This window comes from Micromonospora sp. ANENR4 (assembly GCF_015354395.1).
Taxonomy (GTDB): domain Bacteria; phylum Actinomycetota; class Actinomycetes; order Mycobacteriales; family Micromonosporaceae; genus Micromonospora; species Micromonospora aurantiaca.
Genome location: NZ_JADKYQ010000003.1, coordinates 111,430 through 169,100 on the forward strand (window position 1 = coordinate 111,430; position 57,671 = coordinate 169,100).

Genomic DNA, 57,671 nt, shown 5'->3' on the forward strand with positions numbered 1-57,671 from the left:
ACCACCGGGTTGTCCACCACCGACAGCAGTTCCCGTCCCGCGACCACCTCGACGAAGTCGAGCGTGTCCCGGGCCGCGCCGGCGACCTGCGGGGCGCAGCGCATCGAGTACGCGTCCTGCACCGCGTGCGCCAGGTCGTCGCGGTGCGAGTCCATCACCGCCGAGCCCTGCAACAGCCGGTGGATGTTCGCCGCCGAGGCGGCCTGCCCGGGGTGCGGGCGGATCGCGTGCAGCTCGGGCAGGAACGGCCGCTCCGAGCCGAGCATCGCCTCGATGGCGAGCGCCGCCGTCACGTCCGCCATGGCGAACAGGTGCCGCGCGTCGGAGACGGCGAGCAGCAGCATGCCGAGCATGCCGTCGGTGCCGTTGATGAGCGCCAGCCCTTCCTTGGCCGCGAGCGACACCGGCTTGAGCCCGACCCGGCGCAGCGCGTCGGCGGCCGGGATGCGGTCACCGGCCGGGCCGAGCACCCAGCCCTCGCCGAGCAGCACCAGCGCGCAGTGCGCCAGCGGCGCCAGGTCGCCTGATGCGCCGAGCGAGCCGTGCTCCGGCACCCACGGGGTGACCTCGTGGTTGAGCAGGTCCACGAGCGCCTCGGCGACCAGCGGGCGGACACCGGAACGGCCGAGCGCCAGCGAGCGGACCCGCAGCAGCATCATGGCGCGTACCACCTCGCGCGGCATCGGCGCGCCCACCCCGGCGGCGTGCGAGCGGATCAGCGCGTGCTGAAGCTCGGCCCGCCGCTCCGGGGCGACGAACGTGTTGGCGAGGGCGCCGAAGCCGGTGGAGACGCCGTACACCGGCCGGCCGGCCGCCTCGATCCGGTCCACGATGGACCGCGAGGTCGCCATCGCCTCGGTGGCGGCCGGGTCGAGCACGACCTTTGCGGTGCCGCGGGCCACCGCGAGCACGTCGGCGGGGGTGACCCCGGTGGACAGGATGGTCACGGTGGTCATCGCGGCACTCCGTTGTGCAGAACCTGGCGGATCAGTGGCACCCCCGGCCGGTAGGCCAGGTGCAGGTGGGACGGGGCGTCGAGGACGATCAGGTCGGCCCGCGCCCCGGGGGTCAGCCGCCCCACGTCGGTGCGGCGCAGCGCCGCCGCCCCGCCGGCGGTCGCGGCCCACACCGCCTCCGCCGGGGTCATCCGCATCTCGCGTACGGCGAGCGCGACGCAGAACGGCATCGACGACGTGTACGACGAGCCGGGGTTGCAGTCGGTGGCGAGCGCGACAGTCACGCCCGCGTCGAGCAGCCGCCGGGCGTCCGGATAGGGCGACCGGGTGGAGAACTCGGCGCCCGGCAGCAGCGTGGCGACCGTCGCCGAGCCGGCCAGCGCGTCGATGTCGGCGTCGGTCAGGTGGGTGCAGTGGTCGACGCTGGCCGCGCCCATCTCCACGCCGAGCCGTACGCCCGGCCCGGGGCCGAGCTGGTTCGCGTGCAGCCGTACGCCCAGACCGGCGGCCTGCCCGCAGGCGAGGATCGCCCGCGCGTGGTCGGCGTCGAACGCGCCCCGCTCGCAGAACACGTCGATCCAGCGGGCGTACGGCGCGGCGGCGGCGAGCATCGGCCCGCAGACCAGGCCCACGTAGTCGTCCGGCCGGTCGGCGTACTCGGCGGGGACGACGTGCGCGCCGAGGAACGTGGTGTCGCCTGTGAACTCGGCGGCGATCCGCAGCGAGCGGGCCTCGTCGGCGACGTTCAGGCCGTACCCGCTCTTGATCTCGACGGTGGTGGTGCCCTGCCGCAGCATCTCGGCGCGCAGCCGGCCCACAGTGGCGCGCAGGTCGTCGTCGGAGGCCGCGCGGGTGGCGCCCACAGTGGTCCTGATGCCGCCGCCGGTGTAGGGCTCGCCGGCCATCCGGGCGGCGAACTCGCCGGCCCGGTCCCCGGCGAAGACCAGGTGGGCGTGACTGTCCACGAAGCCGGGCAGCACCGCCGCGCCACCGGCGTCGATCCGCCGGTCGGCGGCGGGCGCGTGCCGGGCCGGACCGGTCCAGGCCACCTCGCCGTCCTCGATCAACAGTGCGGCGTCGCGCCGGATGCCCAGCGGGTCGCCGTCGCGGCCGTCGTTCGTGACCAGCTCGCCGATGTGGTCCACGAGCAGGCTGCCGCGCGTCACGAGTCGTCCTTCGCGGTCACCGCCGCGATCGCGTCCCGCAGCTCGGTGGGCACGTCCACGGTGAGGTGCCGGCCGCCGTCCACCACGGGGCGGCCGTCGACCACGACGCTCGTCACGTCGGCGGCGGTGGCGGCGAAGAACGCGCCGACCGGCGGCACCCCGGCGGTGCGGGCGCTGTCCAGCCGTACCGTGACCAGGTCCGCCCGCTGCCCGACGGCGAGCCGGCCGGCGTCGCCCCAGCCCAGCGCGGCGTGCCCGCCGACGGTGGCGGCGCCGACCAGCTCGGCCGGCGTGAAGTGCCCCCGCCGCCGGGTACGCAGCCGCTCGTCCATCTCCAGCGCGCGGGCCTCCTCGAACAGGTCCACCACGGCTTGGCTGTCGCTGCCCAGGCTCAGCGGGCTGCCCGCGTCGGCCATCCGGCGTACCGGGCCGACCCCGTCGGCCAGGTCGCGTTCGGTGGTGGGGCAGACGCAGACCCGGGTACGGCTGTCGCCGAGCAGCGTCACGTCGGCGGCGGTCGGGTGGGTGGCGTGCACGGCTGTGGTGTGCGGGCCGAGCACGCCGTGGTCGGCCAGCAGCCGCGTCGGGGTGCACCCGTGCACCGCCCGGCAGGCGTCGTTCTCGGCCGGCTGCTCGGACAGGTGCACGTGCAGCGGCAGCCCGTTGCGGTCGGCCCAGCCGGCCACCGTGGCGAGCTGATCGGCCGGGACCGCGCGCACCGAGTGGATGGCCGCGCCGAGCCGGACGTGGTCGTCGGCCGGGCGGAACGCGTCCACCCGCGCCGCCCAGCGCAGCGCGTCACCGTCGCCGAACCGGCGTTGCGGCCCGGCCAGCGGCGCGCCGTCCACGCCCCCGGCCAGGTACGCGGTGTCCAGCAGCGTGAGCCGGATCCCGGCGTGCGCGGCGGCCTCCACGAGCGCGGCGGACATGGCGTTCGGGTCGTCGTACGGGGTGCCGCCGGGACCGTGGTGCAGGTAGTGGAACTCGCCCACGCAGGTGATTCCGGACAGCGCCATCTCGGCGTACACGGCGCGGGCCAGCGCCAGGTAGGTGTCCGGGTCGAGCCGGATCGCGACGGCGTACATCAGGCTGCGCCAGGACCAGAAGTCGCCGCGCCCGTCGTGGGTGCGCCCGCGCAGCGCCCGGTGGAACGCGTGCGAGTGCGCGTTCGCCAGGCCGGGCAGCGTCAGCCCGGGCAACCGGACCGCGTCGGCGAGCACCTCCACCCCGGCGGTCGGCGGACCGTCCACGGTCAGCGGGGTGACAGCGGTGAGCCGCCCGTCGGTCGCCTCGATCAGCACGTCCCGGGTGGGCTCGGCGCGGTCGGGCAGCCAGGCGTACTCGGCCAGCCAGCGGGTCAGCGGCATGCCAGCTCCTCCAGCACCCGGGCCAGGGCGGCCACCCCGGCGGCGCAGTCGGCGTCGGTGGCCGCCTCGGCGGGGGAGTGCGACACCCCGGTCGGGTTGCGCACGAACAGCATCGCGGTGGGCAGGTGCGCCGCCAGCACGCCCGCGTCGTGCCCGGCGCCGGTGGGCAGCACCGGCGCGCCGAGCAGCGCGGCCAGCCGGTCGGCCAGCCCCCTGTCGAACGCGACGAGCGGGGTCGCCGACTCCTGCGTGCAGGTCAGCGTGGTGCCGTCGCGGCCGGCCCGGTCGGCGGCCTTGGTGCGTACCGCCTCGACCAGACCGTACAGCGTCTCCGCCTCGGCCGCCCGCGCGTCGAGCCAGCCGGTGACCCGGGACGGGATCGCGTTCGTGGCGTTCGGCTCGACCGACACCCGGCCCACTGTGGCATGCGCGTCGCGCAGCCGGGCCTCCTTGTTCGCCGCGAGCACGGTGAACGCGTAGGTGAGCATCGGGTCGCGGCGGTCGGCCATCCGGGTCGTACCCGCGTGGTTGCCCTCGCCGGTGAAGTCGAACCTCCACCGGCCGTGCGGCCAGATCGCGGACGCCACCGCGACCGGCGCGTCCAGGTCGACCAGCGCGCGGCCCTGCTCGACGTGCAGCTCCACGAAGGCCGCGAAGCGGCCGAGCAGCGCCGGGTCGGCGCCCGCCGGCCGCTCGCCCAGCGCCTGCGCGAAGGTCGTCCCGGCCTGGTCGCGCAGCCCGGCCGCGCGGTCGACGTCGATCTCGCCGGTGAGCAGGCGCGATCCCAGGCAGGGTACGCCGAACCGCGCGCCCTCCTCCTCCACGAACGCGGCCACCACCACCGGCCGGTCCGGGGTGACGCCCGCGGCCCGCAGCTCGTCCACGGCGAGGAACGCGCTCACGATGCCGAGCGGCCCGTCGTACGCGCCGCCGTGCGGCACCGAGTCGAAGTGGCTGCCGGTGAGCACCGCGTCCCCGGCCACCGGGTCGCCCCACCAGGCGAACAGGTTGCCGTTGCCGTCCTGCGACACCGGCATGCCCCGCCGGTCGGCCTGCTCCCGGAACCAGGCGCGCAGCCGCAGCTCCGGCTCGGTCAGCGCGTACCGCAGGTAGCCGCCGCTGCCGGCGTCCCGCCCGACCGGCGCGATCTCGTCCCACAGCTGGCGGAACCGGGCCGCCAGGTCGGTCACAGGTCTCCCTCGGTCATGGGGACGCGCACGCCGGTGCGCTCGGCGACCTCGCGCGCGTCGTCGTAGCCGGCGTCGACGTGCCTGATGACGCCCATCGCCGGGTCGTTTGTGAGCACCCGCTCGATCTTCTGCCCGGCCAGCGCGGTGCCGTCGGCCACGCAGACCTGGCCGGCGTGGATGGACCGGCCGATGCCGACGCCGCCGCCGTGGTGGATGGACACCCAGGACGCACCGCTCGCGGTGTTGACGAGCGCGTTCAGCAGCGGCCAGTCGGCGATCGCGTCGGAGCCGTCGGCCATCGCCTCGGTCTCCCGGTAGGGGCTGGCGACGCTGCCGCAGTCCAGGTGGTCCCGGCCGATCACCACCGGGGCGCTCAGCTCGCCGGAGGCGACCATCTCGTTGAACCGCACCCCGGCGCGTTCGCGCTCGCCGTAGCCGAGCCAGCAGATCCGCGCCGGCAGGCCCTGGAACGCGACCCGCTCGCCGGCCATCCGGATCCACCGGGCGAGGGACTCGTTCTCCGGGAACAGGTCGAGGATGGCCCGGTCGGTGGCGGCGATGTCCTTCGGGTCGCCGGAGAGCGCGGCCCAGCGGAACGGGCCCTTGCCCTCGCAGAACAACGGCCTGATGTACGCGGGCACGAACCCGGGGAAGTCGAACGCCCGCTCGTATCCGCCGAGCTTGGCCTCGCCCCGGATCGAGTTGCCGTAGTCGAAGACCTCGGCGCCCACGTCCAGGAAGCCGACCATCGCCTCCACGTGCTTCGCCATCGACGCCCGGGCCCGGTCGGTGAACTCGGCCGGCTTGGCCGCCGCGTAGTCCCGCGCGTCGCCGAGGTCCACGCCTTCCGGCACGTACGACAGCGGGTCGTGCGCGCTCGTCTGGTCGGTCACGATGTCGATCGCTACCCCGCGCGCCAGCAGCTCGGGGAAGACGGTGGCGGCGTTGCCGACCACCCCGACGCTCAGGGCCCGCCGGTCCCGCTTCGCGGCGAGCGCCCGCTCGACCGCGTCGTCGAGCGAGTCGGCGATCTCGTCGAGGTAGCGGTCGTGCGCCCGCCGCTCCAGCCGGGTCCGGTCCACGTCCACGATCAGGCAGACGCCGCCGTTCATGGTGACCGCCAGCGGCTGCGCACCGCCCATGCCGCCGCAGCCGGCGGTGAGCGTCAGCGTGCCGGCGAGCGTGCCGCCGAAGCGCTTGGCGGCGACAGCGGCGAACGTCTCGTACGTGCCCTGGAGGATGCCCTGGGTGCCGATGTAGATCCAGGAACCGGCGGTCATCTGCCCGTACATGGTCAGGCCCAGCGACTCCAGGCGGCGGAACTCCGGCCAGGTGGCCCAGTCGCCGACCAGGTTGGAGTTGGCCAGCAGTACGCGCGGCGCCCACTCGTGGGTGCGCATCACCCCGACCGGGCGGCCCGACTGCACGAGCATCGTCTCGTCGTCGCGCAGCTCGGTCAGCGTGCGCACGAGCGCGTGGTACGACGGCCAGTCCCGGGCCGCCTTGCCGGTGCCGCCGTAGACCACCAGGTCCTCGGGGCGCTCGGCGACCTCCGGGTCGAGATTGTTCATCAGCATCCGCAGGGCGGCCTCCTGTGGCCACCCCTTCGCGGTGCGTGCGGTGCCGCGGGCGGCGCGGACGGGCTGGTGCATCTCGTACTCCTCTCAGCCGAGGAACAACTGGCGGCGGGCGGCGGACGACTCGAACGCCTCGAGCCGGTTCTGGGTCTCGGCCGGCGCGGCGTCGCAGATTGCCTGGAGCACCACCATGGCCAGCGTCATCGGGGCGGTGTGCAGGTCGAAGACCAGGTCGGCGCCGACGGCGGCGGGCAGGACCACCTCGGCGTGCTCGGTGGCCGGGCTCACCGGTGAGTCGGTGATCGCCACGACGGTCAGCCCGGCGTCCCGGGCCTCGCGCAGCGCGTCCAGGGTCTCCCGGGGGTAGCGGGGCAGCACGAACGCGAGCATCGCCGTCGCGCCGGCCGCGACCGCCTGGTCCAGCCGGTCGACGAGCATGCTGCCGCCGTCGTCGAGCACCCGCACGTCCGGGTGCACCTTGGCGGCGAAGTACGCGAAGTACGCGGCGAGCGGCGCGGCGGCGCGCAGCCCGAGCACGGGCAGCGGACGGCTGGCCGCGAGCAGCTTCCCCACCTCGGCGACCCGCTCGGCGTCGGCGAGCTGCGCGGCGAGCCGGTCGAGATTGTCCCGCTCGGCGTGCACCGCCCGTTGCAGGGCGTTGCCGGCGGCCGGTTCGGCCGACCCGGTGACAGTCAGTTCCCGCAGGCGGCGGCGCAGCGCGGGGTAGCCGTCGTGCCCGAGCGCCATGGCGAACCGGGTCACCGACGGCTGGCTGACACCCGCCAGCTCGGCTACCTCGGCGGCGGACAGGTACGCCGCCGCGCCCGCGTGCCGCACCAGACAGTGGGCGATGCGGCGCTGGGTCGGGGTGAGCCGTACGCCGTGGAAGAGGTCGAGCAGGCGGTCGGGGGCGGCCGCACTGCCTTCATTCACGCCGCGACTCTATGCATGAAAACTTTCAGAGCGCAAGAGTGGCCCGACCGCAGGGAGATCCGGTGAGCGTGCTCTCTGTACTATCCGCACGGCGGGTGAGCAGAGGAGTGGGGCATGCAGCCGGAAGGTCCGTACAGGTTCACCGAGGTGCTGGGCGAGTGCCAGGTCGGCAGGGCCTGGGCCGCGCTCGACGGGCAGGACCGCGCGCTCACCGTGGCGGTCCTGGACGGCGCCGCCGCCGGTGACCAGCGCTGGCGTGAGGCGTTCACGAACGCGGCGAACGTGCTGGCCCAGACGCCCGGCGGCCACCGGTACGTGAACTCCGACTTCGCCGCCGGTCAGCCCTGGGTGGCGTATCCGTCCGACGAGGACGGCGCTGCCGAGCGGCTGTTCCGCAGCCTGGGCATGGACTACCAGCGCACCGCCACCGGCGAGATGCTCCCGCCGCCCCCGCCGGTGTCCGCGCCACCGCAGCAGGTCTCGTCGCCGCCGCAGCTGCCGTGGAGTCCGCAGCCGTGGGCGATGACGCCGCAGCAGCCGGTCTCCGGCGCGCCCGTCTCGTCCGGCGCGCCCGTGTCACCCGGTGTGCCGGTGTCGCCGGGCATGCCGGTGCCGGCGATCCCGGCCCAGGCCACCGCCCCGGATCCGCTCGTGCCGACCGGCGGTCCCCGGATCGCACCGGTCGCCCGCCCGCCGAAGAGCCGTACCGGACTGTGGATCGGGGGTCTGGTCATGGCGGCCGTGCTGGCCGGCGGCGCCGGTCTGCTGGCCGGGCGGTCGCTCGCCGACGGCGGCGAACCGTCCACTCCGACTGCCAGCGCATCCCCGGCGCTCTACGAGGCCACCCAGCAGTCGCTGAACAAGGCGAAGTTCGACGCCACGCTCATGCCGATCGCCGAGCCGTGGCTCGACGGCGTGGGCGGCTGCGCGATCAACACCGAGAAGAGCGGCCCCGGGCTCGCCGACGGCGAGAAGCAGCACGTCTTCTGCCGCTACCTGGGCGTGTCGCTGCACTTCGCCGAGTACGAGTCGGCCGAGAAGAAGGAGGCGGCGCGCGCCTTCCGCCAGCAGATGGGCATCATCGGCCGGGCGCTCGCGCCGGGCATGCGGGAGGCCGGTCCGGCCACCGGCGGCGTCAGCGGGGCGCAGGGCAGCTACGTCGAGTACGCCGGCAACGGCCAGGACGGCCGCCCGGTCTGCGGCATCTGGTGGGGCCGCGACGACAACACCAGCGCCATCTACATGGAGACGCCGTGCGGTGCCGGGCTGGGCGGCAACTGGGACGCGCTGCGCGACCTCTGGCAGCGGCACAGTTAACGGACAGCCGCGCCGTTCGGCGGCGGCACCAGGCAGACGTCGCTGCCCTTGGTGACGCCCGCGGCCAGGTCGAAGCGGACCACGCGTGCCCCGCCGAACTGCCGCTCGGTCACCGCCACGCCGCTGCCGCCGAGCCGGACGATGACGTCCCGGTTGGCCCCGTCGGCCCAGTCGGTGGCCTGGAACAGCCAGACCCGGGCCCGTCCGGGCAACAGCGTGGACACGGTGCGCCCGGGGCAGCCGCCGGGGCCGGCCGCTACCACGTAGGCGTCCGCCGCCGGGCCGTACCAGGCCTGCGCGTTCCACGACACGGTGGTGGCCAGCACCAGGTCACCCGGGCGGCGTTTGTCGTCCAGGTAGCCCAGCGCGCCCCGGTAGTCGACAGCGTTGGCGCCGCCGCCCTGGGCGAAGGCCCGCGCCGGATGGACAGTCGCCACCACGGCGGTCGCCAGTTGCGGAACGGCGAGCGCGAGCACCAGCACCACGCCGACCACCCACCGGATCCGGGCGGGCAGGCCGGCCCGCATCGGCGGCGGCGCGACGGCGAGCGCGGCGAGCAGCAGGCAGGCGGGCACCGCGTAGAGCGCCAGCCGGCCGTTGAACGGGTAGACCGACACGGCCGCGCCGGCCAGCCCGGCCGCCAGCGGCGTGAGCAGCACCAGCACCGCCACCGTGGACAGCCGGCGCAGCCCGGCGGCCGTGCCCAGCACCAGCAGCGGTACGACGACCCACGCCGACCAGGCCACGAACGGCACCGTGGCGAGACTCCGGTACGTGGCCGCGAGCCATTCCACGGTGGCGGCCAGGTCGGTGAGCGGGTGCGCCGGGTAGATCGACTTCGCCCGCCAGTACGCGGCGAGTTGCGGATCGGCGAGCCCCGGCGCCAGGAACAGCACGTACACCACGAGTGCGACCACGCCCCAGGCCGGCGCCGGGGCGAGGAACCGGCCGACCTCCCGCCACCTGCTCGCCCACTGCCGATCGGTGCGGGACAGCGCGTACCCGCCGAGCAGCACGCCGAGCGCGGCGGTGACCGGAATGGACAACGTGCTGACGAACGCCGTGACCGCCGCCGCCGACCAGAACACCGCCGACCCGGCCCAGGTGACGCCGTCCCGGACGAGCAGCAGCGCCAGCCCGACCACGAGCGTGACGCCGAACGCCTCGGCGCTGTACTGCTTGAGCTCGTTGGAGTAGCCGATCAGGAACGGCGCGACGGCGATCAGCAGCAGCGCCGCCAGCGCGGCGAGCGGCGGCAGGAGCCGCCGGCCGAGCCAGGCCACGAGCGGCAGCAGCGCCAGCCCGAACAGCAGTGGCACCAGCCGCAGCGCCCGCTCACCGTCGCCGAACTGCTCGTACGCGAACCGTTCCAGCCACAGCCAGCCGGGCGGCGCGGACTGGCTGAACGCCAGCGGCCGCAACAGGTCCAGGTAGCCGCGTTCCCGGATGTTGTGCGCCACGTACAGCTCGTCGCTCCAGAAGCTGCGCGCGTACGCCCACTGCCGGATCCGCAGCACGGCGCCCAGCGCGACCAGCAGGCCCGCGACGGACCAGTACGGGGAGCGGCTCAGCCGGTCCCACGCGACGGCGGCGTACGCCACCGGCGTGCCCGGCCGCGACGGCGCCGGTGTCGCGGGCGCCATCGAGGGGGAGAAGGCCGGGCGTGTCACGGACACGGCGAGACGGTATCAAAACGTCATTCACGTCAGCGGCCCCGCGACCGGCTCCGATCACTCCCCGACGCGGTCCGGCGCGGACATCGGGTCCGGAGTGGACGTCACGTCCCGAGTGGATGCGACCGACGGTACCGGCGTGCCGACCAGCCCGGCGGCCCGGCGGTGCCGGCGTGTGGGGCGCGGCAGGCCGACCAGGAACTCCGGGTACAGCCCGAAGAACGTCCGGGCGCTGCGCAGTTCCAGCGTGTGCGCGTGGGACCAGCGCACCGAGTTGGTTGCGCGGGCCCAGTGGTGGGTCCACCGCACGTCACCGAGCACCGCCACCGGCATCCCGTGCCGCCAGGCGCGCAGCCCCAGCTCGTGGTCCTCGTAGTAGAGGAAGAACCGCTCGTTCCACCCGCCCAGCTCGGTGACGTCGGCGGTTCGCCCGGCCACCGCCGCGCCCATCACCCAGGCCACGTGGCGCGTCTCGCCGGGCGCGGCCACCAGCCGATACGAGGCGTGCAGCCGGGACAGCGGCCACACCTTCCGGTTGCCGAGTTTCGCCGTCGCGTACGGGAAACCACGCCCGTTCGCCTGCGGCGTGCCGTCGGTGCCGAGCAGTTGCGGCGCGACCAGTCCGCCGTGCGTGTCCAGGTGCCGGGCCAGCGCGTCCAGTCCGTCCGGGCGTACCTCCAGGTCGGGGTTGGCGAACAGCACGTACCGGCCGGTCGCCTGGCGCAGCGCGACGTTGTTGGCCCGGGAGAAGCCGACGTTCTCCGGCAGCCGGATCACCCGCGCGCCCAGCTCCTCGGCGACCGCCGCGGAGTCGTCGGCGGAGGCGTTGTCGACGACCAGCCACTCGTACGGCTTCGGCCCGCGCCAGCAGCGGCGCAGCGTGTCCGCCGAGTGGTAGGTGACTGTCACCACGGTCCACGGCTGTGCCGTCATCACGCCCTCCGAGCGGTCAGGTAGCCGAGCAGCGACGCGAACCCGAACCGCCGCCCGGTCCAGCGGCGGCGAGCCGCCGGCCCCTCGGCCAGCCCGCGTCCGACGCCGCGCAGGAACGGGCGTAGCAGGCCCTGCCGGACCCGCCGGGCGGCCAGCGCGAGGTGCGCGAGCGCCAGCACCGGCACCGCCACGAGCAGCAGCGGCCAGGTGAACGTGCGGGACGCGACCAGCAGCCGGTTGCGGGCCAGCAGAAACGCCCGGAATCCCTGCAACCGGTCGTCGCCGTCCACGCTGTGCCCACCGGCGTGCGGCAGCACCACGTCCAGCGCGCGCGTGCGCAGGCCGGAGGCGTAGAGCCGGAACGCCAGGTCGGCGTCCTCGCCCCAAGCGAACAGGTGCTCGTCGAAGCCGCCGAACCGCCGGTACAGCGCGGCCGGGAAGACCGCCGCGCCGCCGGACGGGCCGAGCGGGGCACGGCCGGCGGTGGACCGCCTGTCGATGAACAGCGACACCGGGTTCAGGTCGATGCCCACGTACTCGCTGCCGTGCATGGCCAGGCCGACAGCGATCGGGGCGTCCGGGCCGGCGGCGACGGCGGCGCAGATCCGGGCCAGCGCGTCGTCCGGCAGCCACACGTCCGGGTTCAGCAGCAGCAGGTGGCTCGTGGTGACAGTCGCCGCCGCCCGGTTGCAGCCGGCCGCGAAACCCGGGTTGGTGGAGTCGGGCAGGTACGCGTACCGGTCGGCGGCCAGGTTCCCGGCGATCACCTCGGCGCACCCGTCGGCGGGCCAGTTGTCCGCGAAGACGAATCGGACCGGCAGGTCACCGGCGCTGCGGATCCAGGTCGGCAACGTCTCGGCGAGCATGCCGGCGGACCGGTAGAGGACGGTGACCACGGTGAGCCCGTCGAACGTCATGCCGTGCTCCTGCCCAGCCGGTGCAGCACCCAGAGGCCGGGCACGAGGCTCAGCCAGGTCGGATAGATCAGCGGATACAGCTCGTAGACGCCGAACAGCGCGAAGTAGACGACGAACGCCCGCGCCAGCTGTCCGGCCGGCGCGCGGGAGAACTCGAACCACCGCTCGGTAGCGCCCACCGCCAGCCCCAGCGCGGCCAGGAAGAACACCGCGCCCAGCGGGCCGTAGTCGAGCAGTGGGATGGCCACGAACGTCGCGGTGTTCATCAGGTACGGCTGGCTGAGCTGGGACGTCAGCCCGTACAGGTCCGCCTTGCCGACGATCGGCTCGACCCGGGAGCCGAGGAACGTCAGCGAGTACGTGCCGTACCGGGGTTCCAGGTGCTCCCGCTGCGACCACACCCGCCCGAACGTCTCGGTGGACGAACTCAGCGACAGGTCCAGCGACCCGGCGCTGCTGGTGAGCGCGTTGCTGCCGTAGCGGGCCCGGAACTCGGTCTCGAACGCGCCGGTGCCGGCCATGGTGCGCTGCCCGCCGAGGAACACCGCCGCGCCGAGCGCCAGCGCGCCGATCAGCAGCACCACAGGTGTCCGCGCGGCCAGGAACGACGCGGCCCGCCCCCGGGTACGCCGGACCGACAGCGCCGCGATCAGCGCGGGCGCGATACCCACCAGAACCGAGTTCTTGCTCGCGCCGAGCGCCGCGCCGACGGTGAAGACAGCGGTGAGCGCGTAGTAGACGGGCAGCGCCCGGCCGCGCGCGGACAACGCGCGCAGCAGCGAGACGGCCATGCCGAGCGTCCACGCCTCGGACAGCAGCCCGATGACCAGGTTGGACTGCTCGCGCAGCACCTGCCGGGCGGCGTCCGGGTTGTCGGCGAGCAGCGGCGGCACCGTTCCCCGGAACCGGATCGCCGCGGTCACCACAGCGATGCCGAGCAGCACGAACAGGTACGTCAGCAGGCGCCGCTCGGACGGCCAGGACAGCGCCGGACGGGACCGGTCGCCGTCCTCGTCCCGCCTGTCGATCAGCCGCCGGCCGGCCGCCCAGGCCAGCAGGAAGACGGTCACGTACCCGGCGAGCACCGGCAGCACGCCGCGACCGGCCCAGGAGTCGTACGGGCCGGGCAGCACCCGCACGGCGAGCAGCGCGGCGGTCCAGACGGCGGCGCAGGCGGCGAGCGCCCACATCCGCTGGCGCGCGGCGAACAGCGTGCCCACCGCCAGCGCGAGCGCGACGGCGATCCCGGTGTCGAGTATGGCCAGCAGCAGGGCCGCGCCCAGCGCGAACGAGATCCCGACCGACCAGAGGCGTCGCTCAGCGGCTGTCACGGGCGACCGTCCGGTACAGGTCGTGCCAGCTGTCCAGGCATCCGTCGAACGAGTGCCGGGCCGCGTACTGCCGGGCCAGCTCGCGCCGCCGCTCGTCCCACGCGGCCGGGTCGGTGGCCGTCCGCACGGCGGCGGCGAGCGCCTGCGGCGTCAGGTCCGCCCGGTACGCGAGCACGCCGTCACCGGCGGCCGTCACCTCGGTCAGGCCGCCCGCGCCCGAGTGCACCACCGGCACACCCAGCGACATCGCCTCCAGCGCGCTGCGCCCGAACGCCTCCACCCGGGACGGCACCAGCAGGCAGTGCAGTCGTTGCAGGAACGGCGCGGCGTCGACCCGGCCGACCAGGTGCAGGTTCGGCCGCTCCCCGACGGCGACGGTGCCCGCGCCGGCGACCAGGAACTCCACGTCCGGCAGCGCGGCGGCGACGTCCCCGAGCAGGTCGGCGCCCTTCTCCCGTTCCAGCCGGCCGAGGAAGCCGACCCGGACCGGGCCGTCGGGTGCGGGGCCGCCGGTGTCACCGACCTGCGGCCAGATGGCGGGCAGCGGGTTCGGGATCACCCGCACGTCACGGATCCGCCCGCGTACCCGCAGCTCGTGGGCCTCGAAGCCGGAAACCGCGACCGTCGCGTGCGGCCGCAGCCGCCGGAACATCAGGTCGGTGCTGATGTTGGCCTGCACGGCGGCCTTGGCGCGCATCGTCTCCGCCGCGTCGCGGTACTGCCAGAGGCTGTTGTGCAGCGTCACCACGAGCGGCGTGCGGCGGCCCCGCACGCCCAGGCCGGCGCGGGCGTGCATCGCGGCGGAGAGCAGGTGTGCGCTCACCACGTCCGGCCGCAGCTCCTCGACCAGCGCGCGGATGCCGCGCGCGTACCCCAGGTCCACCCGCTTGGCCGCGCCGAGCGGACGCCACGGCACGCCCGCGTCCCGCAACGCCGCCGCGACCTCGTCGTCCGGGGTGGCGGCGAGCACGTCGACGCCGCGGGCCGCGAGCGCCGGAAGCATCTCGATCAGGAAGCGCTCGGCGCCGCCGAGCTGCCGCCGCCCCGACCCGCCGGTGGTGCAGACGAACAGCACCCTCATCGGACGCCCATGCCTTCCAGGGCGCCGCGGGCGATCGCCCGCCGCGCCGCCCCGCCGCCCACCGCCGCCCGGGCCAGCACCCCCAGCGTGTACGCGGAGCAGGCCACTGTGCCCCGCCATCCGGCCAGCTCACGGCTGGCCCGGATGAACTCGCGGGTCTGCCGGCGGGAGATCTCCTCCGCCGCCCACCGGCGCTTCGCGCTCGCGTCGTCCTCGTGCGTGACCACGGCGTCCGGCAGGTACGCCAGGCGCAGCCCGAGCCGCCGCACCGCCCAGCACAGCCGCAGGTCCTCCGAGTAGAAGAACGACGACTCGTCCACCCCGCCGATCCGGTCCAGCGTCTCCCGCCGGATCGCCACGAACGGCCCGGAGAGCCAGTCGCCACGCTCCGGCGGCGCCACGATCCGCAGCCTCGGGAACACCAGGCTGAGCCCGGTGGCGTGCGCGACGCCGGTGCCCACTGTGAGGAACCGGCCGGCTGCGGTCTGGTCATGGCCGGTCGCGTCGAGCACCTTCGGGAACGCCGCGCCCACAGCCGGGTCGTCCAGTTCGGCCGCCAGCCGCTCGATCGCACCCGGACGCACCAGGATGTCGTTGTTGGACAGCACCACCCGGGAGCGGGTGCTGTGCCGGACACCGAGGTTCATGCCCTTGGCGTAGCCGAGGTTCGTCTCCGAACGCACGTACCGGGCGCCGGTCTCGGCACACATCGCCCGCAGCCTGTCGCTGATCTCGGCGGCGCTGCCGTTGTCCACCACGACGGCTTCCACACCCTCGGGCAGCGAGCGGACGCAGCCGTCGGTGCGCTCGAAGTCTTCCCAGGTCAACACGACGATTGAGACGTCCACCGCTAGGCCATCCGATTGACGAGGAGGTGCGTGGACCGCTGGAGTCGCTGCCGGGTGCGCAACGCGTAGACGCCGTAGGCGACAGACGACGCGACCGCGGCGCCGAGCGCGCCGGCCCACGGGATGAGCAGAACGTACAGCACCACCGACACCGACATGGTGACCAGGGCCACGGCGGTGGTGGCCCGCTCGCCCGCGCGCTTGAGCAGCGCCGCGCTCCACGTCTTGCCGGCCGACAACGCCAGCGTGCCGGGCAGCAGGAGCAGTCCGAAGATCCAGGCGTCGTGGTAGTCGGGCGCCAGCACGCCGAGCACCGCCAGACCGATCACGGCGAGCGCGGCGATCGGCAGCGCCGACCTGACCACGTCGCGGCCGTGGTCGCCGATCGCGTCCGGGTCGCGTTCGGCCAGGATCCGCTGCGCCCGTACCACCGCGCCGGACTGCGCGAACTCCAGCGCGGCGACCGCCAGCGCGAACACGCCGAGCGCGCCCGCGCCGGCGAACCGGGCCACCAGGACCTGGCTCAGCCGGTACGTCAGCATCTGCGCGCACACCCCGACGTGCAGCCGGCCCACCGCGAGCAGGTCGGCGCGGTACTCCGTACGCCCGGCCGTCGCCGCCGGCACCGGACCGAACCGCCGCGCCCAGCCCAGCACCGCCACCCCGAGCACCGTCGCGGTGACGACCTGCACGCCCAGCCAGAGGACGCTCCACAGGCCACCGTCGAGCCGGTGGCCCAGCCACAGCAGCCCGTACCCGGCCACCAGCACCGCACCGCCGAGCGCCCGCATGGTGTAGACGAACCAGAACCGCTTCAGGCGCAGGCCGAGCGAGGCAGCAGTGTTGAACACGGTGAGCGCGCAACCCGCCCCGATGCCGACCGGGTGGCTGCCCAGCCCGGCCAGCGTGGTCAGCAGCGCCGCGGCCAGCGCGGTGAGGCCGAGTGACACGGTCAGGATGCCGGCGATCCACAGGCGACCGCGCGACATGATCCAGCCGGCCGGGCGGGACAGCAGGAACGTGTCGACGGACAGGCCGCCGAGTGCCGCGCCCACTGTGGCGCTGACCATGTTCGCCGCGAGTTCGCCGCGTTCCGCCGCCGGCAGCGTCACCGACACCAGCGCGGCGAGGCCGGTCAGGCCCAGGGCGACCAGATAGAGACGCTCGGGGGAGACGATCCGCCGGAGTCGGCCTAACACCCGGCGCCCAGGCGCCGGCGCCGGCCACGAGCCGGCCACGCGGAATCCACTCGATCTTCCCCCGAGATGCGCGGATGTGTGCGGGCCTGTTCTACCCGACATGAGCGCCGCCGCGCAATGGACCCGGCGGGCGGGTACGCCCAGGGCTCCACCCCGCCGGTAGGGTGACGCGTCGTGGACCTCGCCCACTTCCGCGACACGATCGGCAGGCGGTGGCCGATCGTGCTGGCGCTGACGCTGCTGTGCGGCGCGTGCACCGGGGTCCTCGCCGAACGCCGGCCGCCGGTCTACCGGGCCGAGACCCAGATGCTCGTCACGTTCGCCGCCGAGAAGTCGGCCGAGCCCCAGCCCCGCCCGCCTGCGGACGAGGCGGGCCGGCTGATGCAGCGGCGGGTGAAGACGTACGCCACCATGATGAACACGCCCCGGCTGACCCGCCCGGTGATCGACTCGCTCGGACTGCCGTACACCACCGACGACCTGGCCGGCCGCGTCGTCGCATCGTCCACTGTCAACTCGCTGGCGATCGACGTGGCGGTCACCGACCGCTCCGCCGGCACGGCCGCGGCGATCGCCGCCGCGCTCGCCGCCGAACTGCAACGGATCGCCGAACGTGACTTGCCGCCCGCCGGACTCGGGCTCAAGGCCCACGTCGCGGTGGTCCGGGCCGCCGCGCCGCCACCGCGTCCCGAGCCGGTGCGGTGGCAGTGGTACGCCCTCGGCGGCGCGCTCGGCGGCCTGGCCGTCGGGGTCGGCATCGCGCTGGTGCTCGGCTACCGCCGGGCCGGCACTCCGGTGAGCGCGGACGTGCGGGCGCTCTGGGCGACGGTGGCGCGCCGCCGTCCGGCCGACGCCGTCGCGGAGCCGGCGGGTGTGCCGGGTCAGAGCGACGGCCGGATGTCCAACGCTTCGGTGAAGGAGCGGCAGGCGTCGTAGCCGGGCAACAGGCCCGCCGCCCGCGCCTCGGCCAGGCGCGGTGCCGACGCGTCCCGCTCGGACAGCAGCGGCGTCGCCGCCGGCCAGTCGATCCCGAGGTCCGGATCGAGCGGGTGCACCGTGTGCTCGGCCGCCGGGTTGTACGTGGCGGAGCAGAGGTAGCTGAGCGTCGCGTCGTCGGTGAGCGCGCAGAACCCGTGCCCCAGCCCCTCGGCCAGGTAGACGGCCCGCCGGTCGGTGTCGTCGAGGCGTACCGCCTCCCACCGGCCGTACGTCGGCGAGCCGACCCGCACGTCCACCACCACGTCCAGCACCGCCCCGCGTACGCAGGTGACGTACTTGGCCTGCCCGGGCGGTACGTCCGCGAAGTGGATGCCGCGCACCACGTCCCGCGCCGACACGGACAGGTTGCCCTGCGCCAGCCGCAGCGGATGCCCGACCGCCTCGGCGAGCCGATCGAAGCGGTACCACTCCAGGAACTGGCCGCGCGGGTCGCCGTGCAGGCGCGGGGTCACCTCCCAGGCGCCCTCGATGCCCAGCGGACGGATCTTCACGATGCGCCCCCCGTCCCGGACCGGTCGGCGAGCAGGCCCAGCAGGTACTCGCCGTAGCCGCTGCGGGTCAGCGGATGGGCCAGCATCCGCAGCCGCTCGTCGTCGATCAGCCCGGACCGCCAGACGACCTCCTCGACGCAGCCGATCTTCATGCCCTGGCGTTCCTCGATCACCCGGACGAACTCGGCGGCCTGCATCATCGACGCGAACGTGCCGGTGTCCAGCCACGCCGTGCCCCGGTCGAGCACTGTCACCGTCAGCTCGCCCCACGCCCGGTACGTCTCGTTGATCGCGGTGATCTCCAGCTCGCCCCGGGGGCTCGGGGTCAGCTTGCGGGCGATGTCGACCACCCGGTTGTCGTAGAAGTAGAGGCCCGGCACCGCGTACCGGGACCGGGGGCGGGCCGGCTTCTCCTCGATCGACAGCACCCGGCCGGCGTCGTCGAACTCGACCACGCCGTAGTCCTGCGGATTCGCCACCGGATACGCGAAGACCCGCCCGCCGGCCGGTTCGCCGTGCTGCGCGAGCTGCCGGCCGAGCCCGACGCCGTGGAAGATGTTGTCGCCGAGGATCAGCGCCACCGACTCCTCGCCGACGAAGTCGGCGCCGAGCAGGAACGCCTGCGCGATGCCCTCCGGGCGGGGCTGCTCGGTGTACGTCAGGCGCAGCCCCCACTGGCTGCCGTCGCCGAGCAGCCGTTCGAACTGGGCGCGGTCCTCCGGTGTGGTCACCACCAGGATCTCCCGCACCCCGGCCATCACCAGAGTGGAGAGCGGGTAGTAGACCATCGGCTTGTCGAACACCGGCATCAGTTGCTTCGAGACGGCCCGGGTGATCGGCCAGAGCCGGGATCCGGTGCCACCGGCGAGAAGGATTCCGCGCACCCGCGGAGACTACCCGCGACGCCGCCGCCCCCGTGGCCCGTCGACGTCCCGCCCGGGCTGCCGCTACGGCGTAGACTCCACGACCCGTGAGGATCCTCGTCACCGGCGGCGCCGGCTTCATCGGGTCGGAGTACGTGCGGATGCTGCTGGGCGTACCCGGCGGCGACGCGGCCGGGGTGCCGGTCGAGGGCCCGGCCGCGCTCACCGTGCTGGACAAGCTCACCTACTCCGGCAACCTGGCGAACCTGGCACCGGTACGCGACGATCCCCGGCTGCGCTTCGTCCACGGTGACATCTGCGATCCGGCACTTGTCGACGAGGTGGTGCCGGGCCACGACGTGATCGTCCACTTCGCCGCCGAGTCGCACGTGGACCGTTCGATCACCGGCGCGGCACCGTTCGTCACCACGAACGTCCTCGGCACCCAGACGCTGCTGGACGCCGCGCTGCGGCACGGCGTCCGCCGGTTCGTGCACGTCTCCACCGACGAGGTGTACGGCTCGATCGACTCCGGCTCGTGGACGGAGGACTGGCCGCTGGCGCCGAACTCGCCGTACTCCGCGTCGAAGGCCGGGTCGGACCTGCTGGCGCTGTCCTACCACCGCACCCACGGCCTGGACGTCGTGGTGACCCGCTGCTCCAACAACTACGGGCCGTACCAGTTCCCGGAGAAGGTCGTCCCGCTGTTCGTGACCAACCTGCTCGACGGCGGCACCGTGCCGCTCTACGGCGACGGCGGCAACGTCCGGGACTGGCTGCACGTGCACGACCACTGCCGGGGCGTGGCGATGGTGCAGGAGAAGGGGCGGGCCGGCGAGGTCTACCACATCGGCGGCGGCACCGAGCTGACCAACCGGCAGCTCACCGAGCGGCTCCTGGCGGCGTGCGGGGCCGGCTGGGACCGGGTCGTGCCGGTCACCGACCGCAAGGGCCACGACCGCCGGTACTCGCTGGACATCAGCAAGATCAGCAGCGAGCTGGGGTACGCCCCGAGCATCGACCTCGAGAGGGGCCTGGCCGAGACGATCAGCTGGTACCGGGAGAACCGGGCCTGGTGGGAGCCGCTGAAGACGGCCGGCCCCGAATGACCCGGATCCTGGTCACCGGCGCGGGCGGGATGCTCGGGCGGGACCTGCTCGCCGTGCTGCGGACCCGGCCGGACCTGTCCGTCACCGCCGCCGGCCACGCCGACCTCGACGTCACCGACACGCACGCGGTCCGGGACGCGGTGGGCGGCCACGACGTGGTGTTCAACGCCGCCGCGTGGACCGACGTGGACGGCGCCGAGACGCGCGAGCGGGACGCCACCGCCGTCAACGGCGACGCGGTGGCCGCGCTGGCCGGCGCCTGTGCCGTGTCCGGCGCGCGCCTCGTGCACGTCTCCACCGACTACGTGTTCGCCGGGGACGCCACCGAGCCCTACCCGGAGGACGCTCCGACCGACCCGGTCAACGCGTACGGGCGCAGCAAGCTCGCCGGGGAGCGGGCGGTGGCCCGGCTGCTGCCCGAGACCGGGTACGTGGTGCGCACCGCCTGGCTCTACGCCACCCACGGGCGCAACTTCGTCACCACGATGCTGCGGCTGGCGGCCGAACGCGACCGGCTCGACGTGGTGGACGACCAGCGCGGCCAGCCGACCTGGTCGTACCGGCTCGCGGAGCGTCTCGTGGCGCTCGCCGACGCGGCGCTCGCCGGCGACGCGGCGCCGGGGACGTACCACGGCACCGCCGCCGGCGAGACCACCTGGTACGGCCTGGCCCGCGCCGTCTTCGTCCTGCGTGGTCTCGACCCGGACCGGGTCCGGCCGACGACGAGCGACAGCTTCCCGCGCCCGGCGCCGCGCCCCCGCTACAGCGTGCTGGCGCACGGCCGGTGGGCCGCCGCGAAGCTGCCGCCGCCGGGTGAGTGGCACGCGGACCTGGCCGAGGCGCTCAGCGCCCTCCGCCCCGGAACACCTCGGTGACGGTACGCAGCACGATCTTGATGTCGAGCCAGAGCGACCAGTTCTCGACGTAGTAGTTGTCGAACCGCGCCCGGTCCGAGATCGGCGTGTCCCCGCGCAGGCCGCTGACCTGAGCCAGCCCGGTGAGTCCGACCGGTACACGGTGCCGCATCGCGTACCTCGGGTACTCCATGGAGAACTTCTCCACGAAGTACGGCCGCTCCGGCCGGGGTCCCACCACGCTCATCTCGCCGCGCAGGATGTTCCACAGCTGCGGCAGCTCGTCCAGCGAGGTCCGCCGCATGAACCGCCCGATCGGCCCGACCCGCTCGTCGTGCGCGATCGACCAGGTGGTCTGCGACTCGAGCTCGTCGGCCGGGCGCATCGACCGGAACTTGATCACGTGGAACGGCTTGCCGTACCGGCCGATGCGCTCCTGACGGAAGAACACGCCCCGGCCGCCGTCGAGGAACGTGGCGGCGGCGCAGAGCAGCAGCAGCGGGCTCAGCGCCAGCAGGGCGGTCACCGCGAACACCACGTCGGAGGCGCGCTTGAGCCGCCACCGGGGCCCGGTGAGCGTGGTGTCGCCGATCTTGATGATCGGGATGGCGCCGATGTGGTCGGGGTAGCCGCCCTGCGACCGCGACCCCCACAGGCGCGGCACCGCCCACAGGTCACAGCGGGAACTGGCCGGACGCAGCAGCGCCTCCATCAGGTCGGCCTCGGAGCAGTCCGGGTCCGCGATGACGAGGACCTCGCACTCCAGCATGTCGGCGAGTTTCTCCAGGTCGTCGATCGTGCCGATGAGCGGCAACGCGCCGATCCGCGGCCGTGACGGGGCGTCGACAGCGCCGACGAACCGCAGCCCGTACTGCGGGTATCGGCGCAGCAGCCGGGCCAGCTCACCGCCGATCGGCCCGCCGCCGATCACTATCGCGTTGTGCTCCACCCACCGCCGCTTGCGGGCCAGCAGGATGAGCCGGCTGTTCAGCGCCCGTCCGACGATCACCAGGCCGGCGGAGAGCGCGACGCCGCGCATGAACCCGCTGACGTGCGGCACCGAGTCGTGCCGCAGCGCCGCGATGATGGCACCCACCGCGCCGGAGGCCAGCAGCCGGCCGCCGAGGCTCGGCAGCTCGTCCAGGATGCTGATGTGCCGCCGCGGCCGGTAGAGCCCGCCCGCGGCGAACAGGCCCACTGTGAGCGCGGCGTTGAACAACGTGCCACGCCAGTAGTCCTGAGTCAGCAGCAGCGGCGTGAGCAGCGCCGCGACGTCGATGGGCGCGGTCACCATCCAGGCCCGCAACCGACGGGTACGCGTCGACGCCCGCGACCCCGCGTACGGCAGCACAGTGGTCGTGTCCATGCCGCTGTCCATCGGCGTGTTCATGGCCACACCGGACGGCGGCGCAGACGGATGCTCGAACGCCGGCAGGCGTGGCATGGTCGATCCTCCCCCGTGACGCCGCCGGCCCGGATACAGAGACCGACGGCGATCGCAGGATACGAGCGACCCCGCCCCGCCGCCAGCACCGGCATGGCAGATCGACGTCCTACTTTCCGCTGATGGCGAGGATCTCGGGGACCGAGTCGCGGCGCACCGCGTCGAACAGCGTCTTCGAGCGCGCCGGATCGGGGAACACGACGCTCTCGCTGCCGACCCGGCCGGTGCCCTTGACCGGGCAGGTGAAGAACGTCAGGTTGCCGCCGCGCAGGCCCCGCATCTCCATCGCGAGGTCCACCAGCGACAGTGACTTGTCGACGGCCACCGAGTCGGACGTGGCGCGGACGAACGAGTTCAGCTTGGCCGGGTTGGTCAGCACACCGCCCGAGGCGGCCTTGTCCAGGATCGCCTTGATCACCTGCTGCTGGTGCCGGATACGCGCGAAGTCGCCGTCCGGGAAGGCGTGCCGCTCCCGCGCGTAGTCCAGCGCGGCGGCCCCGTCCATCGTTTGCCGGCCCTTCTCGAAGGTCCGCGTGCCGATCAGTGAGTACTTCGTGGTGAAGCCCTTCTCCACGTCGATCTCGACACCGCCGAGCGCGTCGATGATCTCCTTGAAGCCGGCGAAGTCGACCATCGCCACATTGTCCACCCGTACGCCGCTGAACTTCTCCACCGTCTGCACCATCAGCGGCACACCGCCCCAGGCGTACGCGGCATTGATCTTCGCGTCACGACCGCCGCGGCCCTCCTTCGACTTCGGGACGGCCGTCCAGGTGTCGCGGGGGATCGAGATGAGCTGGGCGCTCGACCGGTCCTTCGGCAGGTGGGCCAGGATGATCGTGTCGCTGCGCGAGCCGCCGGTGCTCTCCGGGTCGCGGGAGTCGCTGCCCAGGATCATGATGTTCATCGCACCCTTGGCCTCGACCTGCGGCCGCGACTCCTCCGGGACGCCCTCGAAGGCGTCGACCCGCTCGATCGACTTGTCGACCGAGCGGTAGTAGAGGCCGCCGGCCACTGCGGTGCCGCCGCTCAGCAGCACCACCACGAGCAGCACGATCAGGGCGATCCGCCGCCCCCGGCGGCGCCGGGGCGCCTTCTCCTCCACCGGCCCGCCCGGCTCCACATCGGAGCCCTGCGCACGACTGTCGGAATCGGTGAGCTGGTGGCGATCTGACATGCCGCGATGCTACTGAGTCACGTCGTACCGTGTGGACCCGCGCCCGGACGGTGACGCCCCGGCGGCGTGGGACCGTCGCGGTGAGGTGGCCGGTTCCGGGCCTTGCCGCCGGACGGCCATCGGATCGATGATGGTGAGGAATGCCACATCGACCGAGGAGTCGAGATGCAGGTCATCCACCAACCGCGGGTGGCGTGGGACGCCGCCCGGGTCATCGGCGGGGCGATCCACGACGAGCAGCTGTTCGGCTGGCTCCGCGGCGAACTCGGTGCCCTGATGGGCCCCGCGGCGGCGGTGGCCCTCGACGAGAGCCGGGACCGGGTCCGCCTGGCCGGCGACGCCCGGCTGCCGGTCGAGACCGGCGTGTGGCGCGTCCGCCTGGAGGACTCGCTGCGGCAGCGCCCCGACCTGGCCGGCGGGCTGTCCGGTGTCGTCTCCACCGCCCGTACGCTGCGCCCGGTTTAGCTTTCGCTTAGCTCGCTTGTCCCACGGCACGCCGGTCCGGCAGCATCGACCGGCGTGACCGACGGCACCGCACCCCACCCGCCGACCACCGGCGCCGCGCCCGGACCCGCCACCCCGGACGACCGGCGCCGCACCGCCGGACGCCGTCGCCGCCTGGCCGCCGCCGGGCTGGTCACCGTCGCCGCCGCGGTCGCGGTGACCCTCGCGGTACGCGGCGGTGCCGCCCCCGCCTGCGCCGCCCCGGCTGGGCGCGCTGCCGTGGCCGCTCCTCCGCCCGCCGTTCTGCCGCCCGGCGCTGCCCTGGCGGCGGCTGCCGCCCCGCCCGTCGTCGGCGTGACGCACAGCGGCAAGGCCACCTTCTACGACTCCGAGGGCTCCGGCGGCAACTGCTCCCGGCCCGCCGCGCCCGCCGACCGGTTGTACGTCGCGCTCGGCCCGAGCGAGTACGCCTCCGGCGCCTCCTGCGGCGGCTTCCTCGACGTCACCGGCCCACGCGGCACCGTCCGGGTGCTCGTGATGGACCAGTGCCCGGAGTGCGCACCAGGTCACCTCGACCTGTCCGCCGAGGCGTTCGCCCGGATCGCCGACCCGGTGCAGGGAGTGGTGAAGGTCAGCTACCGCGCGGTGGTGAACCCGAGGCTGCCCGGCCCGCTCACCTTCCGCATGAAGGAGGGCTCGTCGCAGTGGTGGTTCGCCGTCCTGGTCGGTGACCACGGCAACCCGCTGCGCTCGGTCGAGGTGCGGCAGAACGGTTCGTGGCGGGCGGCGCAGCGGCAGGACTACAACTACTGGCTGATCCCGTCCGGAGCCGGTCCCGGGCCGTACGAGATCCGGGTCACCGACGTGTACGGCCACCGCGTTATGGCCACCGGCGTCCGGATGCTCCCCGGCCAGGTGCAACGCAGCAGGACCCGCATGTACGGCGCCGATCCCGCCACCCCCGGACCCACCCCGAAGAAGCCGACCCCCACCCCCAGGACGCAGACCTCCAGTCCTCCGGCCTCCCTCACGCCGTCGCCCACCCTCACCCCGGCCCTCACGGAACCCCTGGTGCAGGCAGCCGCCACCCCTCCCACCCAGGCCCCCTGCTCCTGACCCCGCGCCCGCCCGCTCAGCTCGCCGATCTTGCACTTGCGGCCCTCGATCTACCCCGGGATGCGGCTTTTGCGGAGGCGGAAAGTGCAAGATCGGCGGGGCAGGGCGGGCGAGGACGGGACGGGGTCAGGGGGAGGTGGGGAGGTCGAGCCACATGAGGATCTCGTCGCGGGCGTCGGTGGGGGACAGGCGCAGCGCGGCGGGGAGGCGGCCGATCTCGCGGTAGCCGAGGCGCTTGTAGAAGCGGTCCAGCCCCAGGCCGTCGCGGACCGTCACGTGCAGCGCCGCCAGCCCGAGGCCGCGGGCGATCCGCTCGGCCTCGCGCATCAGCACCGCGCCGTGGCCGCGTCCCTGCGTGTCCGGGTGCACCATGACGCGCTTGAGCACCCGCCAGTGCGTCTTGAGGTGGAACCGGTTGTCGGCGATGACCAGCACCGCGACCAGCTTCTCGCCCTCGTAGCCGGCGAGCAGCCGGTCCGGCCCGTCCGCCACCTCGTCGAGCGTGGAGGTGGCGAGCGGGCGTACGTCGTCGGCCGTCACCGGGGCGACGAAGCCGACGGCGCCGCCGGCGTTCGTCACGTCCACCCAGAGCGCGATGATCTGCTCGCGCAATTCGGGAGTCGGGTCGGGGTCGAGTACGAAGCGCAGGTCCACGACGCCATCCTGCGCGTGACGACGCGGCCCGGACCCGCGTTCGTGACGCGGGTGACACAGTTGATGGTGCGGGAGGGGGGTTTCGAACCCCCACGTCCTCTCGGACACAGGCTCCTAAGGCCTGCGCGTCTGCCGTTCCGCCACTCCCGCCGACCCGCTGAGTTTAGAGCGTCGTGCCGCAGGCGTGTGTACTCCGGGCCGTGACCGGAACGACCTCAGTCGAGGCCGAGGTCCCGGCGCAGCTTGGCGACGTGACCGGTGGCCCGCACGTTGTAGAACGCCTGCTCGATCTTGCCGTCCTCGTCCACCACGAACGTCGAGCGGATCACGCCGGTGACGGTGCGGCCGTACATCTGCTTCTCGCCGAAGGCGCCATACGCCGTCAGCACCGCCTTGTCCTCGTCGGAGACCAGCGGGAACGTGATGGCGTCCCGGTCGCGGAACTTGGCGAGCTTCGCCGGCTTGTCCGGCGAGATGCCCACCACCTCGTAGCCGGCGGCTTGGAGGGAGGCGAGCGAGTCCCGGAAGTCACACGCCTGCTTCGTGCAGCCGGGCGTCATGGCGGCCGGGTACGCGTACAGGATGACCTTGCGGCCGCGCAGGCCGGACAGGGACAGCGTGCCGCCGTCGTCGGTGGGGAGAGTGAAGTCGGGGGCGGGGTCGCCGGGCTCGAGGCGGTCGGTCATGGCGGTGACGATACCTCCGGGCCGGTGCGGCCGGCGGGCGGCGACGCGCGGGCGCGGTGACGGCCATCATGAGGTTGTTGCCAGATATTGGCAACAGTGCCTTCCTGGAAATACGCTGAGCGCGTGGACACCCTGGCGATGCACATCTCCAACGGGATCATCAACGGTCCGGTCGCCGCGATCTTCGCGGCTCTCGCCCTCGCCGCGCTCGCCTTCTGCGTGCTGCGGGGCCGAGCCGACCTCGACGACCGGCTGGCTCCGATGGCCGGGCTGGTGGCGGCGTTCATCTTCGCCGTGCAGATGCTCAACTTCCCGATCTTCACCGCCGGGGTCAGCGGTCACCTGCTCGGCGGCGCGCTGGCCGCGCTGCTCGTCGGCCCCTGGGTCGGCGCGCTCTGCGTCGCCGTGGTGCTCATCGTGCAGGCGCTGGTCTTCGGTGACGGCGGGGTGGCGATGCTCGGCCTCAACATCACCAACATGGCGCTGCTCGGCACCGCCGCCGCGTACCTGCTGATCGCGCTCCTGCTGCGCGTGCTGCCGCGTACCCCGGCCGGGCTGGCGGTCACCGCCTTCGTGTCCGCGCTGGTCAGCGTGGTGGTCGCGTCCCAGGGCTTCGTCCTGCAGTACTGGCTGGGCGGCACCACCGACCTCGGCGGCAACCTCACCGGCCTGGCCGGCACCATGGCCTTCGCCCACCTGCTCATCGGCATCGGCGAGGGCCTGATCACCGCGACCACCGTGGTCACCGTCGCCAAGGTCCGACCCGACCTGGTGTACGCGCTGCGCGCCCTCAAGCCGGCCACGCCGGCTCCCGCCGTCCCGGTCGCCGGAGGTGCCCGATGAGCAAGCGTCACTGGCCGTTCCTGCTCGGCGGCCTGCTGGTGGCCCTGCTGCTGGCCGGCGTGGTCAGCAACTACGCCTCCTCGCACCCGGACGGCCTCGACTCGTCGCTGCTCAAGGGCTGCACCGTCAACGCCGACGACGAGATCACCGGCGGTAGCTGCCCGGCCCAGCAGGCCAAGGACCACGAGTTGGCGGACAGCCCGCTGGCCGACTACGGCGTCCGCGGCATCGGCAACGACTTCCTCTCCACCGGCCTGTCCGGCGTACTCGGCGTGCTGCTCACCTTCGCGCTCGGCGGCGGCCTGTTCTGGCTGGCCCGCCGCCGCGGCCCCGCCACGCCCGTCACGTCCGCCGGCCCCGGGGCGCGTGACACGACCACCGCGAGCACCGACCCGGCGGACGACGCAGCGACCCCGTCCACCGGCACCCGCTGACCGTGGGCGCAGGGCACGCGCACGCGCTCTACCGCGAGTCCGGCTCGCCGGTGCACCGCCTTCCGCCCGAGGTGAAGATCGCCGCGATGGTGCTGTTCACCATCGCCGTGGTGGCGACGCCCCGGGAGGCGTACTGGGCCTTCGGCGGCTACGCGCTCCTGGTCGCCGCGGTGGCCGCGCTGGCCCGGGTCGGCCCGCGCTGGCTGCTCAGCCGGGCGCTGATCGAGCTGCCGTTCGTGCTGTTCGCGTTCGCGCTGCCGTTCCTCGGGGCGGGGGAGCGGGTCGAGGTGGCAGGGCTCGCCCTGTCCGTCGACGGGCTGCACGGCGCGTTCAACATCCTCGCCAAGGGCACGCTCGGCGTACTCGCGTCGCTCCTGCTGGCGGCGACCACGACGACGCGTGACCTGCTGCTCGGCCTGGACCGGCTGCGGTGCCCGCAGATCCTCACCCAGATCGCCACGTTCATGCTCCGCTACCTGGAGGTACTCGTCGGCGAGGCCCGCCGGATGCGCGTGGCGCGGGTGTCGCGTGGCGACGACCCACGGTTCCTGTGGCAGCTGCGCGGCTTCGCGGCCGGGGTCGGCGCGCTGTTCCTGCGCGCGTTCGAGCGCGGCGAGCGGGTCTACCTGGCGATGCTCTCGCGCGGCTACACCGGCCGGATGCCGGCGGTGTGGCAGGGGGCCGGCGCGGCCACCGCCGGCCAGTGGGCGGCCGCCGCGACGGTGCCGGCGATCGCGGCCACCATCGCCGCCGTCGCGCTCGTCCTGCAATGATCGGGTACGTGCAGCAGCCGCCCTCCCTCGACGTCGACGGCGTCCGGTACGCGTATCCGGACGGTCATGTCGCCCTGCACGGCGTGGACCTGACCGTGCCGCGCGGCGATCGGGTGGCGCTGCTCGGGCCCAACGGCGCGGGCAAGACCACGCTCGTGCTGCACCTCAACGGCATCCTCACCCCGACCGAGGGCACGGTGACCGTCGGCGGCCTGACCGTCAGCCGGGACCGGGACACGCTGGCCGAGGTACGCCGCCGCGTCGGCATCGTCTTCCAGGACCCGGACGACCAGCTGTTCCTGCCCACAGTCGCCGAGGACGTGGCGTTCGGCCCGGCCAACCTGGGCCTGCGCGGCGCCGAGCTGGCCGCCCGGGTCGACGAGGCGCTCACGGCGGTCGGTATGAGCGAGCACCGGGACCGTGCGCCGCACCACCTGTCTTTCGGGCAGCGGCGCCGAGTGGCGGTGGCGACGGTGCTGGCCATGCGCCCGGAGATCCTGGTACTGGACGAGCCGTCGTCGAACCTCGACCCGGCCGCCCGCCGCGAGCTGGCGGAGATCCTGCGCTCCCTGCCGGTGACGCTGCTCATGGTCACCCACGACCTGCCGTACGCGGCCGAGCTGTGCCCCCGCTCGGTCATCCTGGACGGCGGCCGCATCGTCGCCGACGCCCCCACCCTTGACCTGCTGGCAGACGAGGCGCTGCTGACAGCCCACCGCCTGGAGCTCCCTTACGGCTTCGCCCCCCGCCCCACCTGACCCGGCCCTCGCCCGTCCCGCCCTCGCCGTGCCGCCCTCCTCCGCCGCGATCTTGCACTTTCGTCCGGGCATCCGGGACAAAAGCCGCAAGCTCGGGGCGGCAACTGCAAGATCACGCCGTCCAAGGGGTGCGTGCGGCGGGAGTGGAACGTGATGGGTGTGTCGGGGGCGGTTTGACACCCGTGGTGTTCCACTCGGGCGTGCCCGGCGCTCGCAGCTCTCGGTGATCCTACGGTTGCGGCCCCGGAGATGTGGTGAATGCCGTGGATGCCGGGGCGGAAAGTGCAAGATCGCGGGGTTGGGGGGCGGGAGTTCCTCGTTCGGCCGGTTGTTGTGGCGCACGGCCTCCCGTTACGCGAGATTGGCGTTCCGCGTGGTGGGAGCAGTGGAGATCTTGGTAGGAAAGGGCCCCTATGGGGGCCGTTTGGTACCAAGATCTCGCCGCGGGCGGGGCGGGCGGGCGGGGCGGGTTAGGGCGTGGGGGTTGGGTGGGGGGTGGGGCGGGCTGCTCTTGCAGCGGTGCGCAGGCGCAGCAGGCCCGCCGCCACCGCTCCGGCACCCGTCGCCAGGCCGAGCACCACCAGCACCCGCACCAGCGTGGCCGGGCCGGCGGCCGGGGGGATCGCGCGGGACAGCGCGGCCAGGTTCGTCGCCCCGGCGAACAGCGTGAGGCAGGCGCCTGCGAGCGCCAGCACGAAGTCGGCGGCCGGGCGGCGGGCCAGCGCGTACCCACCCGCGGCGAGCGCGCCGAGCCCGGTGAGCAGCGTCCACACCTGCCCGGTGACCAGCTCGGCGAGCGTTCCGCCGACGCCGGGCGCGCCGGTGTCCAGCGCGCGGGCGACGGTGAGCGCCACAGTCGCGGCGCCGCCCACGGCGAGCAGCGCGCCCACCCCGCGCAGCGCCCGCACCCCGGCGGCGGTACCGCCCGGCGCGAGTCCGGCCGCGCCGATCAGCAGGAAGCCCAGCGTGGCGGCGACCCACCAGGGGTACGGGTCGGGCGGCGGCACCCAGTCCAGCGTGCCGCGTACGGCTCCGGCGGTGTCACCGGCGCGCAGCGGCACCGCCCAGTCGCGTACCCGATGTTCCCGGTCCGGGTCGGCGGCGACGGCGGCCGGCGGAGCCTCCTCCCGCCACAGCGTGCGCTGATCGTGCCAGCGGGCGGTGGGGCCGTCGTCGATCCGCCGCCAGTCGGGCGCGGCGGCCGGGTTCGCCTCGGCCGGCAGCCGGGTCTCTCCGGCCAGCGTCCGGTTCAGGTACGTGGCGGGGGAGTGGGTGTTCTCGTACACGCCGCCCGGGCCGATGCGCAGGTACGGCTCACCGGAGTAGCCGAACACGGTGACCTCGGCGCCGGTGTCGTTCGTCAGCTCCAGCCGCGCGCCGGCCTCCACCATCCGCGCGGTGAGGCCGGGGTGGTCCGGGTCGACGCCGCTGATCGTGGCGCGGTAGTCGGTGCCGTCGGGCGCGTCCGCGCCGTGCGCGGCGGCCGGCGTGGCGAGCGTGAGCAGCGCGGTGGCCGCGACGGCGAGCACCAGCGCGGCCCGGCGCAGGGGTGCGATCACTTGCCGGCCGCCTCCACCGCCGACTTGATCCCCTCGGGGCTGCGGTCCTGGAGTTCACTGCCGTTGACCTTGATGGTCGGGGTGCCGGTCACGCCGGACTTGCTCGCCTCGTCGGTGACGTGCTCGGTCCACGACCGGTACGTGCCGTCGGAGACGCAGGAGGCGAACTCGTCCCGGTTCAGCCCGACGCCCGCGCCGATGTCGACGAGTTCGTCGTTGCTGAGTCCGGCGCCGCCCTCCGGCGGCTGCTTGGCGAAGAGCTGGTCGGTGAACTCACGGAACTTGCCGCCCTGCGCGGCGCAGCCGGAGGCGGCCGAGGAGCGGGTCGAGTATTCGGTGGTGGAGAAGCGGTTCAGGAACGCCACCGGGTGGAACACCAGCTTGGCCTTGCCCTCGCTGACGAGCTGGTTGAGCGTCTCGCCGTTGATCTGCTGGAACTGCTTGCAGGCCGGGCAGAGGTAGTCCTCGTACAGGTCGATGGTGACCGGCCCGGTGCCGAGCACGATGCCGGTGCCGGCATCGTTGGCCCCGGGCGGGGCGGTGAACTCGTCGGACTTCTGGCTGGAGTAGACCGCCCAGCCGATGCCGCCGGCGATGACGAGCACCAGCACCGCGGCGATCGAGGTCCAGAGCGTCCGCTTGCGCCGCTTCTCCCGGGCGATCTGCTCGCGTACGACCCGGGCCGCGTCCTTGCGCCCCTTGCGACTACTCATCGGTGTCCTCCACGGTGTCGTCGCCCGCCAGCCACCCGTCCACGGAGAACGGCGTGCGGGGCCAGATCAGCAGGAACCCGGCGAGTACCAGGAACCCGAGGTCCCGGAGGATCTCCGGGAGGTAGCTGGGCGTCTGGCCGGCGGCGAGCTGCCCGCCGCTGCCGAAACACCCGCAGTCGATGGCCAGGCCCCGGGCCCAGGCCGAGGCGATGCCGGCGATGAAGACCACGAGCAGCGCCGCTGAGACGCCGGCGCTGATCCGGGTGGCGAGCCCGGCGATCAGCAGCACGCCCAGGGCCAGCTCGACGAACGGCAGCGCCGCGCCGATCACGGTGGCCACGTCGTACGGCATCACCTGGTAGGCGTTCACGGCCCGGCCGGAGGCGGCCAGGTCACCGACCTTGGTGCCGCCGGCGATCAGCCACACGGCGGCGAGCCCGAGGCGGGCCGCGACGCCGAGCCAGGGCCGCAGGGCCTGCCAGCGGCCGGCCCGAGGTGAGGGGGAGGGGGTCACAGTCATTCGTCGTCCGAGCGCCACGAAAGGTTCCCGCTATCCGGCCAGCGTGTCGCCGACGGCGTCGACCAGGTCGTCGCGGGCGCGGGCGACCCGGGAGCGGATGGTGCCCACCGGCACCCCCTCCACGTCGGCGGCCTCGGCGTACGACAGGCCGAGCAGTTGGGTGAGCACGAACGCGGAGCGCCGCTCGGCGGACAGCCGGCGGACCAGGTCGGTGGCACCGAGCTGCCCGGCGGGGTCCGGGTAGGGGCGGTCGGTGGCTGCCTGGGCGGCGAGCCGCGCGTCGAGCCGGCGGCGGCGCACGACGGTGCGCAGGTGGTCGGCGCAGGCCCGCCGGGCGATGCCGAGCAGCCAGGTCCGCACGCTGGAGCGCCCCTCGAAGCCGGACAGCGCCCGGAACGCCCGCAGGTACGTCTCCTGGGTGAGGTCGTCCGCCGTGTCCGGGTCGACGAGCGCGGCGGCGAAGCGCCACACCTCGGCCTGGGTGGCCCGGACGAAGGCGGCCTGAGCGTCGCGGTTCCCGTCGCGGGCGGCCAGCGCCCAGCCGGTGGCCGCGTCCCGGGCAGCGTCGGGCGCCGACTCGGGGCGGTCGGCGGCGGTGTCGCGCGGGCCGGGGATCACGTCACCCGAGGTTACGCGGCGTACCTGGAGGGGACAGGGTCCTTCGACCCATTCCGTGGTCCCGCACACGCCGGGAACTTTTTCCGGCCGCCGTCCGACTACCCTCCCATGACCTCCGAGCAGGCCCGGCGTGGCGCGCGCCGCCGCACCGGGTGGGCGCTCGGTCACGCCCGCCGGAGACCGGCTCGCCGGACCCGCGCCGGTTCGGGAACCATTGCGGTCATGACTGCTGCCGTACGCCGCCCGTCCCGGGTCGTCGCCGCCCGCTCCGGGGCCGTCGCCGGGCTGCTGCTCCTGCTGGTGGCCCTGCTGCTCGCCCCGGCCTCCCCGGCTGCCGCCCACGCGGTGCTGGTGAGCAGCAGCCCGGCCGCCTCCGCCGTGGTGCCCGAGGCGCCCGCGCAGGTGGTGATCACGTTCAGTGAGGGCGTCCGCAAGGTGCCCGGGAAGGTCCGGGTGATCGCCCCCGACGGCTCGCGCGCCGACCGGGGCGAGCCGACGTTCCAGGGTGCCGAGGTCACCATCCCGGTGGACCCGTCCGCCGGGCGCGGCACCTACCTGGTGAGCTACCGGGTCATCTCGGCCGACAGCCACCCCGTCTCCGGCGCCTTCACCTACTCCGTCGGCGCACCGTCCGAGCCACCCACCGACAGCGGTTCGGACAACCGGGCGAACCCGGTAACCGAGAACGCGGTGAAGGTGGCGAAGTACGCCGGCTACGCCGGGTTGCTGCTGCTCGTCGGCCCGGCGCTGGTGCTCGCCGCGCTCTGGCCGCGCCGGCTGTCCCGCCGGGGTCCGGCGCGGCTGGCCTGGACCGGGCTGGGGCTGCTGGCGGTGGCCACGGTGGCGGAGGTGTGGCTTCAGGTGCCGTACGTCAACGGCGGCGGCCTGTTCGACGTCACCGGTTCGGGCCTGAGTGACGTGCTCGGCAGCGCTTACGGCACCACCCACCTGGTCCGGCTGGGCCTGCTCGCCGCGGCGGCGTTCCTGCTCCGGCCGCTGTTCGCCGGCCCGATCGGCCGTACCGACGGGATCATCCTGGCGGTCCTCGGCGGCGCGGCGCTGTTCACCTGGCCGCTGTCCGGGCACGCGGCGGCGTCGCCCGCGCCCGCGGTGTCGGTGGTGGTGGACGCGGTGCACCTGGGCGGCATGGCGGTGTGGCTGGGCGGCCTGGTCATGCTCGCGGTGTTCCTGCTGCGCCGGGCCGACGAGCGCGAGCTGGACGCGATCCTGCCGATCTGGTCCCGCTGGGCGGCGCTCGCGGTGGCCGCGCTGCTGCTGGCCGGCACCGTGCAGGGCCTGATCGAGGTGGCCGGTCTGCAGCCGCTGTTCGACACCACGTACGGCCGGCTCCTGCTCGCCAAGATCGCGCTGTTCGTGCTGGTGATCGGCGTGGCCGCGTACTCCCGGGCGCTGGTGCGGCGGCGGGTCGCCGCAGGCCGGCCGGGCTCGATGCGGCGGGCCGTGGTGGCCGAGCTGGTGATCACGGCGGTGGTGCTGGGCGTGTCGGCGACGCTCGTGCAGACCACCCCGGCGCGCACCGCCGCCGCGAACGTCGCGGGCGCCGAGCAGGGCTACTTCTCGGCCACGCTGAGCAGCCCGATCTACTCGCTGGAGGTCCAGGTGGACCCGGCGGAGACCGGCAACAACTCGATGCACCTGTACGCCTACACCAAGGACAGCCGCCCGCAGCCGGTGCAGGAGTGGAAGGTCACCGCCGCGCTGCCGTCGGCCGGGATCGAGCCGATCACCGTCCCGCTGCTGCCGTTGAGCGACAACCACGCCACCGGCGAGATCAACCTGCCGGCCCGGGGTGACTGGCAGGTGCGCATCACCGTCCGTACGACCGACATCGACCAGGCCACGGTGACCGCCACCGTGCCGATCAAGTAACGGAAGGTCCCATCTGATGATCCGTCTCCGGCGCTCCGCGACAGTCGCCGCGCTGACCCTCACCGCCGTCGCCACGGCCGTGCTCGGCGTGGCCGGCCCGGCCTCGGCGCACGTCACGATCAACCCGGCCGAGGGTACGCAGGGCGGCTACGGCCGGTTCGCGTTCCGGGTGCCGAACGAGAGCGACACGGCGTCGACAGTCAAGGTCGAGGTGAACCTGCCGGAGAACGCCCCGATCGGCTCGGTCTCCACCATGCCGGTGGCGGGCTGGACGGTGGCGGTGGAGAAGCGCAAGGTCGACCCGCCGATCGAGGTGCACGGCAGCCAGCTCACCGAGGCGGTCTCCAAGCTGACCTTCACGGCCGCGCCGAACGGCGGCGTGAAGCCGGGCGAGTTCCAGGAGTTCCCGGTGTCGATGGGCCCGCTGCCGCAGGCCGACACGATGGTGTTCAAGGTGCTCCAGACGTACTCCGACGGCAACGTCTCCCGGTGGATCGAGGAGCCGACGCCGGGCGCGGAGGAGCCGGAGAACCCGGCGCCGGTGCTCAAGCTGGCCGCGGCGGCGCCCGCCTCGTCCGCTGTGAGCGCGCCGGCCGCCGCAGCCGACGACGATGACGACGACGACGGCTCCGGCGGGGCCACGGCCCTCGGCGTGGCCGGCCTGGTCGCCGGACTGGGCGGCCTGGCCCTCGGCGGTCTGGCGTTCGCGCGTACCCGGCGGGAGCCCGCCGCGAAGTCCTGAACGCGAGCCACGCACCGGCCCGGCGGAACGATCCGCCGGGCCGGTCGCCGTTCCGGCCCCGGTGCCGCCGATATCCGGCGATCGGCCGACCCCCGTCGGTAAGGTCGGCCGGGTAATCGGCTACCGAGAGGGACGAAGCGAATGCGTTTCGTACGCACGATCGCCGGCGTGGTGCTGCTGGCGTTGGGGATTCCGGCGCTGCTGGCGGGCGGAGGTCTCTGGCTCGCCGCCCGGCACGCCGACCCGGACGGCGGCTTCGGCGCCCGGTTCGAGCCGGTCCGCACACCGGCCCGCGCGGTGCTGGTGACCGACGTGGACGCGTTGCTGCGCGCCGACCTGCCGTTGGCGCGTACCGGGCAGGCCCGGCTGCACCTGACCGCGCGGGACGACGACGGCCCGGTCTTCCTCGGCCTCGCCCCGGCCGACCAGGTGCGACTGTGGCTGGCCGACGTTCCGCACAGCACCGTGCGCCGCGTCGCGGTCACCCGGGGTCCGCTGCCCGTCGATCTCGACCCGGCCATCGCCGGCGCCGGCACCGCCGCGCCGATGACCCAGCCCTTCTGGGTGCGCGAGGGCGTCGGCTCCCTGGAGTGGAGCCCGGCGGAGCTGTCCGGCCGGTCGCTGAGCCTGGTCGTGATGCGCGTGGACGGCGCGGACGGGCTCGACCTGCGGATGCGTGCCGAGTTGCGGGCCGGGTGGTTCCCCGGGCTGGCGTGGGCGCTGCTGGCCGGCGGGACGCTGCTGCTGGTCCTCGCCGTGGCGGTGCTGCTGCGCCCGCTGCGCCCGCGTGAGGTGGTCTTCGTGGTCGAGCCGGACCAGGTGCCGGTGCTGGCCGGGCGTCTCGGCGTCACCTCGCTGAGCGGCCTGGGCCGCCAGCCGGGCCCGGCGTCGCGACCCGAGCGGCACCTGGTGGCGGTGGGCTCCGGCTCCGGCGGGCGGACCCGGGCCGCGATCGCCCCGCCGCCCAGCCGGTGCCCCGACGGCAGCGACTGACGAGGCGAATCCGAACGGCCCTCCGCGCTGCCGACGCGGAGGGCCGTTCTTCACCGGGGGATCGGTGCTACCTGGGAGAAAACTGAGGTAGTTGATACCAGATTAGCGCTGATCGCCATTTGTTGCGAGGTGTGTCCGTTCAGTCCGGGTCGTCGGTTTCTCGCCCGCACGCCGGCGGATCGGCAGCACCGCGAGCAGGAGCAGGCTGAGCAGCACGTACACGTTGCGGACGACGAAGTCGACTGGATCGTCCGTGTGCACGATGGCGGTGCCCCAGTCCTGGAACGTCACCAACCCGTACACGATCGGCAGGCCGACGACGGCGACCAGCGCGAAGAGGCCGCCGCGCCGGCGGGCGCCGGCGGGCGTCGCCGGGTCGGCGTCCAGTGCCACGTCGACGAGCACCACCACAGCGGGGATGAACCAGTACAGATGGTGGATCCAGGTGATCGGGCTGACCAGCCCGCCCACCAGCCCGGTCACTGTGAGACCCACGAGCGCGTCCCCCGCCCGGGCCGCGCGCGCGGCCCGCCACAGGCCGAACGCGGCCACCGCCAGCGCGAGCAGCAGCCACAGCAGCCGGTCCGGCTCGGCCGGCGCGGTCAGGCGGCTGAGCAGCCCGAACAGCGACTGGTTGCCGGTGTAGTCGGGGCGGCCCACCCGGTCGGTCACCCACAGCTCGTGCGTCCAGAACCGCCACGAGTCACCAGGCGCGACCGCCGCGGCCAGCAGCGTGGCAACGGCCGCCGTCACCGCCGCCACGGCCGCCGCCCGCCACTTCCGGGCGGCCAGCAGGTAGACCACGAAGATGCCGGGGAACAGCTTGAGCGCCGCGGCCAGGCCCACGCCCACACCGGCCCAGCGCCGCCCCTGCGGTACGGCGAACAGCAGGTCGGCCAGGATCAGCACCACCAGCAGCATGTTGATCTGCCCGAGCGTGAGCGTCTCCCGCGTGCTCTCCACCGCCAGCACCAGCAGCACGGCGACGGTCAGGCCGAACCCGCGCGGCAGGTCGTGCCGCCGCAGCACCGGCAGCACCAGCCAGCGGGTGGTCACCACCACGGCGGCCACCGTCAGCACCGCGAAGGCGGCGATCGCCACCCCGAGCCGCAGATACCCGAACGGCGCCAGCAGCAGCGCCGCGAACGGCGGATAGGTGAAGTAGAGCGCGCCCTGCACGCGGTCCGGCTGGACGTAGTCGTAGAGCGGGTGCCCGGCCGCCCACCAGTCCATCGCCGACATGTAGATCTTCTGGTCGTAGTAGTCGTGACGCAGGTTGCGCAGGTAGGGCGCCGGCAGGATCGCGATCAGCGCCAGCACCGTGAGCACCCGGAGAGCCGTACGCCCGCCCGCGTCGTCGCGGGGGACGGCGGGTGGGGCGACGGGTTCGGCTGGCACGCAGGAAACCCTAGCGGTCCACCTCGGCCGCCGGGCCGAGGCGCGGGCGCGTCGGCGGCGCGTAGTCTGTTCCGGTGGCTGATCTTCTCGTCTGGATCGACTGTGAGATGACCGGGCTCGACCTGCGGCGGGACGCCCTGATCGAGGTCGCCGCGCTCGTCACCGATCCCGACCTCAACGTGCTCGGTGACGGCGTCGACGTGGTGATCCACGCCGACGACGAGGCGCTCGACGGCATGCCGGAGATCGTGCGGACCATGCACGCCAAGTCCGGCCTCACCGAGGAGGTACGCCGCTCCACGGTGACGCTGGCCGAGGCCGAGGACATGGTGCTCGACTACGTGACCAGCTACGTGAAGGACCCGCGTACGGCCCCGCTGTGCGGCAACTCGATCGCCACCGACAGGGGTTTCCTGGCCCGCGACATGACCCGGCTCGACGCGCACCTGCACTACCGGATGATCGACGTGTCCTCGATCAAGGAGCTGTGCCGGCGCTGGTACCCGCGGGTGTACTTCGGGCAGCCGCAGAAGGGCCTGGCCCACCGGGCCCTCGCGGACATCCGGGAGAGCATCCGCGAGCTGGAGTACTACCGGCGGACCGTGTTCGTGCCGCTGCCGGGGCCGGACGTCGAGGCCGCGAAGGCGATCGCCGCCCAGCTCTGAGGGCCCCGCCCAACCCGGTGGACGGGGTCGGCGGGAGTGTGGCTATGATTAGTCCGCGCACCGCCCCGGGCGACCGGAGCGGCGAGCATGGTGGCTGTAGCTCAGTTGGCAGAGCACCGGGTTGTGGTCCCGGTTGTCGTGGGTTCAATTCCCATCAGTCACCCCAACGACGAAGCCCCCTCCTCCGGGAGGGGGCTTCGTCGTGTGCGTGGGTCAGGGGGTGGGCTCGACGCTGGGCGTACCGGCGTCCGGCGTGGTGTCGGCCGACGGCGGCTCGTACGGCAGGGCGCTGCCCTTGACGTACTCGTCCCAGCTCATGTTCCAGTCGGTCCAGCCGTTGCCGTTCTGGAGCTTGCGCTCGGTGCCCTTCACGGTGATCGGGTCACCGATGCGGGTGTTGGCGAACAGCCAGTTGCCTTCCTTCATCGAGACGTTGACGCAGCCGTGCGACACGTTCGTGCGGCCCTGCACGCCCTCGGACCACGGCGCGGCGTGGATGAACTCGCCGCCCCAGGTGAGCCGCTGGGCGTAGTCGATCTCGGTGCGGTAGCCCTCCTCCGGGCCCAGCTCCTCCAGGGTGTCGAAGACCGTGTGCCGGAGCTTCTCGATCACCACCATGGTGCCGCTGGAGGAGGGGGTGCTCTTCTTGCCCAGGCTGACCGGGATGGTCTTGACCACCTTGCCGTCGCGGGTGACGGTCATCCGCTTGGTGCGGTTGTCGACAGTCATCACGAACGACGGACCGATCTTGACGTCGACGCTGAGGTCGGCCCGGCCGTACCAGCCGCCGCCCAGCGGCAGCCCGCCCGCCTGCACCTTGTAGCTGACGGTGCTGTTGGCCTTCCAGAACGTCTTCGGCCGGTAGCGCACCTCGGTCGGGCTCACCCAGTGCCAGATGCCCTCCTGGGCCGGCTTCGAGGTGACTGTCATCCGGCGCTGGATGTCGTCGCGGTAGTCCTCCGGGATGGCCCGGCCGAACTTCACGATCAGCGGCATGCCGACACCCACGACCTGGTTGTCGCCGAGGAAGCTGGTGACCCGGATCTGCTTGGCCGGCTTCGCCATCGTGGTGAACGTGCTGGTGGCGGTGGCGGGCTTGCCGTCGTCGCCGGTGGCGGTGACGGTCGCCGTGTACGTCTGCCCGTACTCCAGGGCCGCTGACGGCAGCCAGCTGGTGCCGTCCGCCGCGAGCGTGCCGTCGACGACCTTGCCGGCGGCGTCCTTCAGCTCGACTGTGGTCTCCTGCGCCTCCTTCGTGGTGAAGGTGACGGCGGTGGACGCCGGTACGTCCTTGGCGTCGGCGGCGGGCTCGCTGATGGTGGCCGCCGCCTTCGGGGCCTTCTCGCCGCCGTCGCCGCCGCCCTGCCAGCTCGACGGCTTGTCGCCGCCGCCGCTGGTGCAGGCGGTCAGGGCCATCGCGGCGGCGAGCAGCCCGGCTGCCAGCGCACGGCGGCGGCCGACGCGTCGGGCGCTCGCGCCCCGGATCGGTTCGTCCTGGCCAGCTCGCATGACTCCCTCACAAGGTGATGCCGTTCCCCGTCGTCTCAGGTCAGACGCGCCGGAGCGGGTACGCGTTGCCGGACGTGAAACGGAACACCCCGCGCGGGTGTAACGATTCCACTGGCGTCCGGCGCTTCGTCGGAGGTGGCGTGTCCGACCACGTTACGCCGGTCAGAACGGCGCCGGCTGCCCGCCCTGCGGAACCGGCAGCGCGCTGCCGGCGACGAACTGCGACCAGCTCATGCTCCACGCCGTCCAGCCGTTGCCGGGGGCCAGGCGGCGCTCGGTGCCCTTCACCGTGATCGGGTCGCCCACCATCGTCTTGCCGAACAGCCACCGGCCGTTGGCCATCGACACGTTGACGCAGCCGTGCGAGACGTTGCGGCGCCCCTGCACGCCCTCGGACCAGGGCGCGGCGTGGATGTACTCGCCGCCCCAGGTGATCCGCTGGGCGAAGTCGATCTCGGTGACGTAGCGGTTGGCCGGGTCCGGCTCGCTGCGGGTGTCGAAGACGGTGGACTCCTTCTTCTCCATCACCACCATCGTGCCGCTGGAGGAGGGGGTGCTCTTCTTGCCCAGGCTCACCGGCAGGGTACGGATCACCGTGCCGTTCTCGGAGACCGTCATCTGCTTGGTGGCGTTGTCCACTGTCATCTCGAACGCGCGGCCGATCTTGGCGGTGGCGCTGCGGTCGATGTTGCCGTAGCGGCCGTTGCTCAGCGGGATCCCGGCCAGCGCCAGCCGGACCGTGATCGTGGTGCCGGTCTTCCAGTACTCCGGGGCCCGGTAGTACGCCTGCGTACCGTTGTCGACCCAGTGCCAGGCGCCGGGCTGCGGCGGGTCGGTCTGCACGAACATCCGCTTCTGCACCGCGGCGCGGTCCTTCTTCGGGATGCCCGGGGAGAACTCGGCGACCACCGGCATGGCCACGCCGTACGTCTTGCCGCTGAACATGTAGAGGCCGGAGCCGATCATCGACTTGGGCTTGGCCATCGTGGTGAACGTGCTGGTGCCCTGGTAGGTCCGACCGTCCTTGCCGGCGCCGGTGACCGTGGCGGTGTACTTGGTGCCGTACTTCAGCGCTGCCGACGGCACCCAGCTGGAGCCGTCGCGCCGCATCCGCCCGGCGACGTTCGTCCCGTCGGCGGTGGCGAGCATCACCTTCGACACGGTGCCGCCACCGGGGATGCGGGCGCTGATCTCGGTGCTGACCGGCCGGGCGTTCGCGCCGTCGGCGGGGCTCACCGTCAGCGGCGGGGCGGCGGCGTTGTCGCTGGGTGCGACGCTCGGGTCGGGCGCGGAGGACGAGACGCCGCCCACCTGCTGCTGGCCGGGCACGAACTCCGGCTTCTTCCCCTCGTCATCGCCGCCGCCGCACCCGGTCAGCGCCAGCGACGCCGTCAGGACCAGGACGCCCACCGTCGCCCCGGCCCGCGCGAACCTGCCCATGCCCACCCCTGTCATCGCGTGCCTGGCGGACATCGTGCCGTATCGACGCTCACACACCCGCCCCCGCGCCGGATCGGATGACCGTTTTGACCGCTTTCGCCGGTTAAGCTCGTCCGAAGGGTGGACCCCGGTATCGGATTGGAACCCGCCTCGGCGGGCGTGCTAATCTTCTTCCCGTTGTCAGCGAGCGCCGCTAGCTCAACTGGCAGAGCAGCGGACTCTTAATCCGCGGGTTCGGGGTTCGAGTCCCTGGCGGCGCACCAACGATCAAGGCCTTGACCGGGCGCTCCACGCCGGTCGGGGCCTTCTTCGCGTACGGCGCCGGGAGCGACCGTCCGTGGGTGGAACGCCACGGGTGTCAAACCGGCCGGAAGGCACCCATGACGTTCCACCGAGGCGCGGTTCGTGTGGTCGCCCTGAGCTGATCATGGTCGCGGCTGCCACGATGGACGCTGTGCTCGGCCCGGGTGCGCCCGCTGACCCCAGGGGAGGGATCGTGTCCGCTGAGTCCACCGGCAGCCCGGACACGATCCTCGTCTGCATCCGGGGCAACTCCGGCTCGGGCAAGAGCAGCATCGCCCGCGAGCTGCGACGCCGGCACGGCCGGGGGTGCGCCCTCGTCGAACAGGACTACCTGCGCCGCATCGTCCTGCGCGAACGGGACAAGCCCGGCGGCGTCGCCCCCGCGTTGATCGAGCAGACCGTCCGGTTCGCCCTCGACCACGGCTACCACGTGATCCTGGAAGGCATCCTGTACACCGGCCGCTACCGCGACGTGCTGACCTCGCTGCGCGACGGCCACCGGGGGCGGTCGCTGTTCTGCTACCTCGACGTGTCGCTGGCCGAGACGCTGCGCCGGCACCTGACGCGCCCGCAGGCCGGTGACTTCACCGCCGAGCAGATGAGCGGCTGGTACGCCGCGCACGACGTCCTGGGCTGGCCCGGCGAACTCGTCCTCCCGGAGACCACCGGCCTGGACGAGGCGGTCGAGGCGATCGCGGCCGTCTCCGGGCTGCCCCAGGACGGGCGCGACGACGACAGACGCTAGCCGGCGTCACTTGCCCTTCCGGTTACCGCAAGGGGCAGTCTGGGGTCATGTTGTCGATCAGCGAGTTCAGCCAGATGTGTCACCTGTCGCCGCAGGCGCTGCGCTTCTACCACGCCGAAGGGCTGCTCGTGCCCGCCGAGGTCGACGACCGGACCGGCCACCGCTCGTACGCCTTCGAGCAGGTGGAACGGGCCATGCTGATCACCCTGCTGCGGGACGCCGGGATGAGCGTCAAGCTGGTCCGGCGTGCCCTCGACGAGCCGGACCAGGCGATCGCCCTGCTCGACCGGCACAGCGACGAGGTCAGCCGGCAACGGCAGACTCAGGCAGACGCCATCGCGGCGGCCCGCGCCGTCTTCGAGGCGCAGCCCGAACCGCGGTTGCGGCACGTACCGGCCACGACGGTGGTGGCGCGGCTCGTACCCGGCACACCGCTGGGCCGGGACGCGCAGGAGTGGGACCGGGCCGAGGAGATCATCACTGCGGCGGCGGCCGACCTGGTCACCACCGTGCGGCAGGCCGGCGTCACCTGCCTCGGTGAGCCGTGGCGGACGCCGGCGCTGGAGACACCGGAACAGGACCGGCGGGTACTCGACGGCGCCGGGCCGTTCTGGACGGTCAAGGTCGCGGTGGACGGCATCCCGGAGACGCTGCCGTCCCTGCCCGCCGACCTGATCGTGCAGACGCCCGACGCCCACGACGAGCTGTCCGTCTTCATGCCGGGCCGCAACACGATGGCCAAGTACTGCACAGTGGTCCTGCGCCTGCTCGACGCCGTCCCGCCCGACGGCGACCGGTTCGTCGACCTCGCGCGTCTGCGTCAGGAGGTGCGGCCCGACGGCGTACTGAGCAGCGCGCCCGTCGAACGCCGACCGGAGTGACCCACGGAGGACTTGAGCGCTGAACCGGCCCGCAGCCCGGATATCCGAAGGTCGGCCAGACCCCGACGATCGGCGCCGCAGTGCTTTCGACAGGCAATCGTCTTCGCCGATTACCTCGCGCGCGTTGCGCATGATGATCACCAACGCGTCACTCCGCGGACGAGGGCGATCCCGACGCCCGAATGCGGCGAATATCGCTCGATGTTCTGACGATTCGAATCGTCTTTCCGCGGTCACTGTTCGGCGCTCCGCGCTGGACCGATGACCTGCCCGAGCGGTTGGCGGGACGCCCTCCGCCGCCATTTCGGTGTGTCCATGAGTCTGATTGGTCCGGCACTGCCTCCCGATGGGCGAGTACCGCATCGGCTGATTGCTCGATCAATGACGACTACGCCGTGTCATATTCGAAGATGGCGATGCGTGAAAATAGTTCGCAATGGTGAAGCGGTCCGCTCGGGGTCAGTTGACCGCGGCAACCATCTACTGATCTGCGGTTTTGAAGATCGACCCGACCGCCCAATGCCGCCACTCGTGGATGCGGCAGTCGTCACAAGCTCCAATGTGGAAGGCGAGTTTGGTTACCGAGAGTGCTGACCTGTTGATCGGATGTCCAGTTCGGCGTGATCCGTCCTGACGGAACGTGTCCGGCCTTGTGCGCTGAGGCAGGGCGCCCTTAGAGTCCCGCTCGCACAACTGGAAAGCACACGGGGGAGGGTTTGTGGCACGTCGAGTGACGGCCACTGTCCGTTCGTGCCTGGCTGCGGGTGTCGCCGTACTGACGGCGGCCGCGTTGGCGGGTGTACCGGGAGAGCCGGCGGAGTATCTCGCCGCTGGCCCGGACGGCGTGACAGGCGGCGTGGAGAGCCGGACCGATGAGGCGGTGTCCCTTCGGGCCGCCCGCGAGTCCGGCAAGCCGGTGCAGGTCAAGAGCCTCACGTCGGAGACGACAGAGGTCTTCGCACTGCCGGACGGTCAGTTCCGGGCCGAGCTGTCGATCGGCGCGAGCCGGATCCGGCGCGGTGACCAGTGGGTTCCGGTCGATCTGACCCTGCGCAAGGGCGCGGACGGGCGGATCGCCGCCGTCGCCCACCCCTTCGATCTCGTCGTCTCCGGCGCGCAGCCGAGCGGTACGCCGGAGCTGGCCGTCCTCGGCCACGGAGCGGATCGGCTCGCGGTCGGCTGGGCCGGCCGGCTGCCCGAGCCGAAGCTGGACGGCGGACGAGCCACCTACGTCGACACGCTGCCCGGGGTGGACCTGGTCGTCGAGGCGACCCGCGCCGGCATGGAGGCGTTCTTCGTCGTCAAGGACCGCAGCGCCGTGAAGCATGTCGCCCGCCTCACACTGCCGATCACCGGGGCGAACGCCGCCCGGGCGGTCCGCGACGCCAGCGGCAACACCGCCATCGAGGACGCCGCCGGCCGGGTGGTCGCGCACACCCCCGCGCTGCGGATGTGGGACGCGCGGGTCGACACGCTCGGCAACCCCATCGCCGAGACGGCTGTCGCATCCACGATCGCCCCCGCCGCCGAGGCCCGTGGAACCGGCGGGCTCGACCTGACGCTGACCCCGGACCTGCGCTGGCTGAACGACTCCAAGCGGGAGTACCCGATCGTCATCGACCCGACGATCAACCCGCTGTACACCACCTTCGACACGTACATCCAGGCCGGCGACACGGTCAACCGGGGCGGCACCGACGACCTCCGGCTCGGCCGGCTCGGTCCGACCGGACCCGTCACCCGGTCCTTGCTGCGCTGGGACACCGAGGCCCTCGTCGGCAAGCAGATCACCTCCGCCACCGTCTCGTTCTGGAACTGGTGGTCGCCCCTGTGTGAGGGCCGGTCGTGGGAGCTCTGGACCGTGGGTGCGGTGGCCGACGACATGATCTGGGACACCCAGCCGACGTGGAACAACCAGGAGGCGACCACCCTCGCCACCGCCGGCTACGACGCCAGCTGCAACGACGCCTGGATCGGGATCAGCGGGACCGCGTTCTTCCAGCGCGCGGCGAACGCCGGTGACACCCGCGCCGACATGGGTCTTCGGGCCACCGACGAAACCGATTCGAAGTCCTTCAAGCAGTTCCGCTCCCGCAACGCCGCAGCCAGTACCGAGGTGCCCAAGGCCAGCGTCACCTACAACTCGCGGCCGACCGTGACGGCCCGGTCGACAGTCCCTGCCACCACCTGCGTGACCGGCTCGGGCCGTCCCCTCGTCAACACGCTGACGCCGCAGCTCAAGGCCACCGTCGCCGACGGCGACGGCACCGCGATGACCGTCACCTTCGAGTGGTGGGCGATGAACGCGGAGAAGGCGATCGGTTCCGCGTCGTCCAGCAACGTCGCCTCCGGCGCCACGGTGGCGGCGACCGTTCCCGCCGGTGCCTTCGTCGACGGCGGTATCTACCGCTGGCGGGTGAAGGCCGCCGACGGCGTCTCCGGCAGCGACGTCTGGTCGTCGTTCTGCGAGATGCAGGTGTACACCACGGCCACGCCGGTCACCGGCTGCACCGGCGGAACGGACAGCGACTTCAACGGCGACGGTGTCGCCGACATCGCGATCGCCGACCCGGAGGCCACTGTCAACGGTCAGATCCGGGCCGGCCGGATCAACGTCACGTACGGCGGCAGCACCACCGTGCACACCCTGCACGAGGGTGGCGCGAACATGCCCGGTGCAGCCGAGGCGGGTGACCGCTTCGGCACGTCGATCGCCGCGTACGACGCCAACAACGACGGGTGCACCGACCTGGCGGTCGGCGTGCCGAACCAGGCCGTCAGCGGCCAGGCCCAGGCCGGTGTCGTCTACGTACTGCTCGGCTCACCCGCCGGCCTTGCGCAGGGCCCGCCCGCCGTCACGTACCACCAGGACAGCGCCAACGTCCCCGACGCGGCCGAGGCGTACGACTGGTTCGGCTTCGCCGTCGCCGGCAGCCGGACGGCCGGCGGTGAGCCGTACCTCGTCATCGGCGTGCCCGGTGAAGGGCTGACCGGCGGTGCGCTGGCGGGCATCGTCCACTACCTCCGGGGCAACGTCAACGTGGCGATGTCCCAGGGCAGCGGCATCCCGGGCGCGGCCGAGATCGACGACCGGACGGGCTATGCGGTGGCCGCCTCCACGTACCACTGGGCGGTCGGTTCCCCGGGCGAGGCGATCGGCACCGAGGCCTTCGCCGGATCGGTGAACGTCTTCAGTCACACGCTGAGCAACGGGCTGCCGACCCTCGCCGCCGGCCTGGAGCAGAACGTCGCCAACGTCTCGAACGACGCCGAGGCCAACGACAACTTCGGCAAGTCGATCTCGATCGCGCCGTACCGGCCCGTCGGTGCTCCCGCCGGCCAGGCCGACTCGCTGGTCGTCGTCGGCGTGCCGGGTGAGGACCTGGTCGTCGCGGCCACAAACACCCCGGCGCCGGACGCCGGGCTGGTGCACCGGTTCCACGTCACTGCCGCGAACACCTTCACCGAACTGCCCGCGATCACGTACGCCTCGGAGGACGGTGACTACCTCGGCGAGAAGGTCGTGGTGGTGAACACCGCGCCGGGCAGTGAGGGCACCAACGCGACGATGTTCGTCGCGATCGGCGTGCCGGGTGAGGACGCGGGCACGTCGGTGGCCGACTCCGGACGGGTACGTATCTTCCCGGCGCTGGCGAATCCGATCGGCACCCCGACCACGCTGCACCGGGAATCGGGCGGCATGCCGGGGACGGCCGGCGCCCAGGAACTGGTCGGCGCCTCGCTCTCGGCCACCTCGCAGCGTCTCTACGTCGGCACTCCCTACGGCACCGACGCCGTATACGGGTTCACCTGGTCCGATCTGAAGGCGGGCAACACGGTCCCGAGCCTCACCTGGCAGCCGGGACAGGGCGGTCTCCCCACCGGGCACAGCGCGTTCGGGGCGGCGATCAGCTGATGAAGACCATCGACATGAGCAGTTATCCAGCGGGGGAGGACCAGAGGGTGGCCCGTCGTACGAGAAAACGGGGCCGGGTGTTCACGCTCGGGCTCACGCTCGGCCTCGCCGGCCTGATGTCCACAGCGGTGTTCGTCCAGCCCCCGGAGCCGGCGCCGCGTACCGCCGCGGCCTCCGAGGACCTCGTCCGGGACACCGAGGCCGAGGCGCTGGTGGCCGCCAGGGCGCTCAACCAGCCGGTCGAGGTGCTGGCGCACCGCACGGAGTACCGCGACGTCTTCGCGCAGCCGGATGGCACGCTCATCGCCAACGGCCACACCCAGCCGGTGCGGGTCACCCAGGGAGACGCCTGGGTGCCCGCCGACTCCACCCTGGTGGTTCAGCCCGACGGCTCCTACGGCCCGGCCGCCGCCCTGCTCGGCATGCAGCTCTCCCAGGGCGGCACCGCGCCGCTGATGGTGGTCACCCGGGACCAGAAGAGCATGACTCTGACCTGGCCGCACGGGCCGCTTCCCGCTCCCGTGGTCGAGGAGAGCAAGGCGACCTACCCGAACGTGTTCCAGGATGTCGACCTGGTCGCGAACGTCACCGTCGAGGGCTTCTCGCACGTACTGGTGGTCAAGACGCCGGAGGCGGCCGATCTGCCGGAACTTCAGAACCTCCGGCTCGGCGTCGCCGCGGTGGGCCTGACCATCGAGGAGACGGCCGAGGGTGGTGTGGTCGCCCTGGACCCGGTCACCGGCAACCCGGTCCTGGAGGCGGATGCGCCGACCATGTGGGACAGCGGAAGCCAGGAGGGGGGCGATGCGGCCGCGGCGCGGTCGCTGGACACCTCGTCCACCGACCCGGGCGCGGCCTCGGCCGAGGGGCCGGGCGACACGTCGGAGGTGGCTCCGGTCGGCCTCGACTACTCGGACAACACCCTCACCCTCACCCCGGACCGGTCCATGCTCACCGATCCGGAGGCCTCGTTCCCGCTGTACATCGACCCGGTCTGGCAGAGCAGCACCAACAGCGCCTGGGCGATGGTGGACAGCGGCTACCCCAACGAGGAGTACTGGAAGTTCGACGGCAAGCGGCACGAACGCATCGGCCTCTGCCCCAGCTCCTGCAACAACTCGAAGGTCAAGCGCCTGTTCTACCGGCTCGCCACGCCGTACTCGGGCAAGACGATCCTGGAGGCCACCTTCCGGGTCACCCTGCAACACGTCTACAACTCGACCGCCCGGGCGGCGGCGCTCTACCTGATGCCGGCCGGGATCACCTCCTCCACCAACTGGAGCAACCAGCCCGGCGGCTCGGGCTGGTCCGGAGCGACGCACCTCGCCACCAGCTCACCGACCAAGACGCAGGCCACCTGTACCTCCACCAACCAGAACACGGAGTGGAACGCGAAGGCCGCGGTGCAGCAGGCGGTGACCAAGGGCTGGAGCAACGTGACCCTCGGCCTGCGGTCGGTCAGCGAGAGCGACTCGACGCACACCAAGCGGTTCTGCGACAACGGCGTCCTCTCGGTCCGCTACAACCGTGCGCCGGTGATCGCCAACCTCAACGAACTCACCATGTCTCCCGGCGGGCAGTGTGTGTACGGTTCCGGCGCCCCCTACGTGGACGTGCCGCCGCGGCTGAACGCGGTGCTGCGGGACCCGGACCACTCCTCGGCCCACACCGAGCAGATCAAGGCCGAGTTCAAGGTGACCTGGACGCCGGCCGGCGGGGCGTTGCAGACGCGCTCGTACACCACTCCGCTGAAGGCCAGCGGATCGGTCTTCTCGTACACGGTCCCGAGTGACATCGCGCAGAACGTCCCCATCTCCTGGGAGGTACGGGCCAGCGACAACACCAGCTGGGGTCCGTGGAGCAGTGAGGGCTCGCGCAACGTCTGTCAGTTCCTCTACGACAAGACCAGCCCCAGCGCGCCCGACGTCGACTCCGCGGTGTACCTGCCGCAGGACGCGGCCGACAACGGGACGGCGAGCGCGTCGAACTGCATCGAGAGCGACGAGTGGCTGGGTTCGATCGGTGTGCCAGGCAACTTCGTCTTCGACTCCGCCGCCACGGACGTGGTGGAGTACCGGTACGGCTTCAACACCAACCCGGCGCCGGGCGTGAACGTGCTTCGGCCCACGACCGACGGCGGACCGGTCACCCTGCCGAACTGGTACCCGGACAAGGAGGGCCCGCGGACGATCAACGTCCAGGCCGTCGACCGGGCCGGTCGGTCGAGCAGCATCGCCTCGTGCACGTTCCGGGTGGGCAAGCGACCGCCGACCGCCCAGTGGTCGCTCGGCGAGGTCGCGGGCGAGGACGGCGCCGGCGACGGGCTCGGTGACAACGACGCGACGGCGGGAAGTGGCGTCACGTTCGGGGTCGAGGGTCCGGGCGGGACGTCCGACACGGCGGCCCGGTTCGACGGGACGGCCGACGCCCACCTCACGACCAGCAAGCCGGTCCTGACCGACACGTCGGCGAGCTTCGCCGTCACCGGCTGGTTCAAGGTCGACGATGCCGGCCGGCGGCAGGTCGCGGTCAGCCAGGACGGTACCGGTGAGCCAGGGTTCGCGCTGGGCGTCGAGGGCGGATCCTGGTTCTTCCGGATGCCGGTCAACGACGTCAACTCACTGGGCCGCTGGCAGGTCGACGGTGCGGCGGCCACGACGGGTTGGACGTACGTGACGGCCATCTTCGACGGGCCGAAGAAGGAGATGTCGCTCCAGGTCGGGAACAACGCCCCGCGCATCGCCCAGCGCAGATCGCTGACCAAGGCGCGCGGTCCGCTCCAGATCGGCCGTGTGCTGACCAAGAGCGGTTACGCCGACAACTGGGAAGGGGCGATGGCGGACGTCTCCGTCTTCGACCGGCTGATCATCGCCGACGAGGTCACCGGCCTGCAGAAGACGGCGCCGAGCCGCAAGGCGTACTGGCGGTTGAACGCGGAGACCAACAAGGTCAGTCCCGAGGAGCGCGGTGGCGCGGGACTCACTCTGGGCAGCGGTGCGACGGTCTTCAAGCACCCGGTCCTGTCCCTGCTCGGCGGTGGTCACCTCGCGCTGACCGGCAACGCGGACAGCTACGCCAGCACGTCGACCAACGCGGACATGGCGGGCAGTTTCTCGATCAGCGCCCGGGTCAAGCTGACCAGCAACTGTGCCGGTACCCCGATGACCGTCTTCTCGCAGAAGGGCACCAACGGCAGTTCGGTCGTGGTGCGCTGCAACAACGCCGGGCAGTGGGAACTGGCGATGGCGAGCACCGACACGGTGGCGCCGGAGTGGACCACGAAGGCCACGGATGAGGCGCCGAAGCTCGTCGGCAAGGGTGACCACCTGACCCTCGTCTACAACGGCTACGCCCGCGAAATGGCCCTGTACGTCAACGGGTCCTTCACCGAGGCGATCCAGCTGGTGTCGCCGTTCGTCGCCACCGGTGGGGTGCAGCTGGGCCGCGCCTGGCTCGACGGCGCCTTCAAGGAGCACCTGTCCGGCGCCGTCGACGACGTCCGGGTCTACGACGGCGTGGCCGACAAGGTCCTGATCGAGAAGCTCAACGTCCAGGTCCGCGAACAACTCTCGCTCTGACGTGACAGGCGGTGGGTCCGCCCGCTCCCGGGCGGGCCCACCGGCACGCGAGACCTTTCCCCGTTATTCTCCCCCAACCCCTGGAGGGGTGATGTTCTCCCGACTCCTGGTCCGGTCCGGCGGGTTCGTCCGCCACACCGTACGACCGGTTTCCTGGGCGATGGCCGGTGTCATGGCCGCCGGCTTCATCCAGATCGCGACCCCACCCGCCTCGGCCGAGGCGAAGCCGAACCGTCCGTCGACCTCGGACGCGTCGAAGGTCCTGCCCAAGCGCGACCCGCTGCCGGCCAAACCGAAGGCGGCCAACCCGGCGGTGGCTGCCGCCTCCACCGCCCCGGCGAAGGTCACCTGGCCCGCCGCCGGCGCCGCGGACATCACCGTGCCGGCGCCCGCGTCGGCCCGGTCCACCGCCGGGAAGGCCCCGGCGGCCAGCGCCAAGATCGGCGGCCTGCCGGTCGCGGTGTCGGCCGCGCCCGCCGCCGCGGCCGCCGCGGCGGACTCGGCCGGTCCGGCCTCCGCTCCCGGCAAGGTACGCATCGAGGTGCTCGACCGGAAGGCCTCGGAGAAGGCCAAGGTCGACGGCCCGATCGTCCGGCTCAACCGGGCCGACGGTCAGGCCGCTGCCGGGAACGTCCGTCTCGACCTCGGCTACGGCGGGGTCGCCGGTGCGTTCGGTGGCGACTTCGGCGCCCGGCTGCGGCTGGTCCGCCTGCCCGAGTGCGCGCTGACCACGCCGGAGAAGGCCCAGTGTGCCCCGGTTCCGCTGCCGACGACGAACGACAGCGCCGCCGAGACGCTCTCCGCCGAGGCGGGCACCGGGGCGCTCTTCGCCATGACCGCCACCGACTCCTCCTCGCAGGGCGACTACGGCGCGACGAAGCTGTCGCCGTCGTCGAAGTGGTCGGTGGCCCCCTCCACGGGTGGCTTCTCCTGGAGCTACCCGCTGCGGAGCCCGCCGGTGCCGGGCGGCGGCGCGCCGCCGATCGCGCTTGCCTACTCGTCGCAGTCGGTCGACGGCCGGACCGCGACGACAAACAACCAGGGTTCGTGGATCGGTGAGGGCTTCAACTACGAGCCCGGGCACATCGAGCGCCGGTACAAGCCCTGCTCGGACGACGGGCACGACCAGTACGCCGACCAGTGCTGGGCGTACGACAACGCGACCATCCTGCTCAACGGCAAGTCGACGGAACTGGTCAAGACCGGTGACACCTGGCGGTTCGGGACCGACGACGGCTCGAAGGTCGAGCGGCTCACCGGCGCGGTGAACGGTGACAACGACGGCGAGTACTGGCGGGTCACCACCACCGACGGCACCCAGTACCACTTCGGCCTGAACCGGCTTCCCGGCTGGACCTCCGGCAAGGAGGAGACCGGCTCGGCCTGGACCGTGCCGATCTACGGCGACGACTCGGGCGAGCCCTGCTACAACGCGACGTTCACGTCGGCGTACTGCGACCAGGCGTGGCGTTGGAGCCTCGACTACGTCAAGGACCGCTACGGCAACGTCACCTCGTACTTCTACGAGAAGGAGATCAACTACTACGCCCGGGGCAAGAAGACCGACGTCAACGGTGTTCCGTACGTCCGGGGCGGCTGGCTCAAGCGGGTCGACTACGGCCAGCGGCACGAGGCCGTCTACACGACCAACGCCCCCGCCCGGGTGCGCTTCGAGACCAAGGAACGGTGCCTGCCGTCCGGCAACGTCGACTGCGACCCGCAGGATCTGAACAACACCACCGCGCCCTACTGGCCGGATGTGCCGTTCGACCGGAACTGCGCCAAGGACACCAAGTGCAAGCTCGACCAGATCACCCCGACGTTCTGGACCCGGGCCCGGCTGACCGGCATCACCACCGAGATCCGCGAGGGCACCGGCTGGACGCCGGTGGACAACTGGAAGCTCGACCACCTGCTCACCGACAACGGTGACGGCTCGCGGACCCTCTGGCTCCACAAGATCACCCACACCGGCCTCTACGGGCCGGGTGCCGACATCGCCATGCCGTCGGTCGAACTGGGCGGTCTGCAACTGCCCAACCGGATCGACCGCGACGGCGACAACATCGCCCCGCTGGTCCGTTTCCGGCTGGCGACCGTGTGGACCGACGCCGGTGGTCAGATCGACGTCAACTACGCCAGCCCGGACTGCACCAAGAGCACGCTGCCCACACCGGGCAACAGCACCAGGCGCTGCTATCCGGTGAAGTGGAACCCGCTCGGCAGCGGCGACCCGATCACCGACTGGTTCCACAAGTACGTGGTCGAGCAGGTCGTCGAGACCGACCGCACCGGCGGGGCGCCGGACATGGTGACCCGCTACCAGTACCTGGACGGCGCGGCCTGGCGGCACGCCGACCCGGACGGCATCTCCGACCCGAAGGACCTGACCTGGAGCGACTGGCGCGGTTACGGCCGCGTGATCGTCACGGCCGGCGACGGCCAGGTCCAGACGACCAAGACGGAGTACCGCTACCTGCGAGGGATGCACGGCGACAAGGATCCGGACGGCGGCACTCGTACCGTCAGCGTCGCCGACTCCACCGGCGGGAGCCACACCGACCACAACGAGTTCTCCGGCCACCAGCTGGAGAGCGTGGTCTACGACGGCGCCGACGCGGTCAGCAAGAGCATCGCCGTCCCGTGGCGGCACAACACCGCGACGGAGACCCACAGCTGGGGCAGCAAGAAGGCCTGGTTCATCAACACCACCACCGCCCGGAGCCTGGTCGCCCTGGCCGCCGGAGGGTGGCGGGAGACGAAGCAGACCTCGTCCTTCGAGACCAGCTTCGGACGGGTGACCGAGACCGAGAACGAGGGTGACGTGGCGGTCACCGGCGACGAGGCCTGCAGCCGGACCACGTACGCCGACAACGCGGCCGCCCACCTGTACAGCCTGGTGTCGCGGGTCGAGTCGGTGTCGGTGGCGTGCTCGGCCACCCCCGATCGCAGCAAGCAGGTCATCTCCGACACCCGGACGCTCTACGACGGCAAGGCGTTCGGCGTCGCGCCGACGCTGGGCAACCCGACCCGGACCGAGCGGCTGAAGAGCCACAACGGCACGACGGCCACCTACATCCGCGCGTCGGAGGGCACGTTCGACGCGTACGGCCGGCCCTTGACCGCCGTCGACGCGCTGGGCCGGGTCACGAAGACCGTGTACACGGACACCAACGGCCTGACCACCAAGGTCAAGGAGACCAACCCGCTGCAGTTCGTCACCACCACCGACTACGCCCCGGCGTGGGGTGTGCCGATCGGCCAGGTGGACCAGAACGGCCTCAAGAGCGTCCTGGAGTACGACGCCCTGGGCCGGTTGGCGAAGGTCTGGATGCCGGACCGGACGGGCGCCAGCGGGCTGGAGCCGAGCATCCGCTACAGCTACCTGGTCCGCACCGACAAGCCGGTCGCCATCAAGACCGAGCGGCGGCAGAACGACGGCTCCTACAGCGTCGAGTACAAGCTGCACGACGGTCTGCTGCGGCCCCGCCAGGTGCAGTCGGAGGGCCCGGACGGCACCCGTACGGTCGCCGACACCTTCTACACCGGCACCGGCCAGATGGCGAAGACGTACGCGACGTACACGGTCGCGGGCACGCCCACCGACGTGATCTACCCGGCCGTCAACGGTGACGTCAACGGCCAGACGCTGTACGTCTACGACGGCGCGGACCGGGTCACGGCGGAGATCTTCGCGGTCGCGGGCAACGAGAAGTGGCGCACCACGACCACCTACGGCGGCGACCGGGTTTCGGTCGATCCGCCGGCCGGCGGCACCCCGACGACCTCGATCACGAACGCCCTCGGGAAGACCACCGAACTGCGGCAGTACAAGGGCAGCGGGCCGACGGGCGACTTCGACAAGACCGAGTACACCTACACGCACGCCGGCCAGTTGAAGACGGTCAAGGACCCGGCGGGCAACGTCTGGACCCACGAGTACGACCAGCTGGGCCGCAAGACGAAGTCGACCGACCCGGACTCCGGCGCGTCGACGTTCGGCTACGACGACCTGGACCGGCTCACCAGCACCACGAACGTTCTCCAGCAGACGATCAGCACCAAGTACGACGAGATCGGCCGCAAGATCGCCGTCTACAAGGGGGCCGCCGACACCGGCGAGCTGCTGAGCAGCTGGACGTACGACCTGGAGATGCTGGGCGAACTCTCCTCGACGAGCCGCTGGATCGACGGGCACGAGTACGCCACGTACTTCTCGATCTACGACGAGTTCTACCGGCCGCACGCCACCTACTACTCCGTGCCCGAGCACGCCGGTGCCGAACTGGCCGGCTTCTACACCTTCGGCACGGAGTACAACCGGGACGGCAGCGTCCAGTCGGTGAGCATGTCGGACGGCGGTGGGCTGCCGTTCGAGACTGTCGCCTACACCTACGACGATCTTGAGCGACTGACCGCGGCGACCGGTGACGCCCCTTACCTGACCGACGTCGAGTACGCCGGCACCGGCGAGGTCCTGCAGACCGAGGCCCGGGTGGGCACCCGGAAGGTCTGGTCGACCTACGAGTACGAGCAGGGCTCCAAGCGGCTCACCCGGCAACGGCTGGACCGCGAGTCGGCCCCGGTCGTGGACATCGACGCCCGCTACACCTACGACCAGTCCGGCAACATCCTGCGGATCGCCAACAACCCGTCCGGGACGCAGGACACGCAGTGCTTCACGTACGACTACCTGCGCCGGATGGAGCGGGCCTGGACGTCGGCGAGCACCGCGACCGACCCGTGCGCCGGCGGGCCCTCGGTCACCGGGGTGGGCGGCGTGGCCCCGTACCACCACGCCTACACCTTCGACGTCACGGGCAACCGCAAGACCGAGGTCCAGTACGGGACCAACGGCACTCCGCTCATCGAGCGCAGCTACACCTATCCGGCCGCGGGCCAGGCGCAGCCGCACACGCTGAGCCAGATGACGGAGAAGACTCCGCAGGGCGACCGGCTGTACTCGTACGAGTACGACGCGGCCGGCAACACGAAGAAGCGGACGAGGACCGGCGAGGACCAGACCCTGGTCTGGGACGCCGAGGGCAACCTCGAGTCGGTCACCGAAGCCGGCAAGAAGACCAGCTTCCTCTATGACGTCGACGGCTCCCGGATGCTCCGCAAGGAGCCGGCCTCGACCACGCTCTACCTGCCGGGCATGGAGATCCGGCTGAACCACCAGACCCGGTCCACCGACGCCACCCGGTACTACTCGCTTCCGGGCGGGGCGAGCCTGGTCCGCAAGGTGGACGGCCTCCGGTACGTCGCGAACGACCATCACGGCACCGGCCAGGCAGTCGTGGACCAGAGCGGCGCTGTCACGCACCGGCGGATGACCCCGTACGGCGAGAACCGGGGTGCCTCGCCCGGTCAGTGGCCGACGGAGAAGGGCTTCGTCAACGGGAACATCGATTCCACGACAGGCCTGGTCAACATCGGCGCGCGGGAGTACGACACGATCACCGGCCGGTTCATCTCGGTCGACCCGATCATCGACGTCAACGACCCGCAGCAGATGAACGGGTACGCGTACGCCAACAACAACCCGATCTCGTTCTCCGACCCGGACGGCCTCAAGGCCTGTTCCGACGACGCCTGCGGTCCGGGCGCCGACTACGAGGACATGTACGGCAACTACCACAAGGTCAAGGGCCACAACGACGGGTGCGGTGGTTGCTCGGGGGCGTACGACCCGGACGAGCCCACGATCAACGTCCACAACAACCCGCGGGCATCAGCGGAGGAGCGGGCCGCAGCCGCGCGGGCGGCGGCGGAGAAGGAAAGGCAGCGGCGGATCGCCGCGGCCAAGGCGAAGATGCTCAACGCCGCCAAGGCCCTGGCGAAGATCCTGATGGACGAGTTGGGCATCACCGATGCCCTGGACTGCTTCCTCAAGGGCGACATGGGCGGCTGCCTGGCCACGGCAGTCAACGTCGCGGGCGCGGCGATCGGCGGTGCCCTGGGCAAGCTGGCCGTCAGATACGGCGCTCCATGGAAGTGGAAGAAACTCGCCAACCTGACCAGCCGGGTCAAGGGCCTGCTCATCGACCTGGTCGACAACGCCAAGGCATTCATCAACTGCAAGAACAGCTTCGTGCCCGGCACGTTGGTGGTGATGGCCGACGGGTCGCGCAAGCCGATCGAGGACGTCAAGACCGGCGACATGGTGTTGGTGACCGATCCGGTGACCGGCAAGACGACGATCAAGCCGGTGGTGGCGACCATCATCGGTCAGGGCAGCAAGAACCTGGTCGAGGTCACCATCGATCCCGACGGTGACAGCGGCGATGCCACGGCGCGCGTGGTTGCCACCGACAACCACCCATTCTGGGTACCCGGCTTGGACGAGTGGGTCGACGCCGCCGATCTGCGGGCCGGTCAGTGGCTACATACCTCGGCCGGTACCCATGTGCAGATCAGCGCGACCCGGCAGTGGACGGAACCGGCGCAGGTCCACAACCTCACGATCGACGACATCCACACGTATTACGTGGTAGCCGGCGTCACGCCGGTCCTTGTTCACAACGTTAACAATGCCGCGTGTGCGGTCGCTGGTGGTCCATATCGGGGCGGACCGCATGGGGACCTGAATGCGCCGCGAGGGTCTGGCATCGAACGTAATCACATGCCTGCAAATAGCATCAGCCCGCTATCCACGGCCAGAGGTCCCGCGATTCAGATGGACACTGCGGACCACTATCGGACTGCAAGCTGGGGATCGGGTACTGCAGCGAAGCATTACCGGGCACGACAGAAAGCGTTGGTTGACGCTGGGGATTGGGCCGGGGCGATAAAGATGGACGTCGACGATATTCAGAGCAAGTTTGGCTCCAAGTATGATGACGCCATACATGAGATGATTAGCAACTTGCCGATATGTCTCAGTCCGTGTTAATGCCTTCAGTGTGGTGTGGTCGCGGGTAATATGCTGATCGCAGCGCAGGAGAACGAAGGGGGGTTCGACCATGCCGGAGGGTTCAAGAGTGTTGGAAGTCCTGCCTGGGATCGGCCTTGATCGTGCCCGGTTCGGGGAGAGTCGTTCCAGTCACCGCGAGCGGCTCGGAAGCT

General features: G+C 72.4%; 46 protein-coding genes and 3 tRNA genes (2 of these 49 only partly in view). 22 read left to right on the forward strand and 27 right to left on the reverse strand.

The features are described 5' to 3' along the window. The 6 genes in view from hutH to IRY44_RS06460 are tightly spaced (at most 12 nt apart) and all read right to left on the reverse strand, a layout consistent with a single transcriptional unit that may run on beyond the window. Positions 1–956: the 5' portion of a histidine ammonia-lyase gene (gene hutH, locus IRY44_RS06435; RefSeq protein WP_194799546.1), read on the reverse strand. 583 nt of this gene lie to the left of the window's left edge; 956 of the gene's 1,539 nt are visible here — the first part of the coding sequence; its start codon is at positions 954–956; the stop codon falls past the left edge of the window. Next, positions 953–2,122 carry an imidazolonepropionase gene (gene hutI, locus IRY44_RS06440; RefSeq protein WP_194799547.1) on the reverse strand — a complete coding sequence of 390 codons (1,170 nt, stop codon included), beginning with the start codon at positions 2,120–2,122 and terminating at the stop codon, positions 953–955. The genes hutH and hutI overlap by 4 nt, the downstream gene beginning before the upstream one ends. Then, complete coding sequence (locus IRY44_RS06445; protein WP_194799828.1) at positions 2,119–3,483, reverse strand: formimidoylglutamate deiminase; 1,365 nt, start codon at positions 3,481–3,483, stop codon at positions 2,119–2,121. The genes hutI and IRY44_RS06445 overlap by 4 nt, the downstream gene beginning before the upstream one ends. Further along, positions 3,480–4,679, reverse strand: a complete 1,200-nt coding sequence (locus IRY44_RS06450) for an allantoate amidohydrolase (RefSeq protein ID WP_269696227.1) — start codon at positions 4,677–4,679, stop codon at positions 3,480–3,482. Before IRY44_RS06450 ends, IRY44_RS06445 begins: the two co-directional genes overlap by 4 nt. After that, complete coding sequence (hutU, locus tag IRY44_RS06455) at positions 4,676–6,331, reverse strand: urocanate hydratase (protein ID WP_194799548.1); 1,656 nt, start codon at positions 6,329–6,331, stop codon at positions 4,676–4,678. The genes IRY44_RS06450 and hutU overlap by 4 nt, the downstream gene beginning before the upstream one ends. A gap of 12 nt (positions 6,332–6,343) precedes the next feature. Further along, positions 6,344–7,189, reverse strand: coding sequence for a MurR/RpiR family transcriptional regulator (locus tag IRY44_RS06460; protein ID WP_194799549.1), 846 nt, complete (start codon positions 7,187–7,189; stop codon positions 6,344–6,346). Positions 7,190–7,303: 114 nt separating this feature from the next. Between IRY44_RS06460 and IRY44_RS06465 the strand changes: the two genes are divergently transcribed. Next, positions 7,304–8,506 (forward strand): hypothetical protein, encoded by a 1,203-nt coding sequence (locus IRY44_RS06465; RefSeq protein ID WP_194799550.1) that lies wholly within the window; start codon positions 7,304–7,306, stop codon positions 8,504–8,506. On the opposite strand, the gene IRY44_RS06470 is transcribed toward IRY44_RS06465, so the two are convergent. Genes IRY44_RS06470 through IRY44_RS06500 form a run of 7 tightly spaced genes read right to left on the reverse strand, consistent with a single transcriptional unit; the run spans position 8,503 to position 16,488 of the window. Beyond that, positions 8,503–10,182 (reverse strand): glycosyltransferase family 39 protein, encoded by a 1,680-nt coding sequence (locus tag IRY44_RS06470; protein WP_370584868.1) that lies wholly within the window; start codon positions 10,180–10,182, stop codon positions 8,503–8,505. The genes IRY44_RS06465 and IRY44_RS06470 overlap by 4 nt on opposite strands. A gap of 54 nt (positions 10,183–10,236) precedes the next feature. Then, the gene (locus tag IRY44_RS06475; protein WP_194799551.1) at positions 10,237–11,112 is read right to left on the reverse strand and encodes a glycosyltransferase; all 876 of its coding nucleotides are present in this window, start codon (positions 11,110–11,112) and stop codon (positions 10,237–10,239) included. Beyond that, the gene (locus IRY44_RS06480) at positions 11,112–12,029 is read right to left on the reverse strand and encodes a glycosyltransferase family 2 protein (RefSeq protein ID WP_194799552.1); all 918 of its coding nucleotides are present in this window, start codon (positions 12,027–12,029) and stop codon (positions 11,112–11,114) included. The genes IRY44_RS06475 and IRY44_RS06480 overlap by 1 nt, the downstream gene beginning before the upstream one ends. Beyond that, positions 12,026–13,360, reverse strand: a complete 1,335-nt coding sequence (locus IRY44_RS06485) for a hypothetical protein (RefSeq protein WP_194799553.1) — start codon at positions 13,358–13,360, stop codon at positions 12,026–12,028. The genes IRY44_RS06480 and IRY44_RS06485 overlap by 4 nt, the downstream gene beginning before the upstream one ends. Next, entirely contained in the window at positions 13,347–14,441 is a 1,095-nt protein-coding gene (locus IRY44_RS06490) for a glycosyltransferase family 4 protein (protein ID WP_194799554.1), read from the reverse strand. The genes IRY44_RS06485 and IRY44_RS06490 overlap by 14 nt, the downstream gene beginning before the upstream one ends. Continuing rightward, the gene (locus IRY44_RS06495) at positions 14,438–15,289 is read right to left on the reverse strand and encodes a glycosyltransferase (protein WP_194799555.1); all 852 of its coding nucleotides are present in this window, start codon (positions 15,287–15,289) and stop codon (positions 14,438–14,440) included. Before IRY44_RS06495 ends, IRY44_RS06490 begins: the two co-directional genes overlap by 4 nt. Positions 15,290–15,291: 2 nt before the next feature. Continuing rightward, positions 15,292–16,488, reverse strand: coding sequence for a lipopolysaccharide biosynthesis protein (locus tag IRY44_RS06500; RefSeq protein ID WP_269696232.1), 1,197 nt, complete (start codon positions 16,486–16,488; stop codon positions 15,292–15,294). A 174-nt stretch (positions 16,489–16,662) separates the two neighbouring features. On the opposite strand from IRY44_RS06500, the gene IRY44_RS06505 reads away from it, so the two are divergent. Next, entirely contained in the window at positions 16,663–17,424 is a 762-nt protein-coding gene (locus tag IRY44_RS06505) for a YveK family protein (RefSeq protein ID WP_194799557.1), read from the forward strand. Here IRY44_RS06505 and rfbC read toward each other — a convergent pair. Next, complete coding sequence (gene rfbC, locus IRY44_RS06510) at positions 17,370–17,978, reverse strand: dTDP-4-dehydrorhamnose 3,5-epimerase (protein WP_194799558.1); 609 nt, start codon at positions 17,976–17,978, stop codon at positions 17,370–17,372. The two genes, IRY44_RS06505 and rfbC, sit on opposite strands and share 55 nt — an antisense overlap. After that, positions 17,975–18,862 (reverse strand): glucose-1-phosphate thymidylyltransferase RfbA, encoded by an 888-nt coding sequence (rfbA, locus tag IRY44_RS06515; protein ID WP_194799559.1) that lies wholly within the window; start codon positions 18,860–18,862, stop codon positions 17,975–17,977. The genes rfbC and rfbA overlap by 4 nt, the downstream gene beginning before the upstream one ends. Positions 18,863–18,948: 86 nt before the next feature. On the opposite strand from rfbA, the gene rfbB reads away from it, so the two are divergent. Both rfbB and rfbD read left to right on the forward strand, forming a co-directional pair. Then, a complete protein-coding gene (rfbB, locus tag IRY44_RS06520) occupies positions 18,949–19,950 on the forward strand; it encodes a dTDP-glucose 4,6-dehydratase (RefSeq protein ID WP_194799560.1) in 1,002 nt (333 codons plus the stop codon). Continuing rightward, positions 19,947–20,825, forward strand: coding sequence for a dTDP-4-dehydrorhamnose reductase (rfbD, locus tag IRY44_RS06525; protein WP_194799561.1), 879 nt, complete (start codon positions 19,947–19,949; stop codon positions 20,823–20,825). Before rfbB ends, rfbD begins: the two co-directional genes overlap by 4 nt. Here the strand turns inward: rfbD and IRY44_RS06530 are convergent. Together IRY44_RS06530 and IRY44_RS06535 are read right to left on the reverse strand one after the other, a co-directional pair. Next, positions 20,794–22,248: a sugar transferase gene (locus IRY44_RS06530; RefSeq protein WP_194799562.1), complete on the reverse strand. Its 1,455-nt coding sequence runs from the start codon at positions 22,246–22,248 to the stop codon at positions 20,794–20,796. The genes rfbD and IRY44_RS06530 overlap by 32 nt on opposite strands. 109 nt (positions 22,249–22,357) lie before the next feature. Continuing rightward, the gene (locus IRY44_RS06535) at positions 22,358–23,425 is read right to left on the reverse strand and encodes an LCP family protein (protein WP_228531614.1); all 1,068 of its coding nucleotides are present in this window, start codon (positions 23,423–23,425) and stop codon (positions 22,358–22,360) included. A 165-nt stretch (positions 23,426–23,590) separates the two neighbouring features. Here IRY44_RS06535 and IRY44_RS06540 point away from each other — a divergent pair, with 165 nt between their 5' ends. Both IRY44_RS06540 and IRY44_RS06545 read left to right on the forward strand, forming a co-directional pair. Further along, the gene (locus IRY44_RS06540; RefSeq protein ID WP_194799563.1) at positions 23,591–23,890 is read left to right on the forward strand and encodes a hypothetical protein; all 300 of its coding nucleotides are present in this window, start codon (positions 23,591–23,593) and stop codon (positions 23,888–23,890) included. A gap of 54 nt (positions 23,891–23,944) precedes the next feature. Then, entirely contained in the window at positions 23,945–24,985 is a 1,041-nt protein-coding gene (locus tag IRY44_RS06545; RefSeq protein WP_194799564.1) for an expansin EXLX1 family cellulose-binding protein, read from the forward strand. 126 nt (positions 24,986–25,111) lie between these two features. Here the strand turns inward: IRY44_RS06545 and IRY44_RS06550 are convergent, their stop codons facing one another. The 3 genes from IRY44_RS06550 to bcp form a co-directional block, all read right to left on the reverse strand. Then, positions 25,112–25,639, reverse strand: a complete 528-nt coding sequence (locus IRY44_RS06550; protein WP_194799565.1) for a GNAT family N-acetyltransferase — start codon at positions 25,637–25,639, stop codon at positions 25,112–25,114. A 64-nt stretch (positions 25,640–25,703) separates the two neighbouring features. Next, a tRNA-Leu gene (locus IRY44_RS06555) sits at positions 25,704–25,789 on the reverse strand. Positions 25,790–25,854: 65 nt separating this feature from the next. Beyond that, entirely contained in the window at positions 25,855–26,325 is a 471-nt protein-coding gene (gene bcp, locus IRY44_RS06560; RefSeq protein WP_194799566.1) for a thioredoxin-dependent thiol peroxidase, read from the reverse strand. Between the two features lie 123 nt (positions 26,326–26,448). On the opposite strand from bcp, the gene IRY44_RS06565 reads away from it, so the two are divergent. From IRY44_RS06565 to IRY44_RS06580, 4 genes are read left to right on the forward strand one after another with little or no spacing between them, the layout of a single operon-like run. Then, positions 26,449–27,168 carry an energy-coupling factor ABC transporter permease gene (locus IRY44_RS06565; protein WP_030270233.1) on the forward strand — a complete coding sequence of 240 codons (720 nt, stop codon included), beginning with the start codon at positions 26,449–26,451 and terminating at the stop codon, positions 27,166–27,168. Beyond that, positions 27,165–27,602, forward strand: a complete 438-nt coding sequence (locus IRY44_RS06570) for a PDGLE domain-containing protein (protein WP_194799567.1) — start codon at positions 27,165–27,167, stop codon at positions 27,600–27,602. The genes IRY44_RS06565 and IRY44_RS06570 overlap by 4 nt, the downstream gene beginning before the upstream one ends. Positions 27,603–27,604: 2 nt before the next feature. Then, a complete protein-coding gene (gene cbiQ, locus IRY44_RS06575) occupies positions 27,605–28,375 on the forward strand; it encodes a cobalt ECF transporter T component CbiQ (protein ID WP_194799568.1) in 771 nt (256 codons plus the stop codon). Further along, positions 28,372–29,133 carry an energy-coupling factor ABC transporter ATP-binding protein gene (locus IRY44_RS06580; protein WP_194799569.1) on the forward strand — a complete coding sequence of 254 codons (762 nt, stop codon included), beginning with the start codon at positions 28,372–28,374 and terminating at the stop codon, positions 29,131–29,133. Before cbiQ ends, IRY44_RS06580 begins: the two co-directional genes overlap by 4 nt. Positions 29,134–29,603: 470 nt before the next feature. Here IRY44_RS06580 and IRY44_RS06585 read toward each other — a convergent pair whose 3' ends face one another. From IRY44_RS06585 to IRY44_RS06600, 4 genes are read right to left on the reverse strand one after another with little or no spacing between them, the layout of a single operon-like run. Continuing rightward, positions 29,604–30,692 (reverse strand): hypothetical protein, encoded by a 1,089-nt coding sequence (locus IRY44_RS06585; RefSeq protein WP_194799570.1) that lies wholly within the window; start codon positions 30,690–30,692, stop codon positions 29,604–29,606. Beyond that, positions 30,689–31,405: a thioredoxin domain-containing protein gene (locus IRY44_RS06590; RefSeq protein ID WP_030270220.1), complete on the reverse strand. Its 717-nt coding sequence runs from the start codon at positions 31,403–31,405 to the stop codon at positions 30,689–30,691. The genes IRY44_RS06585 and IRY44_RS06590 overlap by 4 nt, the downstream gene beginning before the upstream one ends. Further along, positions 31,398–31,925, reverse strand: coding sequence for a MauE/DoxX family redox-associated membrane protein (locus IRY44_RS06595; RefSeq protein ID WP_194799571.1), 528 nt, complete (start codon positions 31,923–31,925; stop codon positions 31,398–31,400). The genes IRY44_RS06590 and IRY44_RS06595 overlap by 8 nt, the downstream gene beginning before the upstream one ends. Before the next feature lie 30 nt (positions 31,926–31,955). Continuing rightward, positions 31,956–32,543 (reverse strand): sigma-70 family RNA polymerase sigma factor, encoded by a 588-nt coding sequence (locus tag IRY44_RS06600; protein WP_194799572.1) that lies wholly within the window; start codon positions 32,541–32,543, stop codon positions 31,956–31,958. Positions 32,544–32,765: 222 nt separating this feature from the next. Here IRY44_RS06600 and IRY44_RS06605 point away from each other — a divergent pair, with 222 nt between their 5' ends. From IRY44_RS06605 to IRY44_RS06615, 3 genes are all read left to right on the forward strand, one after another. Beyond that, a complete protein-coding gene (locus IRY44_RS06605) occupies positions 32,766–34,433 on the forward strand; it encodes a copper resistance CopC/CopD family protein (RefSeq protein ID WP_194799573.1) in 1,668 nt (555 codons plus the stop codon). Positions 34,434–34,449: 16 nt separating this feature from the next. Next, complete coding sequence (locus IRY44_RS06610) at positions 34,450–35,175, forward strand: YcnI family protein (protein ID WP_194799574.1); 726 nt, start codon at positions 34,450–34,452, stop codon at positions 35,173–35,175. A gap of 141 nt (positions 35,176–35,316) precedes the next feature. Next, positions 35,317–36,168 (forward strand): hypothetical protein, encoded by an 852-nt coding sequence (locus IRY44_RS06615; protein ID WP_194799575.1) that lies wholly within the window; start codon positions 35,317–35,319, stop codon positions 36,166–36,168. A gap of 102 nt (positions 36,169–36,270) precedes the next feature. On the opposite strand, the gene IRY44_RS06620 is transcribed toward IRY44_RS06615, so the two are convergent. Then, complete coding sequence (locus tag IRY44_RS06620; RefSeq protein ID WP_194799576.1) at positions 36,271–37,566, reverse strand: glycosyltransferase family 87 protein; 1,296 nt, start codon at positions 37,564–37,566, stop codon at positions 36,271–36,273. Positions 37,567–37,640: 74 nt separating this feature from the next. Here IRY44_RS06620 and orn point away from each other — a divergent pair, with 74 nt between their 5' ends. Both orn and IRY44_RS06630 read left to right on the forward strand, forming a co-directional pair. Then, positions 37,641–38,231, forward strand: coding sequence for an oligoribonuclease (gene orn / locus IRY44_RS06625; protein ID WP_013474266.1), 591 nt, complete (start codon positions 37,641–37,643; stop codon positions 38,229–38,231). Between the two features lie 90 nt (positions 38,232–38,321). After that, positions 38,322–38,397 (forward strand) — tRNA-His (locus IRY44_RS06630). Between the two features lie 47 nt (positions 38,398–38,444). Here the strand turns inward: IRY44_RS06630 and IRY44_RS06635 are convergent. Then, the gene (locus IRY44_RS06635) at positions 38,445–39,740 is read right to left on the reverse strand and encodes an Ig-like domain-containing protein (protein WP_194799577.1); all 1,296 of its coding nucleotides are present in this window, start codon (positions 39,738–39,740) and stop codon (positions 38,445–38,447) included. A 162-nt stretch (positions 39,741–39,902) separates the two neighbouring features. Continuing rightward, entirely contained in the window at positions 39,903–41,180 is a 1,278-nt protein-coding gene (locus tag IRY44_RS06640) for an Ig-like domain-containing protein (RefSeq protein ID WP_194799578.1), read from the reverse strand. Positions 41,181–41,367: 187 nt separating this feature from the next. On the opposite strand from IRY44_RS06640, the gene IRY44_RS06645 reads away from it, so the two are divergent. The 7 genes from IRY44_RS06645 to IRY44_RS06675 form a co-directional block, all read left to right on the forward strand. Then, a tRNA-Lys gene (locus tag IRY44_RS06645) sits at positions 41,368–41,443 on the forward strand. 233 nt (positions 41,444–41,676) lie between these two features. Then, complete coding sequence (locus IRY44_RS06650; RefSeq protein ID WP_194799579.1) at positions 41,677–42,228, forward strand: kinase; 552 nt, start codon at positions 41,677–41,679, stop codon at positions 42,226–42,228. Between the two features lie 47 nt (positions 42,229–42,275). Further along, positions 42,276–43,109: a MerR family transcriptional regulator gene (locus IRY44_RS06655; protein ID WP_194799580.1), complete on the forward strand. Its 834-nt coding sequence runs from the start codon at positions 42,276–42,278 to the stop codon at positions 43,107–43,109. Between the two features lie 718 nt (positions 43,110–43,827). Continuing rightward, entirely contained in the window at positions 43,828–47,025 is a 3,198-nt protein-coding gene (locus IRY44_RS06660; protein WP_269696247.1) for a DNRLRE domain-containing protein, read from the forward strand. A gap of 116 nt (positions 47,026–47,141) precedes the next feature. Further along, complete coding sequence (locus IRY44_RS06665) at positions 47,142–50,603, forward strand: LamG domain-containing protein (protein WP_194799831.1); 3,462 nt, start codon at positions 47,142–47,144, stop codon at positions 50,601–50,603. Positions 50,604–50,694: 91 nt separating this feature from the next. Then, positions 50,695–57,498 carry a polymorphic toxin-type HINT domain-containing protein gene (locus IRY44_RS06670; RefSeq protein ID WP_228531616.1) on the forward strand — a complete coding sequence of 2,268 codons (6,804 nt, stop codon included), beginning with the start codon at positions 50,695–50,697 and terminating at the stop codon, positions 57,496–57,498. Between the two features lie 88 nt (positions 57,499–57,586). After that, positions 57,587–57,671, forward strand: partial view of a hypothetical protein gene (locus tag IRY44_RS06675; RefSeq protein ID WP_194799581.1) — the beginning only. 326 nt of this gene lie beyond the right edge of the window; the window shows 85 of its 411 coding nt (coding positions 1–85); it begins with the start codon at positions 57,587–57,589; the stop codon falls past the right edge of the window.

What these genes read in the sequence shown, in the direction of transcription:
- hutU (WP_194799548.1), bottom strand. Translation starts at nt 6,331, where the DNA reads ATGCACCAGCCCGTCCGCGCCGCCCGCGGCACCGCACGCACCGCGAAG.
- IRY44_RS06465 (WP_194799550.1), top strand. Translation starts at nt 7,304, where the DNA reads ATGCAGCCGGAAGGTCCGTACAGGTTCACCGAGGTGCTGGGCGAGTGC.
- IRY44_RS06475 (WP_194799551.1), bottom strand. Translation starts at nt 11,112, where the DNA reads ATGACGGCACAGCCGTGGACCGTGGTGACAGTCACCTACCACTCGGCG.
- IRY44_RS06480 (WP_194799552.1), bottom strand. Translation starts at nt 12,029, where the DNA reads ATGACGTTCGACGGGCTCACCGTGGTCACCGTCCTCTACCGGTCCGCC.
- IRY44_RS06490 (WP_194799554.1), bottom strand. Translation starts at nt 14,441, where the DNA reads ATGAGGGTGCTGTTCGTCTGCACCACCGGCGGGTCGGGGCGGCGGCAG.
- rfbD (WP_194799561.1), top strand. Translation starts at nt 19,947, where the DNA reads ATGACCCGGATCCTGGTCACCGGCGCGGGCGGGATGCTCGGGCGGGAC.
- IRY44_RS06530 (WP_194799562.1), bottom strand. Translation starts at nt 22,248, where the DNA reads ATGCCACGCCTGCCGGCGTTCGAGCATCCGTCTGCGCCGCCGTCCGGT.
- IRY44_RS06535 (WP_228531614.1), bottom strand. Translation starts at nt 23,425, where the DNA reads ATGTCAGATCGCCACCAGCTCACCGATTCCGACAGTCGTGCGCAGGGC.
- IRY44_RS06540 (WP_194799563.1), top strand. Translation starts at nt 23,591, where the DNA reads ATGCAGGTCATCCACCAACCGCGGGTGGCGTGGGACGCCGCCCGGGTC.
- bcp (WP_194799566.1), bottom strand. Translation starts at nt 26,325, where the DNA reads ATGACCGACCGCCTCGAGCCCGGCGACCCCGCCCCCGACTTCACTCTC.
- IRY44_RS06570 (WP_194799567.1), top strand. Translation starts at nt 27,165, where the DNA reads ATGAGCAAGCGTCACTGGCCGTTCCTGCTCGGCGGCCTGCTGGTGGCC.
- IRY44_RS06580 (WP_194799569.1), top strand. Translation starts at nt 28,372, where the DNA reads ATGATCGGGTACGTGCAGCAGCCGCCCTCCCTCGACGTCGACGGCGTC.
- IRY44_RS06590 (WP_030270220.1), bottom strand. Translation starts at nt 31,405, where the DNA reads ATGAGTAGTCGCAAGGGGCGCAAGGACGCGGCCCGGGTCGTACGCGAG.
- IRY44_RS06595 (WP_194799571.1), bottom strand. Translation starts at nt 31,925, where the DNA reads ATGACTGTGACCCCCTCCCCCTCACCTCGGGCCGGCCGCTGGCAGGCC.
- IRY44_RS06605 (WP_194799573.1), top strand. Translation starts at nt 32,766, where the DNA reads ATGACTGCTGCCGTACGCCGCCCGTCCCGGGTCGTCGCCGCCCGCTCC.
- IRY44_RS06610 (WP_194799574.1), top strand. Translation starts at nt 34,450, where the DNA reads ATGATCCGTCTCCGGCGCTCCGCGACAGTCGCCGCGCTGACCCTCACC.
- IRY44_RS06615 (WP_194799575.1), top strand. Translation starts at nt 35,317, where the DNA reads ATGCGTTTCGTACGCACGATCGCCGGCGTGGTGCTGCTGGCGTTGGGG.
- IRY44_RS06635 (WP_194799577.1), bottom strand. Translation starts at nt 39,740, where the DNA reads ATGCGAGCTGGCCAGGACGAACCGATCCGGGGCGCGAGCGCCCGACGC.
- IRY44_RS06640 (WP_194799578.1), bottom strand. Translation starts at nt 41,180, where the DNA reads ATGGGCAGGTTCGCGCGGGCCGGGGCGACGGTGGGCGTCCTGGTCCTG.
- IRY44_RS06655 (WP_194799580.1), top strand. Translation starts at nt 42,276, where the DNA reads ATGTTGTCGATCAGCGAGTTCAGCCAGATGTGTCACCTGTCGCCGCAG.
- IRY44_RS06665 (WP_194799831.1), top strand. Translation starts at nt 47,142, where the DNA reads ATGTCCACAGCGGTGTTCGTCCAGCCCCCGGAGCCGGCGCCGCGTACC.
- IRY44_RS06670 (WP_228531616.1), top strand. Translation starts at nt 50,695, where the DNA reads ATGTTCTCCCGACTCCTGGTCCGGTCCGGCGGGTTCGTCCGCCACACC.